The following is a 57,671-nucleotide window of genomic DNA, read 5'->3' on the forward strand; positions in this document are numbered from 1 at the left end:
GGATGATGGCAATCTACCGATTTGCAATAATTGGGTCGAGAATCAGATGCGTCCCTGGGCCTTAGGACGCAAGAACTGGCTGTTTGCAGGCTCGCTGCGCAGTGGTCAACGAGCTGCCAATATCATGACTTTAATCCAGTCAGCAAAGCTGAATGGCCTGGATCCGTATGCCTATTTAAGTGATGTGCTGAAAAGGCTGCCGACGCATAAAGTGACCCAAATAGAAGAATTACTGCCACACCGCTGGAAATCCGACCAAAATTAAAAAATAGGCATGGGATTCAGCGGACGCTTACAGACGAACGAAGCTCAAAACTCAGGCAAAAAAAAGCCAAACACTACAGTTTGGCTTTTTTCACAACATATTTTCGCACTTGGCAATGACTATGCACCTTGCTTAAAGCATAATCTTACTTCGGCTCAATCGGTGCAAACGGTGCCACCACATCGGCATTCTGTGCACGATGACGCATAAAGTGATCCATTAACACAATCGCAAGCATGGCTTCTGCAATTGGCGTTGCACGTACACCCACGCAAGGATCATGGCGTCCTTTGGTCAGTACATCGGTATCTTCGCGGTTCAAATTAATGGTTTTGCCTGGTGTAGTAATACTGGCTGTTGGTTTTAAAGCAATCGCAACACGAATATCTTGACCACTAGAAATACCACCTAAAATACCGCCTGCATGGTTCGCTAAAAAGCCATCAGTGGTCAGTTCATCACGAGTTTCATGTCCAAACTGTTCTGCCACGGCAAAACCATCACCAATTTCTACACCTTTCACAGCATTGATTGACATCATGGCATGTGCAATATCGGCATCTAAACGGTCAAAAACAGGTTCACCCCAACCCACAGGTACTTTTTCTGCCACAATTTCAAGCTTCGCACCGCAGCTTGTGCCTTGCTCACGCAAAGATGTTACTAAAGCTTCAAAACGTGGCACAGCATCTACATCACCACAGAAGAATGGATTATTGGCTACTTCATTCCAATCCAGTTTTTCAGCTTTTTCTGTACCAATTTGCGTGACGTGGCCACGAATCACAATACCAAATTTTTCAAACAGGTATTTTTTAGCAATTGCTCCCGCAGCAACGCGCATAGCTGTTTCACGCGCACTAGAGCGACCACCACCGCGATAATCACGGAAACCGTACTTTTGGGTATAGGTATAGTCTGCATGTCCAGGGCGGAACGTTTGCGCAATGTTGCCGTAGTCTTTAGATTTTTGATCAGTATTGCGAATAAGTAAACCAATCGACGTTCCCGTAGTTTTACCTTCAAACACGCCTGAAATAATTTCAACTTCATCGGGTTCTTTGCGCTGTGTCGCAAACTTAGACGTGCCTGGTTTACGACGATCTAAGTCTTTTTGTAAATCTTCTGCTGACAGCTCAATTCCAGGTGGCACACCATCGACAATTGCCATTAGACCGACGCCATGAGATTCACCACAAGTCGTTACACGGAAAAGTTGCCCTATACTATTACCTGCCACGTCCAACGACTCCTTATGCTTGAACAGATTGAATAAATAAATCGCGATATTGACGGCATTGTGCTGCAGTCAATGCAAAAATACCTGAACCACCTTTTTGGAATTTTAACCAGTGCAAATCAACCGTGTTGAAATTCTGTTTCATCGCCCATTCAGAATTACCTACTTCAATCACAATCAGACCATCTTCAGTTAAGTAATCTGCCGCCTGCGCCAACATTTTACGGACTAAATCTAAACCGTCTTGCCCTGCTGCCAATGCCAATTCTGGCTCATGATGGAATTCTTCAGGTAAATCTGCCATATCTTCCGCATCAACATACGGCGGGTTAGATACGATTAAATCATATTGATTTTCAGCTGGGATTTTGGCGAATAAATCAGATTCAAGTAATGCCACTTGATACTGTTTATTGTGATGTTCACAGTTGATTTGTGCGACTTCCAAAGCATCTTTTGATATGTCGGTTGCATCAACTTCTGCATCTGGAAAAGCATAAGCCATAGCAATCGCAATACACCCTGAACCCGTGCACATATCTAAAATACGTTGTGGGGTTTTAGGTGTAGCATTGGCTGGTAAATTGTTATTTGCTTCGCGCATTTGACCTTCTTCATCTAGGCAATATGGCGCAAAGCGATTTTCAATTAATTCGGCAATAGGTGAACGGGGAATTAAAACACGCTCATCAACATAAAATGGTTTTCCGAAGAAATAGGCCAGGTTTAATAAATAAGAAGTTGGTACTCTTTCGTTGATACGACGTTCGAGCAAGCTTAAAAATTCAGCCACTTCACTTGGTAATAATTTGGCATCTAAAATTTCAGAGTCTGCATTCCAGTCCAAAGACAAAGTTTGCAGCACCAATGCAGAACTTTCTGCAAAATAATCTTCTGTACCTTGACCTAAATGTGCATCGTATTGACGTAGTGCTGTAACCCCAAAGCGAATAAAATCACGAATGGTTGATAGGTTTTCAGCTGCTTCCTGCAAATGTTCAGGGCTAATTGTCGGTCGATCCACTTAAGGCGCTCCAAGGGCAAATTTTAAAACGCCTTATGATACCTTGTTTTGCTCGGTTTTATAATGTTTAAGCAGTTTCCAAGTAATTTATTTGCTATGGTTTTACTTATTTGATTCCCACAAACTGCCCTTGATAATAATCTGCACGCTCTACTGTCTGTAGCAAAACACATTGCGCGCGCTGCAATTCCGCAAAATCACTTTGAGTAGATAAATAGCAGCGCTGTTTTACACGGTTTTCCCAAAGTTGATGCTGTTGTTGAATATTATTGGCATTGCCTGCGCTGCGTTTCACATAGGCTTTATAGTGTTTTTTGAGTCGTTTAGTTTGTGCTTTTTGCTCAGTTTTAATACATTTTTGCGATTGAGAAATTTTGCCATAACTATTGTTCATACATTGCGTATAGCCTTGTGAAACGCCATTCGCCCAAACTTGAGCTGTACCCAAAGTCAGCATCCCCAATAGTGTAAATGTCCAAACTTTCATATTTCCCCCTGAGCGCAGTCTGTTTTTAAAGCGCGGTAAATTTTCAATATTTTATAATTTTACAAAACCCAAATTGCTGCATTGATGCTACAAGATTCAGCTTAAAAAGCATATAGTCAATCCCCTGATTTTTATAGCTGAGTCGATGATAAATGAACAACAATCATTGAAAAATGTGACAACATCCCAATAATTGAATTACTCATTTTATAGATAAAGCTTTCAGCCTTATGAGCTACAAACACAATAATTTGATGGCCATGCGCCAAAGCTATTGGAATGACAACCACTCCGATTCAGTCTTGATTGAAAAACAATTTTTTCAGCAAATTTTGATTGAAAACGGCATTTTTGAAAATGCGTCATTAGATGATGCCAAATATCTATTTTTTTGTTTGCCCAGCGTGATTATTGTGAAAGGTTATGCACACGGTTTTTTACACGATTCTGTAAAATTGATGATTCTCAAATTTATCCAAGACAACAAAGCACAATTGATGAAAAAAGCCGAAACCAAAGTGCAATATCGGATGTAAAAGTACTTTTAAGCCGTTTTTCATACTTTTTTCACGAGGAAACTCGTCGTTCAGCAAGTTGAACTTTTTTAATACGTTAAGACGCGCTAATATCCGTTACAATCTAATTTTCCTGCGTATTGCTGATTTAAGGATTGATTTTAATGTCAGATCAGAACGATAAGCTTAAACAACTCAAGACTTCCTCTATGGATCGACGCTTATCCATCGCAAAGGCATCTTTACTGGCAGGAACACGATGGGCAGCCTCGAATGCCACCTCTATGTTTTCAAGCGAAGAAGAAAAAGAACGTAAACGCAAAAAAGCCATGAAAGAACAAGCCGATTATTTGGTGGCTGAAATTGGCAAACTCAAAGGCTCTATCGTGAAGATTGGGCAAATGATGGCGCTATACGGCGAACATTTTTTACCTGAAGAAATTACGCAAGCACTCAACACTCTGAATAACCAGACTGTCGCATTGGCATGGCCTGCAATTAAACAGCAATTACAGGCGCAGTTAGGTGCCAAACTTGATGATCTCACCATTGATCATGAACCATTAGGCACAGCCTCTTTAGCACAAGTCCACCGTGCAACTCGCAAGTCAGATGGTTTGGAGTTGGTATTAAAAATCCAATATCCAGGCGTGGCAGATGCGATTGACTCAGATATGAGTCTATTTAGAAATATGCTTAAATTGACCCGCATGGTGCCGCAAACCCGTGAATTTGATCAGTGGTTTGATGAAGTGCGTGAAATGATGCATCGTGAAGTCAACTATCAAATTGAAGCGGAAACGACACGTCGTTTTGCTGCCCGTTTAAAAGATGATCCGCGCTACATTGTGCCGCGAATTGTAGATGAATACTGTAGTGATCAAGTACTGTGTATGACTTTTGAACGTGGTGTACCGATTAACAGCCCTGTTATGCTGTCATTACCTCAAGAACGTCGTAACCAATTGGGTGAAGCCTCTTTGGAAATTGCTGTGCGTGAAGTATTTGAATGGGGCGAAATGCAGACTGACCCGAATTTTGGCAACTACTTGGTTCGCTTAGGTAATGGTGAAGATATTCACGATAAAATTGTACTGCTTGACTTTGGTGCTATTCGTCAATTTGACCAACAACTGCTGACCGTGGCGCGTAATCTAATTAAGGCGGGTTATTATCATGACCCACAAATGATGGTGAATGCCATGACAGGTTACGATTTTTTTGACAGTATTCCTGAAAGCATTAAACCCGATATGGCTAAAGTATTTTTACTGGCCACAGAAGCCTTTAGTCACCTAGACAATAACCGTGACTTACCTGCTGGCGTAATGGATGAACAATCACGCTATGACTGGAAAAAAAGTCAGCTGCACAGCCGTGTCATGCAACAGGCATCTAAATCGATGGCTTCACGTTACTTTAGTGTGCCGCCTAAAGAATTTATGTTCATTAGTCGTAAATTTATTGGTGCCTACACCTTTATGACCGTGATTGATGCGAAAACCAATGTCCGTAAAATGATTCAAAAGTTTATTTAAGCCCCAATTTTTTTCTTCAATCAAAGCTGTTTTATAGACCTAAATGATTGTTGTACCCACTCGATGCAATTGTCATTTAGGTCAATTTATTTTAAAAGCGCACATTTTTATATAAATAATAAGAGGTGGCCCACTTGTTTGAACAACTAAAAGCGTATTTATAAGTGATATTCCGCTCTAGTTAAGCCACCTTGTTTTGTTGGGGTAGCTGATCATAGTAAAACTCATTGGGTGTCATTTTGGCTAGACTCGAATGAGGTCGTTTTAGATTATAAAACTCAAAATATGCACTCAATTGCTTTTTCGCATCTGTGACACAGCTATAAGCTTTGAGATACACCTCTTTATATTTAACGCTCCGCCATAATCGTTCAACCATCACATTATCTACCCATCGACCTTTACCATCCATACTGATTTGAAAACAGCGAATCAATCGCTGACTAAACTGTTTAACGATTTAAAATTGCCAAAATTGCTTGCGCAGGGTCTTCACTGTTATCGGACAATAATTGCTTATGCATAGTGATATGCTGCATCACCTGAATTTGTGCTGTTTCGATATCAATTAACTTTTCAATTTCTACTGCCAAACGCTCAGGTGTTGCATCCTCCTGAATTAACTCCTGAATCACCTTTTTACCTGCAATAATATTTGGCAATGAATAATAAGGAATTTTCACCAACAGTTTCGCAATCCAATACGTGATCCGATTCAGCTTATAAAACGTAACCATTGGACGATGTAATAGCATTGCTTCTAGCGTCGCCGTGCCTGAAGCCAGTGCAATTATATCGGACGCATTCATCACCTGACGTCCAATTTTAGATTCTGTGCTACGATTTTCCATCAATTGCACTTTGTCTTGTAATGCACTCGGATAAGACTGTAATAACGCTTCAATTTGTTGTTTACGTGCATCATTAATGGCAGGAATTAAAAAGGTAAACTGCGGATATTTTTGCGTCAAAATATAAGCCGCGTCTAAAACCAACGGCCCTAAACGCTCAATTTCACCACGTCGGCTACCGGGCAAGAGTGCAATATATTGTTGCTGTTGGTCTAGACCCAATTCGAGTTTTGCTGCAACAATTGGATTTTCCAACGGCAATTGACTCGCCAAAGGATGTCCAACAAAGGCTGCAGGCACATCCCATTTTTTAAAAAAGGCTTTTTCAAACGGAAATAAACATAGCACCAAATCTATACTGGCTTTAATGCCATGTACGCGACCTTGTCGCCATGCCCATACCGAAGGACTGACATATTGCACGGTTTTAATTGGCAAGTTTTTCTGTTTTAAACTTTTGGCAAGACGTAAATTAAAATCGGGTGCATCAACCCCAACAAAGACATCAACAGGATGTTGGCTCCACTTTTCGACCAAACCATCCCGAACTGCAAAGAGTTTTTTCAAATCTTTCAGCACTTCAACAATGCCCATTACCGATAAAATATCCATCGGATAATAACTTTTAAAACCTTCCGCAATCATTTGTGGGCCACCAATGCCTTCAAACTCTGCATCAATGCCTTGCTCACGAAAACGTCGCATAAGTTGTGCCCCTAAAGTATCACCCGATACTTCTCCCACAACGATACCTATTTTAAGTTTCCGATTTTGCAAGCGTTTTATCCTCTAAATTTTAATGGATATGAATTTTCACATTTTAGCATAGCCACATTATTTTGTAAGAAACAGAAAGTAAGCCGTGGAATGAATCTGTAATTTTGCGCAGATTTTCTATATTGACTATATCTGTTTTAAGAATAAGTAAATCATTAATCATGACAACAGCTTATTGCCAAAAGTCATAATATATTCACGTTTTTTTGACTTCGGCATATCTTCATGGTTGGTCCTATTGAGTTTATTTTGGCAGGTGTATTGGTCGGCTTCTGCGTGGGTGTGACTGGCGTGGGTGGCGGCTCGCTGATGACTCCCATCCTAATCAGCTTGTTTAAAATTGAACCGCATATCGCAATTGGGACAGACTTACTCTATGCTGCCATTTCAAAATTCTGCGGTTCATTGGTTCATGCCAAAAAAATGAATATTGTATGGCCCATTGTGATTTGGCTTGCAGTGGGCAGTATTCCTGCTTCATTTGCGACCCACTGGGTTTTGGAGAATTATTTAAGCCAATCTACCCATTATAAAATGGTACTGACCGTGGTATTGGGCTTTATGTTGACCTTAACTGGCATCTCAATTATGTTTCGCAGTCAAATTGAATCGTTTTTTAATAAACACCGTAAACAAGAATTGCCCGATATGACCCAGGACCTTGAAAAGGTTAAATTACAAGCTGCAGATAAGCGCGCCCTGATTGTGATTATGGGGATTGTACTGGGTGTATTTGTCACACTTTCTTCAGTGGGCGCTGGTGCTTTTGGCATCATGGCATTGGTGCTCATGTTTCCCAATTTACCCATGATTCGTATTATCGGCTCAGATGTCGTGCATGCTGTCTTACTCACCCTAGTTGCAGGTTTAGGTCACATGAGTTCAGGCAATGTCGATTTTCACCTATTGGGCTGGTTGTTAGTAGGTTCGATTCCTGCAATTGTGGTGGGGACTTTAGTTAGTTCACGTTTACCTGAAAAAGTGATTCGTAAGGTTTTAGGTATTACCTTATTTATTCTCGGGATTAACTTTATGGTTAATCCTGTGAAAACAAAACCGATTAGCCCGCCAGAAACTGCAACAGCAGTTTCTGAAGCACAAGCCAGCCAATAATGAGCTTTATCTGACAGAATTTTGCCCAAACAGATCGTTTAATTTATCTACCCGATTCATCACTTATTTTTTAAAGAAGTATTCATCTTTTTATAACAAAATATAGTGAAATTCATGTTATATTCAGACTATTAAATAATCTTTTGTATGATCAAACCAGTGACGGCAATGAATACTTTACAGTCTAATCCTCTTACACAATCAGACATCGATGACGTGAATATTGAAAGTATTCAGCCACTCGTGACTCCTGCAGAATTAAAAACTGAGTTACCTTTAACTGAAAATGCTTATCAAACCGTTCTTCGTGGTCGTGAAACAATCCGCAATATTTTAGATGGTAAAGACAAGCGTCTATTTGTGGTGATTGGTCCATGTTCTATTCATGACCCTGCTGCTGCACATGAATATGCAGATCGTTTAAAAGAATTAAGCGAAAAAGTAAAAGATTCTCTTTACATTGTGATGCGTGTTTATTTTGAAAAACCGCGTACTACAGTGGGCTGGAAAGGCTTAATTAACGATCCAGACATGAATGACTCTTTTAACATTGAAAAAGGTTTGCGTCTTGGTCGTAAACTTTTACTTGAGTTAAATGAAAAAGGGTTGCCATGTGCAACTGAAGCACTTGATCCAAACTCTCCACAGTATTATCAAGATTTAATTTCTTGGTCTGCAATTGGCGCACGTACTACTGAAAGCCAGACTCATCGTGAAATGTCATCTGGTCTTTCTTCTCCAGTCGGATTTAAAAATGGTACAGATGGTGGCTTAACGGTTGCAACCAATGCTATGCAATCTGTAAAACACGGCCACAGTTTCTTAGGTCTGAATGATCAAGGTCAGGTTTCTGTGATTCGTACTAGCGGAAACGCATATGCACATGTGGTTTTACGTGGTGGGAATGGTAAGCCTAACTACGATGCAGGTTCAGTTGCAAATGCTGAAAATGCATTAAGCAAAGCCAAAGTCAGCACCAAAATCATGATTGACACCAGTCATGCTAACTCAAACAAAGACCCATTCTTACAGCCGTTGGTATTAAAAAATATCACAGAGCAAATTTTAGATGGCAATAAGTCTATTGTTGGAATTATGGTCGAAAGTCACCTGAAAGGGGGGCGACAAGATATTCCTGAAAACTTATGCGATTTAGAGTATGGTAAGTCTGTGACTGATGGTTGTATCGACTGGGACACCACTGAAAAAGCTTTGCTAGAAATGCATGAAGCATTGAAAGACGTTTTAATGAATCGTTAAGATTTAAAAACGCCATCTTTATGATGGCGTTTCTATTTGTAGCATAGGAAATTCTGCGCGCATGAATGACATTGAAACTCAACTTAGCCAAATTAAAAATTTCCAATTCATTCATGAGCGTTTGTTTTCTTCAGGTCAGCCCACGGCTGAAGAATTAAAACTAATTAAAGAATATGGTATTGGCACTGTTATTAATTTGTCTGAAAGTGATGCTGAACACACCCTTCCTCATGAGGACAAAATTTGTCTGGATGTTGGACTGAACTATATTCAGCTGCCAATTTCATGGGAAACACCATCTTCTGATCAATGTTTATTATTGCTCGATTTGGTCAATCATTTATTAGAAAGCCAATTGGTGTGGGTACATTGCAGCAATAACAACCACGTCAGTAGTTTGATGTATTTATATCGTCAATATTTTATGGATGTGGATATTGCAACAGCTCAAGACTTTTTACATGATATTTGGAAACCCAATGAAACTTGGACAGGCTTAATTCATGCCGTTTCTTTGCAACTACAAGGTCGTAAAGCCACGCAAGATTTACAACAAGCTTTGGAATCTGCTGAACTGTCTTAATTCAGCAGGTTACGTAGTTAAATTGCAATGCGATTATTTTGTATGAGAAATCAATACAGTCGCGGTTGCTAAAATACCTTCCTGACGTCCAGTAAAACCTAATTTTTCAGTGGTTGTCGCTTTAATACTAATTTGCGTGACCTCTACATCCAATACATCAGCGACACTTTGGCGCATTTCTAGCGTATGCGGTGCAAGTTTAGGACGTTCGCACGCCACAGTAATATCGGCGTTATTCAGTTTATAGCCACGGTCTAAAATGAGTTGATAAACCTGTTTAAGCAATACCCGACTATCTGCACCTTTATAATTTGGATCGGTATCTGGAAAATGCTGCCCAATATCCCCCAGCGCCAAAGCACCTAATAATGCATCGCATAGTGCATGCAGCACTACATCGCCATCTGAGTGTGCTTTTAAACCTTGTGTATGAGGAATTTGAACACCTGCAAGGGTCACAAAATCTCCCGCTTCAAAGGCATGAACATCTAAACCTTGTCCAATACGAATCTGTGCAACCATGTTCAACTCCTGTAGAAATAAATCATTGAAATCTTGTATTCATACTTACGATTTCGCTATATTAGACCTAGCGCGACATAGTGAAAGTATAAGCGATCATGCTGTTGAAATCTGAGAAGCATCTTATCAAAAACTTAAGCACACTGCTGTTATTTGGCTGTTTATATTCATCTTTCTCTTATGCTCAAGGGATCGATTGTACGTCTACATCCAATAAAAAATTGGCGCAGGTGTGCACGGAGAATTTCTCAGAATTACGCGAAAAATTAAGTGATCAACATTTAACAGCTTATTTGATGAGTGATGCGCCTATTCGCTTATTAGAAGACACCCAACAATTGTGGATACAGCGCTTACAGCAATGCAAAAGCTTGAATTGTTACACTCAGCAATTTGATTTCAGAATTGATCAACTGAATTTTTTCACTTCTATGAATCAAAGCATGACTCAACATTATTTAAAATATGAAAATGGTCAATTTGCTGCGCAGCCCGTACATTTACAAATTCATCAGCTCAATAAAAACAGCATTAAAATTGAAGGCATTGCTTATCGTAATCCAAATAACCGTCTTGAAACCCAAAGCATCGCCTTTTTAGCCTATACAACGCCTGAGCAAAAAAACAAAATCATCGACAATGAGCATGATTGTAGTTACGACTTTGAATACTCGAAAGCGATCTTAAAAATTCAAACTAAACAAAAAGGTTGTGAACGCTTTGCGGGTATCTATCGTTTATACGATTAATCCTTAATAATAGATTTTATTAAACAAATTAAATGAGTAACCACAACACAATTGGCAAAGTTAAAGCGGCAAATACGGTTTGCAGGCTAATAATTGTTGCCATTAAACGACTATCTCCCCCTAAAACTTGTGTAAGTACATAAGCCGCAGATGCGGTAGGTAAAGCAAAAAATAAGACTAAAATTTGTGATTCCAAAACTGGAATATTTAAACTCTGACAAATTAGCCATGCCAAAGCTGGCATAAATAACAAACGCCCAAATACGTTTAATGCCAATGCAAACACATCGCGTTGCAAGCCATTAAATTGCAATGCTGCGCCCACACACATTAATCCCAAAGGCAAACTGCTTAGGGCCATTTGACGAATAAAATGCTCTGCACCTTCCCACAAGGTCAGACCTGCTAAATTATATAGACCACCAAGAATACAACCCAAAATTAATGGATTTTTCATCAATGACCACAGGATTTGCTTCGCCTGTAAAGCCTTAGTATCGCTTAAAGCCAACACTGATAATACATTCACCAATGGGATGCAGAACACCAAAATAATCGCGAACAACGCCAAGCCCTGCACCTGAAACAATGCTGCGACCAAAGCCAAACCAATATAAGTATTGAAACGTACCATGCTTTGCATATACACCCCAAAACGGACTGCGGGGGTTTTAAAATAGCCACGCAAGGCATATAACAAACAACTTACTAAAGCCACAACAAGCCCCACGACCAACAAAATCTGTGTGATTGATTTCGCTTCAATATTTGCTGTGGCGAGGTTTAAAAACAGCATGCTAGGAAATAAAATATAGTAATTTAACTTTTCTGCACCCTTCCAAAATGGCTCATCCAGCATACGTGATTGCTTAAGGAGATAACCCATTGCAATTAAGGCAATCAAAGGGAAAAGTGCAAAAAAAATTAAATGGGTCATGAGGTGCTCTGTGTGTTACTGCTAAGCTGTTGTTTTTTAATTATTGCTTAATAAATAAAGTAAATTACTGGATATTGTAAATATTATTTTGTGTTTACCCTATTTGCTTAGGCTATTTTAAAATTACAGACATGATAATGATGATGATCGCAACTTACACCTACATCATCTACCACATGGATTCTGCATTAACGATGAGTGTGGATAGACATCACTATCCCCATGCTCGCCAGCATGGAAATGACTGCCGTTCCACCATAACTCATAAGCGGCAATGGGTCACCGGTTACCGGTAGAATACCACTCACCATCCCAGAGTTTAAAAACACAAAGAAAAAGAAAGTCAGACCGACTGTGCCTGCATACAAACGCCCGAAATTATGGAAACAATTCATCCCAATCATCAAACAACGTAAAATAATCGCGGCAAACAAACTGAATAGTAAAAATACGCCAATAAAACCAAACTCTTCGGCATAGGTCGACATAATAAAGTCAGTATGATGTTCAGGCAGATAACCCAAATGGGATTGCGTTCCTTCCAAATAACCCTTGCCTGTAAAACCACCAGAGCCAATCGCAATTTTTGACTGAATAATATTCCAGCCCGCACCCAAAGCATCAGATTCAGGATCAAACAAGGTCAAGACTCTTTTCTTTTGGTATTCCTGGAAAAAGAACATCCAAAGCAATGGTGCTACAACAGCCAGTGCGGTGATAGCTCCTAAGATTAATCGCCATGACATGCCACTTAAAAAAAGTGCAAACACCCCAGGAATAATCAAACCAATGTTTAAGTCGGGTTGCAATGCCACCAAGACAAAAGGAATCATCATAATCACTAAAGCGACAATGATATGGATAAATTTAGGCGGGAAAGTACGACGCGAAAAATACCATGCCATCATCAATGGCATGGCGAATTTCATAAATTCACTGGGCTGCATACTGCCAATACCTGGCAAGCTGATCCAGCGTTTTGCGCCCATACGGGTTTCACCAATGACCAGAACCAAAGCCAGCATGATCACTGCAAAGATATAAAAATATGGACTAGCAGCTTGATATACCTTCGGCGGAATTTGCGCCAAAATAATCATAGCGATAAAGCCAATACCAAAACTGGTCGCTTGGCGCAGCACCATCCCCATATCTTGCGCGGTGGCACTATATACCACCATTAAACCTAGAATCGCATTTAAAATCAGAAAACACAGCAACCATGGATCTAAATGTAATTTAGTCCAGCGTGAGGAATCATTTTTAATGCTTCTACCATCACGTAATGAGTGACGTAAAAAACGATACTGCTGCGATGGGTTCATGCGACTCGAAAATAATTTAAAATAGACAGGATGAACAATTATAGGAGCAAAGCGGCACAGAGTGAATCATTAAAGCTAAATCGTTAAAGATTCGAGTTTAACGCAATGTTTATCACACTAGATTTTTATCATCCAAGTTGTTGTGAGGCTAAAATTAAACGCGCCAACTCTAAATCATCAGGATAGGTGATTTTAATATTATCAGAACGACCTTGCACGACATTTACAATTTGCCCTGCTGCTTCTAAAGCACTGGCCTCATCGGTAATCGTCAATTGCTGTTTTAATGCAGATTCTATAGCTGTTTTAAGCACATCAAGTTTTGCAATTTGCGGAGTTTGCGCTTGCCAGAGTTGATCACGGCTTACCGTAGTTTCAATTTTTGTGCCTTGACTTATCTTTTTTAAAGTATCACGCACAGGAATAGCCAAAATGGTACTTTGATCTGTTGCCAGTGCAGTCTGATACAACTGTTCAAGACAAGCAACTGTCACACAAGGACGCGCTGCATCGTGCACCAAAACCCAGTCATCTGCATGGGCGATTTCAGATAAATAATGCAGTGCATTCAAGACTGAATCCACTCGCTCTGAACCACCTGCGCAAAAATGTGCTTTTGCTTTTTGCGCCAAGTTTAGGCTTTGTGCTACATCATCTGCTTGACCAATCGCCAAAACATAACCCGCCAAAGGCAAATGATTTAAACGTGCGATGCTGTGCTCTAAAACTGTTTGATCTTGAATATACTGATATTGTTTGAGGTCAGTTCTAGAAAAACGACGACCAGACCCCGCTGCGGGAATAACCGCCCAAAGTTTAGGGTGTCGGGGCGGTTGATGCTGCAGGTTGTTGTGATTCATTGTTGCGTAAATCTACTGAGGAATTTGGTTGTATATAAATTGGTTTATATTGTGTACTGATGGTGCTCATTTGCACAAAGGTTTCATGTGGCTTAATTAAGCCTAAATCTAAACGGGCATGCTCTTCAATCGCTTCTACCCCATTTTTTAAATCATAAACTTCTGCTGCAAGTACGCGATTGCGCTCTTTCAGCTCTGTATTTAATTCTATTTGTTGTTGGATTTTTTCTGTCAGTGCAGCATGGTCACGATAACCACCCTCACCAAACCAGTGTAAATATTGAAACCCTGCGATCAAAAAGATCGCAAGGCCCAACAATGCTTTACTCGCCTTGGAGTCAAATACATTTAATAGAGACATCTACTGATTTCGCTTAGTTCAAACCTTTGAACTCAGCTTTACCGCGATATGCAGCATTAGTCAATTCTTCGATACGAAGTAATTGGTTATATTTTGCTACACGGTCAGAACGGCAAAGTGAACCAGTCTTGATTTGACCTGCTGCTGTACCTACTGCAAGATCTGCAATTGTAGAGTCTTCAGTTTCACCTGAACGGTGTGAAATAACAGTTGTGTAACCATTCGCTTTAGCAAGATAAATAGCATCAAGCGTTTCAGTCAAAGTACCAATTTGGTTGTACTTGATTAGGATTGAGTTACCCACTTTTTCATTGATACCACGTTGTAAGATTTTCGGGTTAGTTACGAACAAATCATCACCGACCAATTGAATCTTATCACCTAAAATCGAAGTCAGGTAAGACCAACCTTCCCAATCAGATTCATCTAAACCATCTTCAATTGAGATAATTGGATATTGATTCACAAGACCTGCTAAATAGTCAGAGAATTGGTTGCTTGTGAATGCCTTGTTCCCTTCACCTGCAAGAACGTACTGACCATTTTTGTAGAATTCTGAAGATGCGCAGTCAAGCGCCAACATGATGTCAGAACCAGCTTTGTATCCAGTCTTCTCAATAGCTTCAAGAATAACTGTGATGGCTTCTTCGTTAGAACGTAAGTTTGGCGCAAAACCACCTTCATCACCCACTGCTGTATTCAAACCTTTTTGGTTCAATACAGATTTTAATGAGTGGAAAATTTCTGCACCAGCACGTAATGCTTCAGAGAATGAAGTGAAGCCTACTGGCTCAATCATAAATTCTTGAATATCAACGTTGTTGTCCGCATGTGAACCTCCATTTAAGATGTTCATCATTGGTACAGGCATAGTTAAAATGCTGTTGTTACGAAGGTCAGCGATGTATTGGAAAAGAGGAATTTTCTTTTCGTCAGCAGCAGCGCGCGCAGCAGCCAAAGACACGGCTAAAGTTGCGTTTGCACCTAATTTTTCTTTGTTTTCAGTACCATCAAGTGCAATCATAGTGTTGTCGATGTCTTTTTGTTCAAACACCGACTTACCAAGTAAAGCATCACGAATCAAAGTATTTACGTTGTTTACCGCAGTTTTAACGCCTTTACCTAAATAACGTGCTTTATCGCCATCACGAAGTTCTAGAGCTTCACGAGAACCAGTTGAAGCACCTGATGGTGCACATGCACGGCCAACTACGCCAGATGCTAAGATTACGTCTGCTTCGATGGTTGGGTTACCACGAGAGTCCAAAATTTCACGTGCACGAATGTCAACGATTTGGCTCATGAACAATTCCTCAGTTGATTAATAACGTGATGCTTTAGGCATCAATGATTCTATAATTTAATAATGGGTCTAATTTAGTGTGTATCTAGCTTTTGGAAACCTTTTACCAAAGTATCCAACTCTTTAAGCTGTGACAAGAACGGCTCAAGTTGTGATAAACGCAACGCACATGGGCCATCACACTTTGCCTGCTCTGGTTCAGGATGTGCTTCTAAAAATAAACCTGCCAAGCCAGTTGCCATACCAGCACGTGCCAATGTGGTAATTTGTGCACGACGACCACCTGCCGAATCCGCACGACCACCTGGAGTTTGCAAAGCATGGGTTACATCAAAGAACACAGGTACATTCATTTCTTTCATAATGTCAAAGCCCAGCATATCGACAACCAAGTTGTTGTAACCAAATGCTGAACCACGTTCGCAAAGAATCAATTTGTCATTCCCTGCTTCTAAACACTTATGCAAAATATGACGCATTTCGTGCGGTGCAAGAAATTGTGCTTTTTTGATGTTGATAATAGCTTGAGTTTTCGCCATCGCTTCAACCAAATCGGTTTGGCGGCTTAAAAAAGCAGGAAGCTGAATAATGTCTGCCACTTCTGCCACAGGCGCAGCCTGATACGGCTCATGTACATCGGTAATGATTGGCACATTAAAGTGTTTTTTAATGTCTGCTAGCCATTCAATGCCTTTTTCTAAACCCGGACCACGAAATGAGTTCAGGCTAGAACGGTTGGCTTTGTCAAAACTAGCTTTGAATACATACGGAATATTTAAGCGTGTGCAAATATCCACATAAGTTTCAGCAATTTCAAATGCAAGGTCTTTAGACTCAAGTACATTCATGCCGCCAAACAATACAAATGGCAAATGATTCGCCATTTGTATATCACCCAAACTTACAATTTCTTGTGGTTTTAATTGTGACATTTCAACTTCCTAGTTTATCCCTAAAGCCATCTTATTTGTTTTTTTGATGCTGTTGTTTTGCTGCACCAATAAAGCTAGCAAACAATGGATGTCCATCACGTGGCGAGCTGGTAAATTCTGGGTGGAATTGTACCGCAATAAACCATGGATGTTGCGGAATTTCAACCGTTTCAACCAAGTGCTGAACAGGTGAATAACCCGAAATTTTAAGACCAGCTTGTTCAAGTACTGGAATATAACGGTTATTCATTTCATAGCGATGGCGATGACGCTCTACAATTTCTGCCGAACCATACACTTCACGAGTTTTAGTACCTTCAACCAATTCAGATTTTTGTGCACCTAAACGCATAGTGCCACCCAAGTCAGAATCGACAGAACGCTGTTGAACTTCACCTCGCTCATCTAACCACTCAGTAATCAAACCAATAAGTGGCGACTTAGTCGAACGGTTAAATTCTGTTGAACTTGCATCGGCAATACCTGCCACATTACGTGCATATTCAATCACAGCCAACTGCATACCCAAACAGATTCCCAAGAATGGCACACCGTTTTCACGTGCATATTTGATGGCTTGCATTTTGCCTTCAGTACCGCGTTCACCAAAGCCGCCTGGGACTAAAATTGCATCAGCCTCTTTAAGTACGCTATTAACGTCTTGGCTTTCAAGCTCTTCTGCATTGACATAGTCAATTTCAACTTTGACGCGGTTTTGAATGCCCGCATGTAACAATGCTTCGTTTACAGATTTATAGGCATCCGGTAATTCAACATATTTACCCACCATCGCCACACGAACGCTGTATTCTGGGTTTAATAATGCATCGACTACGTTATCCCAATCAGATAAATCTGCTTCTGGAAAATCAATGAAGCCAAAACGCTCACAGATTAAATCATCTACGTCTTGTTCATAAAATGTACGTGGAATTTGGTAGATAGTTTTTGCATCTTTACATACCACAACCGCACGTGCTTCTACGTTAGTAAATAACGCAATTTTACGGGTTGTGTCTGCATCAACATCGTGCTCAGTACGGCAAATGAGAATATCTGGCTGAATACCGATAGATAATAATTCTTTGACTGAGTGTTGAGTTGGCTTGGTTTTAAGCTCTGCTGCAGATTTGATATATGGCAATAAAGTTAAATGCATGAGCATGGTGCGCTTATGCCCTAATTCCACCATCAATTGGCGTACAGATTCCATGAATGGGAGAGATTCAATGTCACCTACTGTACCGCCAATTTCTACGATTGCGACATCGTAGCCTTCGCCAGCGCGAAGTACACGTTCTTTAATATTGTCGGTAATGTGTGGAATCACCTGAACGGTACCGCCCAAGTAATCACCACGGCGCTCTTTATTTAGAACGTCTTGATACACACGACCAGAGGTAAAATTATTTAACTTGGTCATTTTCGCACGACGCAAGAAACGTTCGTAATAACCCAAATCTAAGTCAGTTTCGGCACCATCCTCTGTGACAAAAACTTCACCATGTTGGAAAGGACTCATTGTCCCTGGATCGACATTAATGTATGGATCCATTTTGACCATGGTTACTTTTAAACCACGGGCTTCTAAAAGTGCAGCAACTGAAGCAGCTGAAATACCTTTACCTAGTGATGAAACTACACCACCAGTTACGAAAATAAAATGGGTCATTGGGTTTCTCGTACAATCGAGCCTAAACAGGCCTGCAATGTTGCGCAATTTTACTTTACTCTGCACCAATAAAGCAAAGTCATTCCGCATCAATTCATAGAACAATAAACAATTGGCTATTTTATCAGCATTTCCTGTAAAAAATTAGAACTTCTTGAGAGGATTTTCATCTGTCATTTTATTGCTATAATACGTCCGTCTATCCGATCTTTAATTTTGTGCAATTATGAATAAGAAACTTTTAATTTGTGGTGCAATTGCAACGGCGTTGTTAGTGACTGCATGTGTAAAAAAAGAACAGCCAAAGCAAGATGAGCAAGAACAAGTAGAGGTTCAAACTGAACAAACTACTGAAACTACTCAATTTGAACCACTAGAACCTGTTGAAAACATTCAAGATGCTGAACCAGAATTGCCTGCACAGGTAGAAGTGGAACGTACTGAAACAGCGAACACCACGACTGAAATCCGTCGTGAAACACCTGCACAACCTGCTGCTGCACCTGCACCTAAAGCGGCAGCTCCTGTTGCAGAAGACAAACCAACTCAAGCACGTCCAAGCAATAACGCAGGTGCTCAATCTGAAGATGATGCTGTTGCCGCTGCAATTGCTGCTGCAACCCCAGCACTTGAGAACTAAACGCTCACTTAAAACTTAGCTTTAAGTCAAAGTCAGTTTTAACAAGTCAGTTCTCATCTTGGATTTGAATTAACGTAAAAAAACCCAGTCATTTCGTACTGGGTTTTTATTAACTTGAATGAGTCGTCACCGGGATAATTCGTGAATATACTTTAAATGCAAATACATACTTCTATATGCAATTGTGCGATTCACTTTAACTTGCCTGCTGCAACTGCGAATGCACTTTAAAATAATTCGAAATCAAACGTGAAGCCCAAGATTTAGTAAAGCCGACACCTTCATAAAAACCACAATGACTGCCTTTACGGGTCGTCACCACCATAATATTTGGCATTTTTCGGATGGTTTCTTTATAGGGATCAAAGTTTTTGATATGACACACAGGGTCATCCTCTGCATTTAAAACCATAAGTGGAATTTTGACATGCTCAAACACATAAATTGGGTTAATGGCTTTTGTGTAGCTGTCATAGTTTTCAAAACCCGCCATTTCAAAATATGCCTTTTCAAACTCGGCTAGACTGGTCGCACTCAATACTTGTGATAAAGATTTAAGATTTTTCCAAATGTCCTGATGGGGGTGAATAAAAAACTGGAATAATTTTTTGGTCATCACTTTACTGTAAAAAGGATGCACGTGTTGAAAGCCTAATTCGGTGTTATATCCTGGGCACAGTGCAAATGCTGCTTTAATTGGGGTTTGCTCACCTTCTTCACCTAAATAGCGCACTAATAATCCTGACCCTGCCGAAGAACCGACTCCATATAATTCAGAATGAGGAAATTGCTGCTGAATAAACGCTATTTGCTCACGCAAATCATGTGTCGAACCGAAGATATTTATTTGTGGTACAGGCATAGGTAAATTGCCATGTCCCCGACGTAAACATAAGGCAATGCGCCACTGTGTCTGTTGATGTAAATCACGCACCAACTCACGCATACTTTCCAAAGAACCTGTAATGGTGTGCATTAAAACAATCGTGGGAGTATCTGCAGGCAAGTCATACCCCACCCAAGCAACTGCGGTGATACCGCCATCTTGCATAGTGAGCTGATCAACCTGATCATACTGCTGACGAATGGTTTTCTTTTTAATTAAATCAAAATACAAAAGATGCACGTGCGTATTTGACAACCACGGCGTTGGTCGGTATTTTTCTTTGAGCTGGGGTAAATAATCCAGTACCCGACGGATTTCCCCATGCGGATGATAATATAGTGTCGGTATATCTGCGCCTGTGATCTGATCTAGAACCGCTTGTGTAATTTGCGCTATTTTTTGTAATGTAGACATCATTTTACTCCCAGCAAACCATTTACTTCATATCACGGCGACCTAAAAAATGATTTCTATAAAACAACTACATCGCCATACACACGCTTTATTTTATTTTTCAGTTGGCATAAAGGCAGCCATACGTTGTCCCATTTGCACAGCCAATGCCTCTAAACCACTCTTCGGGCGAATCATCACTTCAAAGTCCACAATTTGTCCTTGTGTATTGAATTGAATCATATCAATTCCTTTAAGTTTTTTATCTCCAACATTGGCGGAAAATTCAAGTACAACATTGCAACCGTCTTCCGTATAAAACTCACGGTGATAAGTAAAATTTTCAAAGACCTGAATTACATTGGTCAAAATAAAAAACACCACTTGTTTGCCCGCATACGGTTGATACGCCACAGGTGAGCGAAACACCACATCATCTGCCAGTAATTCACTTAGAATAGACATATCGCGGTTTTGCAGCATTGTATGCCAACGCTGTACGGCTGATTTTGTTGTTTCTAAGATCATCTTAAGTTCCTTTTTTATTTTGATATTTCATTACTATGTAAAGTCCCTGAGCGAGACTGAAGCACTGCTTTAAGTCGAAGCGCTGGAAAGGTAGATTAGAGAAATTTTGTATAAGAATGCTCTCAAGCTCCATTTTTTAAAAGACAGAGGCGATTATTAACCCTCTCCCCCAGCCTTTTCTCATAAGGAAAGGGAGAAGGAGTTGCATTAAATTTTCGCAGCCAATTCAGCACCCTGACGGATTGCACGTTTGGCATCTAACTCACCTGCTTCTTTCGCCCCACCAATCAAATGTACATTCTTACCTGCTGCCTGTAATTGCTCATACATGGCTGTGTAAGATTCCTGCCCCGCACAAATCACTACATGATCAACTTCTAGCACTGTGCTTTGACCATTGACGGTAATGTGCAAGCCTTGATCATCAATCAGGTCATAACTTGCCCCTGCAATCATTTTAACATCACGGTTTTTTAAACCTGTGCGATGAATCCAGCCTGTTGTTTTACCCAAGCCTGCACCCACGGACGATGCTTTACGTTGTAACAAATAAATTTCACGTGGCGATTCTTCAACTTTTGCAGCTTTTAAACCACCGACATGCGCATAATTGGTATCAATGCCCCATTCATCGTAAAATTTTTCAGGATTTAGGCTGCCACTTTCACCTTCATGGCTTAAATATTCTGCAGTATCAAACCCAATACCGCCTGCCCCAATAATCGCCACACGTTGTCCAACAGGCTTACGCTCTTTTAAAACTTCAATATAACTCAGCACTTTAGTATGATCGATACCTGGAATATCAAGCTGGCGTGGGGTTACCCCTGTTGCCACGACAATTTCATCAAAGGAAGAATTTTCTAGCTGCTCAAAAGTCGCCACATGATTCAGTTGTAGTTTAATATTCGGTTGTAACTCAATTTGACGCTTGAAATAGCGTAAAGTTTCATAAAACTCTTCTTTACCAGGAATAGTTTTGGCGATATTAAACTGCCCACCAATTTGATTCGATGCTTCAAAAATCGTCACCTGATGCCCACGTTCTGCAGCATAGGTTGCAAAGCTTAAACCTGCAGGCCCTGCACCAATTACCGCAATATTTTTAGCCTGTGCTGTTTCTTTAAAAATGAGTTCTGTTTCATGACAAGCACGTGGATTGACCAAACATGAAGCAATTTTCATTGAGAAAATATGGTCTAAACAAGCTTGGTTACAACCAATACACGTATTGATTTCATCACTGCGACCTTGCTCTGCTTTTTGTACAAAGAATGCATCTGCCAACATTGGACGTGCCATCGATACCATATCGGCATGTCCTGCAGCCAAAACATGCTCTGCCATTTCAGGGGTATTAATACGGTTTGAAGTGATCAATGGCACTTTAACCAAACCTTTTAATTTCTCTGTCACCCATGTAAAAGCTGCGCGAGGGACTTTGGTAGCAATGGTTGGGATACGTGCTTCATGCCAGCCAATCCCGGTATTGATAATGGTTGCACCTGCTTTTTCAATCGCTTGTGCCAATTGCACCACTTCTTCAAAACTTGAACCGCCTTCGACTAAATCCAACATCGACAAGCGGTAAATAATAATAAAGTTTTCACCCACTTCTGCACGGGTACGCTTCACAATTTCAATTGGGAAACGAATACGGTTTTCATAACTGCCGCCCCATTCATCATCACGATGGTTGGTACGCGCAGCAATAAACTCATTAATTAAATAGCCTTCCGAACCCATGATTTCGACACCATCATAGCCTGCGTATTGCGCCAATTTGGCACAATTCACAAAGTCGGCAATGGTTTGCTGTACTTCTGCCGATGTTAGTGCATGTGGTTTACTTGGGTTAATCGGTGCCTGAATTGCTGACGGTGCGACAATATCAGGCTGATAAGAATAGCGTCCCGTATGTAAAATCTGTAAAGCAATTTTGCCGCCTGCATCATGCACAGCCTGTGTCACCACTTTATGTTTTTCTGCTTCTTGACGAGTATCAAGTTTATTGCCGCCCGCAAAGGTTAAGCCTGCATCATTCGGTGAAATACCACCTGTTACAATCAGCCCCACGCCACCTTTGGCACGCTCTGCATAAAAAGCCGCCATACGTTCGTATCCACCTGGTGCTTCTTCTAGTCCAACGTGCATTGAACCCATTAAGACCCGATTATTTAAAGTGGTAAAGCCTAAATCTAAAGGCGCAAGTAAATGTGGATAGTCAGACATAGAATCTCCCTGCTGGCAAAAATGCTGGCTGTTTTATGCTTAATGCAACTTGTTGCATACTTTTATATTCTAGATTTGATTTTTATGCAACATGTTGCATAATAAAAGCTGAAAAATAATGTTGCTCTGTTTATGTCGCTCGCTCACGTTTTATTGACCAGTCTAATTGAAAAACCCAGTAATGGTATTGAATTGGCACGCCGTTTTGACCGTTCTATGGGTTTTTTCTGGAATGCGACCCATCAGCAAATTTACCGTGAACTAAATAACATGCTAAAAAAAGGCTGGATTTCAACCTTAGAAGATGAAGATTCTAACAGTCGCAGTAAAACCTATCAGGTAGAAGCGTTGGGACGGCATGAACTAGCAAGCTGGATGATTGAGCAAAGCCCTCCTGCGCAATTACGCGAAGAACTTATGGTACGTTTACGTGCAGAAGCCCAACTTGGCGGCAACAGTGTCTTGCCAGAACTGGAACGTCATTTGTTGCTCCATAAAGCTAAGTTGCATACCTATCAACAGATTTTTGCCAAAGACTTTAGCCAAGCACCTGCGAACAACCGCACCCTGTATATTCATAAAATGATTTTGCAGCTGGGAATAGATCAGGAAATTGGCTGGATTGCATGGCTAGAAAACGTGATTCCTGAACTAAAAAAATTTGATGCCGAAGCTTCATCTTAAAAGTATATTTTTAAGTAAAAGCCCCCATCAAAACTAAATCAGGATTACTCACCATACAGAAATGATCAGGCTATGCTATAAAAAATCAGGCTATGCTATAAAGAATAACGCATCTTTAATCACAACCATGCAAGGAAATGCTGATGCCTTTTTACCGCATGCTCGATGGCGAAGCCCTATTTGTACGTGAATTTGGTCAAGGTGAGCCTGTGGTTGTGCTTTCAGGTTTAGGCATGCACAGTTGGCAATGGTTGCCGTTTCTATATCAACATAAAAAACAGTATCGTTTTATTATTCCAGATTGGCGTGGTTTTGGAGGTTCTAACCTGTGTGCCGTTCCAAAATTGGATGCCATTTCAAGCCATTGGCAAGATTTAAACAGTCTGCTTCAACAGCAGAACCTGCAGCAATTTAAACTGATAGGCTATTCCATGGGTGCAACCACTGCTATGCATGGTATGCAGTATGAGCAACTGACTGCCCATTTAAGCAGTTATTTACAAATTGACCAATCACCTAAAATTGGAGTAGATCAAAACTGGCCTTATGGCCTATTTGGCAATCAACACCAACAATTTAAACAGTTATTGATTCATCTGTCCGAGTTTTTGCATGATCACGCGCAATATACTGATATTCATCAAATGGATATATTGCAGCGTAAAAATTTAGTCGAACTTTGGATGAAATTAATCGAGCTACAAGCCAGCAATAAAATCAGCCCGTTTTTATTTAAACTCGCCGTCAAACGTCCTGTTTTACAACGCTATATTTTACCTACGCAGCGCCTAGATTATTTACGCTGGTATATCGACAATTATTTGCACCATCAGGAAGATTATCGTGAGACTTTAACTCAACTAAGTTGCCCGACAGTGTTTTTTACAGGTGCACAATCGACCTTGTATGCGGCAGAAGGACAACGTCAAGTGGTAGCAGCTATGCCAAATGCGAAACAAGTGATATTTCACCAATCTGGGCATACTCCGTTACTAACTGAACCCCTGAAGTTTAGTCAGGAAATTGGGCGGTTTTTAAAATTAAACAGCTAAATTGCTAAAACAAAATGGTGGAAGTCTTCGACACTGCTAGGCAATGTTTTTGAGCCAGACGAAAATATGTTACCTAACGTGCATGGTTTAAATAGGCGCTATCGCGAATCATAGACTCAGTTTCAGTCAATTGCTGTTCAAGCAAAAAGCCTTGAAGGTTTACATATTTAAAAACTTAAAACTCTGAAAAAATTGCTGCAGATTTGTTTTTCACTTTTCGACACTTATACTCAAATCCGACCATCCATCAAGAGGATAATACATGCGTAAATTAGTGGTTTTTTCGGGTGCAGGTATGAGCGCAGAAAGCGGAATCAACACCTTTAGAGATAGTGATGGCTTATGGGAAAAGCATCGTGTAGAAGATGTCGCAAGTCCTGAAGCATGGGCAAGAAATCCTGAATTAGTACAGCGCTTTTATAATGAACGCCGAAAAAACATTCTTAATGCGCAGCCTAACTTAGCGCATTGCTTAATTGCTGAGCTTGAAGATGATTTTGATGTGCAAGTGATCACCCAAAATATTGATGATTTGCATGAACGTGCAGGCAGTTCTGAAGTTTTACATTTACACGGCAATATTCGTTTAGCTAAAAGCTCAGGTCCTCATGCACAATACACCACTGAATTTTTTCCTATTGAGGGTGACTCGCTGAACTTGCAACAGGATCTTTGTCCACAAGGCTATCCTTTACGTCCGCATGTGGTTTGGTTTGGCGAAGCAGTTCCTGCTTATGAAGAAGCACTGGATTTGGTTCAAGATGCCGATATTTTTATTGTGATTGGGACAGGTTTGATGGTGTACCCTGTTGCCGGATTAGTACACGAAATTCCTGCAAATTGTCAGGCTTATTATATTGATCCAAAAGCCGCACAAGCTCAACTTCCTGCTCAATTTCAACGGATTTCTAAAACTGCCACTGAGGGCATGCAGCAATTATTCGATCAATTACATAAAATTTAAAGTAATTACAGTATCTAAATTTTCCTACTAGCAAGATGTCATGAATATGCTTAGGCTATTTTGACATCTTGAAGAATTGCATGATTTTTTTAATAGTTTTAGGCATCTCTTTAAAACTTTGTTACCATCGCTCTTTCTCTGTGTTTGTGATGTTTACTGCATATGACCTCATCTTATCAGCAACAACTTAATGCAAAAGTTGCCCGTATCTCTGCCCAATTTGCCGAATATAATCCACCTGCCTTACAAGTATTTGCTTCACCAGAACACAGTTACCGTATGCGGGCAGAGTTCCGGATTTGGCATATTGAAGATGATCTGTTTTATGCCATGTTTGAACGCAGTGAAGATAAACAGAAAAAAGTTATTCGTGTAGATGAGTTTCCCATTGCAGACCGCAGCATTAACTTATTAATGCCAAAGTTGTTAGCCGCACTAAAAGCCAACCCCATATTATCGGCTCGTTTATTTGAAGTGCATTTTTTAGCAACATTAAGTGGCGAAATGTTAGTTTCATTGCTTTATCATCGCAAACTTGAGTCTGATTGGGAGTCTGCAGCCCAAGCATTGAGCAAAGCATTAAACATTAAACTGATTGGACGCAGTCGTGGGCAAAAGTTTGTGCTATACGATGAGTATGTAGTTGAACAATTACAAGTTTTTGATCGCACTTATACCTATAAGCAAATTGAAAGTAGCTTTACCCAGCCAAATGCGCAAGTGTGCAAAAGAATGTTGGAATGGGCGTGTACGGTTGCTGAACATTCTGAGCAAGATTTATTAGAACTTTATTGTGGCAATGGTAACTTTACCCTGCCGCTATCGACCCGTTTTCGTCGTGTACTTGCTACAGAACTGGCTAAATCTTCGGTATATGCAGCGCAATGGAATATTGAACAAAACCAGATTGAGAATATACAAGTCGCACGTTTATCGGCTGAAGAATTTACTCAAGCCTATAACGGTGAACGTGAATTCCGCCGTTTGCAAGAAGCGAACATTGATCTTTCAAGTTATGATTTTGATACAGTCTTTGTCGATCCGCCACGTGCAGGAATTGACGATGACACCTTAAAACTCCTACAGCGTTTTAAGCGTATTATTTACATTTCGTGTAACCCTGACACCTTGCATGACAATTTAAAAACCTTGTGTCAAAGCCATAAAGTGACGCAATTTGCACTGTTTGATCAATTTCCGTACACCCATCATGTTGAGTCGGGTGTTTTACTGGAAAAGATTTAAACAATTTGTTGCATTATTCTTCAATATTTACAACTTCTGCTTTTGATCGCCCGTAAATATTATGATGAAAATTAAACAGTTATCGCATTACAAGTCCTTTAACTGTCATAATTTCGTTAAAACAATGTAATATCATCGAAATTTCTGCAACTCGATTGCTGCTTTTATCACTTAGGTCGACTTGATTTATTTTTTATATTGGCTATATTTCGATCTATGTTAGGTTGTGAATGAAGGCTCTATGAGTTTTTGGCAAAAGTTGTTCTCTACAGAACAGCAAAACGAGCATAAAAATCAAATTGCTTGTGTTGAAAATGATTGCTCTTGCAAGACAAATGAACAACTTCTCGAAGCTTTAACCAAAGCCACAGATGAAGATGTCATTATCGGGATTAAGAAGGTTCTCGCTTCGCGAGGTTATAGCCGCAAAGAGTTAAATGAACTCCAGCATCTACCATTCCAGTAATGCAGTATGATAAAAAAGGCATTTAGTTGAACTAAGTGCCTTTTTTAATAGCTGCATGTATATTAGAACAATAAATTTTATAAATCGCGACACATGCTTGAGCTTGCACAAAAACTCTAATCTTTTCAAACGCAGTCAATCATATCTTCACAATCATGCGCTATTATTTCTAAAACAATCATATCACTGCCATATTTTAATTATTCAAACCGAGAAAATGAGAATGAAAAAAACCAGCCTTAGCTGTCTTGCTCTACTCAGCCTGAGTTTCACAGCGTGTAGCCCAATGCCAAAAGAATGTGCCGATACTTGGGAAAAAATGGAAACTTTGGCTAAAAGCATGGGCATTTCAGACGAACAACTCAAACAGCAAAAAAAGCAATTTGAAAATGAAGTCAAACAAATGAAAAGCGAAGAAGCAGTCAAAATCTGCACGATGCAAGGCACAGCTATAGGTTTTATCGGACAATAAATTTAGCCAAGCCTAAACTGTTCTAATGTTAGGGTTTACAGCCTTGATCATCTATATAAGCTAAAATTGGTCCTAAATTGCGATGAGTACGAGTATGACGTTGCAATTGCGGAATGTATGCTGTAGAAATTGAACCATCTAAATACAAGGCATTTGGTGTTTTCAGCTCATCTTTAAAAAAGGTGGCAAATTGATGAAAAGTCACAGGTGTGTTGCTAATCACAAAGTAAAGGCTTTGATCTTTTAACCCAACTCCGTTTCTAATTTTATAAGAAGTACTGTCTGCCAAAAAACGTGAATTTAACTGGTGATTAATAACCAACATTGGGCCAGACTGTGTCGCATACTGTGCTTTGAACTCTTGATTGGCAAATTGTTGGGTTGTGCCTAAAAACACCTGCTGATGATTCCACGCCAGTACACCATTGGGCTGAATTAAAAAATTCCCCCATCCTTGTTGCTGTCGGTTTAGGTTTTTAAATTGCCGTCCTCGTTCCACATACAAACCCACAGGTGAATAATCCTGATGAAACATGCCTGCATTCATGGCAAATTGCATGTTTTCACAAGGCTGCAGATTTTTTTGTAGTTGAGAAATTTGCAGATACGATTCCCCTTGCTGATCTTTCAGATATAAACCTAATAGAGACAATTGTGCCACTTCCACCACATCTACATTGATTTTACTGTTATTGACCGTCCATGCACGAATTTCTGCCTGTGCAGTAGACGTGCAGAATAAATAACTGAGCAATAAGCACTTCCACCGAGAACAAAACATTATCATCTCCCTACCCGCCATGTTACAAATTGTGCATATAACTGAATGGGTTATCGCATATTTTTGTCAGACGCAGTACACTATAAAACCAGATTTCTTTTCTCTACTCATGTTACTTTATTGGTCAAGCGTACGATGCTCAAGCAGAAAACACGATTTCCTTTAGGGGCACATTTAATTGTGAAACACTTCGGCTATAGCCATCATGGCATCTATGCTGGGCGTGGTCGCGTGATTCACTATTCGGGTTTTGCACATCTTTTCAAAAAACACCCGATTGAAATGACCAGTATTGAAAAGTTTAGTCACGGCAAAAATATTATTGTGCAGTCATATCATGCGCCCAAGTATAAAGGACGCAAAGTGGTGCGTCGTATGCGTTCTAGAATGCACGAAAATAATTATCATTTGATTATGAATAACTGTGAACATTTATGCACTTGGGCAATTACAGGTGTAGAAAGCAGTCCGCAAGTATTTAAGATGATGGACCGTTTGACCACCATTGGTTATGTCAGCTCATTGATGAGTTATATGAATAGTATGATGCTGACACTAACCACCACTTGCTTTGCTTTGGTACTCTATATTAAGAAGAAACTACGCGACAAAGCCAAAATGCAGTTACCGCAAATCATGATGAAGCAGGAACAACATAAACACCGCTAATTGCTGCCATTTTAGCGACACTGTGTATCTCACAAAATATTTTAAAGACAAAATCAAAAGCCCAACCTGAATTGATCAAGTTGGGCTTTTAAATTACAAGCTAAAACCTAAATAAGATTTTACTTACCCGGCTTAAAGCTGTCTTTTAAGTCTAAAATACGGTTAAACACTGGTTTTTCCGCACTGTGATCATACTGATCTGCAACAAAATAACCTTCACGTTCAAATTGAAAACGATCTTCAGGTTGTGCTTTTGCCAATGCAGGTTCAATAATGGCTTGTACCACCGTCAATGATTCAGGGTTTAGATTCGCCAAGAAATCATCGCCCACTTCTGGGTCAGATTCGGTAAATAAGCGATCATATAAGCGAACTTCTGCCGCAACGCCTTTACTTGCAGAGACCCAGTGAATCACGCCTTTTACTTTACGACCTTCTGGGTTTTTGCCCAAAGTTTCAGGGTCAATTGAACATTTCAGCTCAATGACTTCGCCGTTAGCATCTTTAATCACTTCATCACACTTGATTACATAAGCATGACGTAAACGTACTTCTCCTTCAGGCACTAAACGCTTAAAGCCTTTAGGCGGCACTTCTTCAAAGTCTTTACGGTCAATGTAAATTTCAGAAGTCAGCGGAATGATACGTTCACCCATATCTACATTTGGATGACGTGCATGGACCAAATCTAATGCTTCTGGCAAGTTAGTCAAAGTCACTTTAAGTGGATTTAACACCGCCATACCACGTGCTGCAGTATTTTCCAATGACTGACGGATGCAATATTCAAGCATTGCCACATCCACAATACCGTCTGACTTAGACACACCTACACGCTTACAGAAATCACGTAAACCTTCTGGTGTAAAGCCACGACGACGCATACCTACMACTGTTGGCATACGTGGGTCATCCCAACCATTCACAAAGCCGCCTTCAACCAATTTACGCAATTTACGCTTAGATGTGATGGTGTAATCAATATTCAAACGGCTAGATTCATACTGACGCGGCACAGCCTCGGATTTCACCTTTTCCACCACCCAGTCATAGAATGGACGATGGTCTTGGAATTCTAATGTACATAGTGAATGAGTAATGCCTTCAATCGCGTCGGACAATGGATGCGCATAATCATACATTGGGTACATTTTCCATTTATCGCCCGTTTGGTGATGCGATGAATGTAACACGCGATACAAAATCGGGTCACGCATGTGTACGTTTGGTGAAGCCATATCAATTTTAGCGCGTAAAACTGCCTGACCTTCGCCTAATTCGCCATTGCCCATTTTTTCAAATAAAGCCAAGTTTTCTGCCACTGGCGTATCACGATATGGCGAGTTTTTGCCCGGCTCTACAAAAGAACCACGATTGAGCTTAATCTCATCAGGGGTTTGCAAATCGACATAAGCATCGCCTTGTTCGATCAGCTGTACGGCCCATGCATATAATTGATCAAAATAGCTTGAAGCATAGCGCGGTTCTCCATTCCACTCAAAACCCAGCCATTTCACGTCATTGGCAATACCATCGACATATTCTTGTTCTTCTGCATCTGGGTTGGTGTCATCAAAACGTAAATTACACACCCCTTGATATTCTTGTGCGATGCCAAAATTCAAGCAAATTGCTTTCACGTGACCAATATGCAAATAACCATTCGGCTCAGGTGGAAAACGTGTCACCACCTGCTTAATACGGCCTGCCGCAATATCCTCGGTAATGACTTGACGTATAAAGTCCAACCCCGGCTGTTGTTCTTGCTGCACAGCATCGACAGAGGCATTTGAACTTTGTGTCGGGGTGTTTGGCAGAGATGCAACAACATCATTTGGCTTCATAGCAATACAATCACTTCTAAAATAAAATTGGATAAACTGGGTTACAGAAACTTCAATAGTGAAGCATACATCACCCATTAGAACGCTTTTCCTTGTTTTTAACAAAGAAAATAACGTTTTTACTTGCCTTGTAGTTTACAGTTTGCTTATGCTTCTCTCAACCAAAAAACCCATGGCATTCGTGTCCATGTTTAGGAGATTACACAATGAGTTTTCCTCAAGTCGAATTAAACACCAATAAAGGTCGTATTGTTTTAGAATTGAACGCTGAAAAAGCACCAATTACAGTTGCTAACTTCTTAGAATACGTTCGTGATGGTTTTTATGACGGCGTAATTTTCCACCGTGTTATTGATGGTTTCATGATCCAAGGCGGTGGCATGGATGAAAACTTCAAAGAAAAAGCAACACGTGATGCGATTGAAAACGAAGCAGACAACGGCTTAAGCAACGATGTTGGTACAATTGCAATGGCACGTACCCAAGCACCTCACTCAGCTTCTGCACAGTTCTTCATTAACGTAAAAAATAACTCTTTCTTAAACCACACAGGCAAAACTGCACAAGGTTGGGGTTATGCCGTGTTTGGTAAAGTTGTTGAAGGTATGGATGTTGTAGACGCTATTAAAGGCGTGCGTACTGGCAACCGTGGTTATCACGCAGATGTTCCACTAGAAAATGTGGTCATTGAATCTGCAAAAATCATTTCTTAATAAGAATCCCACCCGACCTCCCTTACATCATTTTAAAGCAGTGCTTTATACTTCATTCAGGGAGGAGAAATCCCTCTTTTTAAAGAGGGATTTAGGGAGATTCAAAGGAATAATCCGTGACCTATCTGTTTATCGCAGATTTACACTTGTCACCAAATCACCCTCGACTTGTACGGGGGTTTTTAGATTTGCTAGACGCTTATCAAAATAAACACACCCAACTGTATATTTTAGGCGACTGGTTTAATGCATGGATTGGCGATGATTACACAGCGCCTTGGCTCGATGAAGTTGTTGCACATTTAAAGCAGTTTAGCCAAGCTGCTGGTAATCATATTTACTTTATTGTCGGCAATCGAGATTTTGCTTTAGGTCAGAAATTTCTAGATCAGTTTTCAGGGCAACTCCTACCCGATGTGTACACTCTGCAAATTGGCTCGCAACGAGTACGTTTAGAACATGGCGATGCCCTGTGCACCGATGATGTATCTTATCAGAAATTCCGTAAAATCATTCGAAACCCCATCATTTTAGCTACTTTAAAGAAAACACCATTGGCTTTTCGACAAAAACTTGCACAAGGTTTCCGAAAAAAAAGCCAACAAGCCAATCAAGTTAAAAGTTATGACGTCATGGACGTGAATGCAGATGCAGTTGCACAAGCCTTGCAAGGTGCCGATGTGTTAATTCATGGGCATACGCATCGTCCAAATATTCACAATGAACACGGTAAGCCAAGAATTGTGTTGGGCGATTGGCGCACAGATGCTGCACAAATTTTAGTGATTGAACCGAATCAAGCTTTAGCAACTTGGCAACTAAGTTGCTGGAAATATTAAGTACAACACCTAGGCATAAAAAATGGCTATGATGCTAAAGGTACTTTTCAGGCACAGCAAACTAAAACCTCTTTAACTACCAGATTAATAACCCTCTTCCTTGTAAATGAATTCGGCATCTGCTTTATATTTCGTCAAAAACTCGCGTAACGAAGTCATCAACACACTGGTATTTACCCAACTGCGACAAATACTATGCCTAAATCCAAATACTTTTGCATCACTTCGTGCTGGGTCGATAAAATTTCTGCTGCATTGCCTGGCGGGCTCATCTCGTCTTAACCGCATAAAATAGCACATGGGTTCATTTCGCTAGCATAGCAAGGCATGTTAAGCTTTTTAGCCCACACCAGCCCCAAATATAGCCTTAAATGGAGATGATTTATGGATTTGCTTAACGTTGCACAAACTCGTTATACGACCAAAGCCTATGATGCGAGTCGCACTATTCCTACCGCACAATTTGAGCGTTTATTAGAAATTCTGCGTTTAGCACCATCTTCCATAAATATTCAACCGTGGCATTTTTTTATTGCAGATCACCCTGAAGCCAAACAACGTATTGCTAAAGCTTTAGTAGGAAAGTACGCTTATAACGCACCTAAAGTTTTAGATGCTTCGCATACCATTTTATTTTGCACCAAAGCTGACATCAGCGAATTGCATTTAGAAAACCTACTTAATCAGGATGCTGCTAGTGGACGTTTTAAAGATGAAACAGCCAAACAAGGTCAAAAAGACAGTCGCACAGGTTATGTCGATTACTACCGCAATGAAAAAGGCGATATTCAACGCTGGGCTGAAAACCAAACGTTTATTGCACTTGGGCAAATGCTTTTGGCTGCAGGCGTTGAAGGTATTGATGCCACGCCAATTGGTGGTTTTGATGAAGCAATTTTAACGCAAGAACTGCAACTAACTGAACAAGGACTAATTCCTTCAGTTTTACTATGCTTGGGCTATAGTAGTGAACAAGATTTTAATGCCAAGCTACCTAAATCACGCCTAGATAAAACAGAGATTTTCACGCAACTGTAAAATAAAAATGCGATAACGCTAGGGACAAAATTTGTCCCTATTTTTTGGTCTGAATTTTGCAATATCTATATAGACAGTAAGTGCTCAATCTCTATCAAAATAAAAACGAGGTGTATGATGCTTAATTTACCTACAATGCCACTAAAACTGGAATGTAAACGCTGCAAAAAACTGTATTTACATCAAGCGATAGCCAATCATCAAACTGTATGCTGTCCAATTTGCCATAAAACGACAATGTTGCACGGTCTTGCAGAAACTGCAGATTTAGTGCGACATCCTTTGCGCTTTGTATTGAGTTATCTTAAACCGTCATGGCATAAGCGAGGCAAAGCACACTAAGCAATGCCAAGCCAAGCCCAATTATGGTCGTGCTTTTCAGTTTTTCTTTAAAGAACAATACACCGCTGATCACACCAAATAGCACCACTAAAATATTCATCCCTGCAAATACCACTGCAGGACTGTCTTTAAGCAGCATGTGAGCTTTAACATACAAGGCAATATTAGCAAAATTCAGTGCACCCAAAATTAAACCTGCACTGATATTTTGCATACTACCCATGCTTTTATCGCGAATTAAGATATAAACCATCGCTAAAACAAAAGCACATACAAACATCAAATTCAGCGCAATCGCAAACTGCAGTCCTAAACCTGTGGTGTATTTAAGTAAAACATCTATCAGTGCATAACCTAGCCAAACACAGCTCAAATATAAGATGCCTTGTTGCGCTTTAGCAGACTGCCCTGCAGCACGATGCGAATACAAAATAAAAAAGACCGCGACAATGCCAAGTGAGATTCCCACAATTTTTAGTTGGCTAAAATTTTCCTGAAAAATAAAATAAGCAGTAGCCAAAGACAAAACCACTGACAAACGCTGTGCAATTTCAGTTTTTAAAATACCTGCGCTGTCTAACGATTTTGCTAACGCTAAAAAGACACTAGGCAACAACACACCTAAACTAAGAATAAGCCACCACGGCGTGTGTTGAAGTGAGATCGTGCCCAAATTGGGTTTAAACCAATAAAAACACAAAACACTGGCACTGACATAGTTCCAGGTGATCATCTGCATAGGGTTAAAACCCTGCATTTTGCTGACTTTTAATAAAATAGAGACCATCACACTACAAAAGGCTGCGGCTACAATCAGTTCCATGACACGCTCGAAGATTACTGTTCAATCATTATTTTTGTTGTTGATTGGGAGTTGTGGATTCATCAGTAAAAAGCCCACAAGGACTGTGGGCTTTCTAGTTCTTAATTAAATTAAGAATTACTTATAGCGTTCAACCATTTTCTCTAAAGAAATTGGGCGAATTTTGTCTGCATTACCCGCAGTACCAAATGCTTCATAACGGTCGATACAAATTTGTTTCATTGCATCTACAGTTTTTGCGAAGAATTTACGTGGGTCAAATTCGCTTGGCTGTTCTGCCATCATACGGCGCATTGCACCTGTAGAAGCTAAACGTAAATCTGTGTCGATGTTGATTTTACGCACACCATGCTTAATTGCTTCAACCAATTGCTCAACAGGTACACCATAAGTTTCTTTGATGTCGCCGCCGTATTGGTTAATCACTGCCAACCATTCTTGTGGTACTGAGCTAGAGCCGTGCATTACAAGGTGTGTATTTGGCAATGCAGCATGAATTTCTTTAATGCGGTCAATTGCAAGAATATCGCCTGTAGGTGGACGAGTAAACTTGTATGCACCGTGCGAAGTACCAACAGCAATCGCTAAAGCATCAACATTGGTATCTGCTACGAAGCTACGTGCTTCTTCGACTGAAGTTAACAGTTGAGAGTGGTCAAGTACGCCTTCTGCGCCCACGCCATCTTCTTCMCCTGCCATACCTGTTTCAAGACTACCTAAACAGCCAATCTCACCTTCAACCGATACACCGCACGCATGCGCCATTTGCACAGTACGACGCGTCACTTCGACGTTGTATTCATACGACGTTGGTGTTTTACCATCTACACCCAAAGAACCATCCATCATTACTGATGAAAAGCCTAGTTGGATCGAACGCTGACATACATCAGGACTTGTACCATGGTCTTGGTGCATAACCACTGGAATATGTGGCCACTCTTCAATTGCAGCCAAAATCAGGTGACGCAAGAATGGCGCACCTGCATATTTACGCGCACCTGCCGAAGCTTGAACAATTACAGGTGAATTGGTTGCATCTGCGGCTAACATAATTGCGCGCATTTGTTCTAAGTTGTTGACGTTAAACGCTGGAACGCCGTAAGCATGTTCACCGGCATGATCCAAGAGCTGGCGCAATGAAATAAGAGCCATAATTTCCTCCCAAATAATGTTGCCTATTCTACCCTGTGATTTGTTTCAATTCAGCAACAAATCACCCTTTTAAAAAAAAAGTCCCTGCAAAGGCAGGGACTTTTAAACAAATTACTACAATCTGTCGTTTTTCAGCACTTATTGCGCTTCAGAAGCAGCAACTTCTGTGTCTGCAGTTGCAACATCAGCAGGTGCATTTGCAACGTCTTCAGGAATATCGGTATTGCCTTCATCCAAGATTGGTTGGTCAATTGCATCGATTGCAGCTTGTTGTTCTGGTGAAACTTGAGCGTTATCTACAACTGCAGAAGATGCATCAGTTTCAGTCGCAGGTGCGCTTTCTTTTTTGGCACAAGCAGTCAAGGCTAAAGATGCAGCAATTAAAGCAGCAAGTGTTAGTTTTTGAATCATCGTCATTTCCTACAGTTAGGTCATTCGTTATGATTTAGTTTATTGCACATTTATGACATTTTTATGACTAGATTGTGACGCAAATGAGAAAAGGCTGGCCAAAGCCAACCTTTTGCATATTTTTGAAGTTCTAAAATGAAAGGTTTTTTAGTAATCAAGCACGTTCTAATAGCACTGCAACTGCAGGTAAGGTTTTACCTTCGACAAATTCAAGGAATGCACCACCACCTGTAGAGATATAACCGATTTTGTCTGCAACGTCATATTTGTCAATTGCAGCTAAAGTGTCACCACCACCTGCAATAGAGAAACCTGCAGATTCTGCAATTGCCAATGAAAGTGCTTTGGTGCCTTCACCAAATTGATCAACTTCAAATACACCCACTGGGCCATTCCAAAGAATTGTTTTTGAAGTTTTTAAAATTTCTGCAAATGCTTTTGCAGTTTCTGGACCTACATCTAAAATCATGTCGTTGTCTGCAACATCTTCAACTTTTTTTACAGTTGCTTTCGCTGCTGCCAATGAACCCAAGAAATCTTCGAAGTTAATTTCAGCCGCATCTGCAACCACAACATCAGTTGGTAATGGTACAGAAACTTTTGCAGCAATTGCTTTAGCAGTGTCAATCAAATCATTTTCACATAATGATTTGCCTACGTTATAGCCTGCTGCAGCAAGGAAAGTATTGGCAATACCACCGCCTACAATGAGTTGATCACAAATATCAGACAATGAAGTTAATACATCTAACTTGGTCGATACTTTAGAACCTGCAACAATTGCTACCATTGGTTTTTCAGGTGTTTTTAAAGCACGACCCAAGGCATCTAATTCCGCAGCCAATAATGGGCCTGCTGCTGCAACTGGTGCCAAACGCGCAACGCCTTCGGTAGATGCTTCTGCACGGTGCGCGGTACCAAACGCATCCATCACAAATACATCACACAATGCTGCATATTTAGCGGCAAGTTCTGGGTTGTTTTTCTTTTCGCCATGGTTAAAACGGCAGTTTTCCAATAAAACCACTTGACCAGGAGCAACGTCTACACCCTCTAAATAGTCAGTGATTAGTTGAACATCTTGACCTAGCGCTTGGGTTAAATATGCAGCTACAGGTGCTAAAGATTGTTCAGCTTTTGGCTCACCTTCAACAGGACGACCTAAGTGAGAATACACCATCACTGCCGCACCTTTGGCAACAGCAGCTTGAATCGTTGGCAATGCCGCACGTAAACGTGCATCGCTGGTGATCACACCATTTTTAACAGGTACGTTTAAATCTTCACGAATAAGAACACGCTTACCTGCTAAATCGAGGTCAGTCATACGCTGAAAGTTCATGTATAGCTCACTTTATTGATATCAAAACGCCACGATTTTAAATGATTATGCAGAAAAAGGTTAGCAACTTTTGTAGAATTGCTGTTTAAAGCAAAAGTTTTGATTATGATAGAGAAAAGTCACCATCTTTCTAGAAACTATGTCTATTCATCCCGATCCAAATATCAATCGTTTAAATGTTTTGGGCGAAGCGCTCGCCAGTTGTTGCTTTGATCCTATTACTGGATATTTTCGTAACGGTTTTTGTCATACCGCCCCAACCGATTTAGGTCAGCATACCGTTTGTGCACAAATGACCTCTGACTTTTTAAATTTTTCGCAAAAAATTGGCAATGATTTAATCACGCCAGTACCTGAAGTTGGATTTCACGGCTTACAACCAGGTGATTTCTGGTGTATTTGCGTCACCAGTTGGGTTGAGGCCTATCAAGCAGGTCATGCGCCACCGATTAAAATTCAAGCCTGTCATCAATCCGTATTGTCTTATGTGCCTTTAGATATATTGATGGATTATGCAGTGTGATGATCTGATGCAACTTCCAGAAATTATTTTAGCATCAAGCAGTCAAACCCGTCAGCAATTGATGAATCGTCTACATTTGGCGTATAAGTCAATTTCACCTGATATTGATGAGTCTGCACAGGGTGAATTGCATGCAGATGATTTGGCACGACGCTTGGCTTTTGAAAAAGCACGCTGTATCGCGCAGCAATATCCTGATGCGATTGTGATTGGTTCAGATCAAGTGGCATGGCGTGAACAGCAGCCAGATATTTTTATAGGTAAACCGCTCACTTCAGAAAAAGCCATACAACAATTACAAGCCAATTCAGGTCAAACGGTTTATTTCAGTACTGCGCTGAGTGTGCAGCAGCAATCTACAGGCTTTGAACAAACGGTTGTAGAACACTACACAGTTAAATTCCGCAGCTTAACCGACAATGAAATTGCACGCTATGTTGCAAAGGAACAACCGCTAAATTGTGCAGGTAGTTTTATGTGCGAAGGTTTGGGCATTAGTCTGTTTGAAGCAATGCAAGGCAATGACCAAACCACCTTAATGGGTCTGCCGATGATTCAGTTATGCCGCATATTAAGAATGCTAAATATTCAAGTTCCCTAAGTTTTAAGCTGCGTCATTAAACAGTCGTGAATATTTATCAAATCCTCTAAATCACCTTGCCCTTTACAGCGACAAATTAGACAATATTGAGATTATTGATAAAACTTGCTTAGGCTATTTTATGTCGCAACCTTTAGATGTTTTGGGCGGAATTACCGCAGAACAATTCCTAAGTGAATATTGGCAAAAAAAACCACTTTTGGTACGCAATGCACTCCCAGAAATTGTCCACCTACTCGAACCTAGTGATGTGATGGAACTCGCTCTTGAAGAAGATGTGACTGCTCGTTTAATTAAACAAAAAGATCGTGATCCAAATCAATGGACTGTGAAATCATCACCACTGATTAAGGCAGATTTTCAAAAAATGCCAAAGTTATGGACGCTGTTGGTACAAGCCGTGGACCATTACTCTTTTGATCTCGCCGAACTTTGGAAAAAATTTCCTTTTATTCCGCAATGGCGACGTGATGACATTATGGTGTCTTATGCGCCTAAAGGCGGCTCTGTAGGTCAGCATTTTGATTTTTATGATGTGTTTTTACTACAAGGCTATGGACATCGCCGATGGCAACTTGGACAAATGTGTGATGCTGAAACCGAATTTGTCGCAGGACAACCTTTAAAATTATTGCCTGAAATGCAGGTCAATTTTGATGAAGTTCTTGCCCCTGGTGATTTACTCTATGTGCCACCGGGATTGGCACATTATGGAGTGGCAGAAGATGACTGTCTGACGTTCTCGTTCGGTTTCCGTATGCCGAATATTAGTGAAATGATGGATCGCGTGAGCGATAAATTCTCTGCCGATGAAATGTTACGCACGCCACTACAAGACATTGTTCGTGAAAAAAGTACGCAAATTGGCGAAATGACTGCGACAGAACTGGATTATCTAAAAGCAGAATTGTGGGCACGTTTGCAAAACTCATCTGTTTTGGATGATGCGATTTTAAGCTTAATGTCTGAACCGAAATATCCTGAAAATATTCCTGAAGTAGATGAAATGGGTGTAGGCGATTTAGAAGATGCGCTAGATCAGGGTTATCAAATCATGTTAGAACCCGCCTCTCGCCTGCTTTATGTAAATCAGCAAGATGCAGTTTTATTTTGGGCGAATGGTGAAGCGATTTGTGTCGCAGAAGAATCTATCGCCGTGCTGCAAAAAATCGCCAATGGTGAACGTGTGCTGCTCGATGAAAACCTTTACGATGCAGATATTCTGGAAAATTTGGTACAACTGCTCAATGAATCCATTTTAATGTTGTTACCTGCTGAAGACGCTTAAAATATTCGTTTGAGCCCCCCTCAAGATGATCAATTCAGCTTGGGGGAGTTTGGATGAGCGGGATCTAAAGTTAAAACTGCCTGAATTAACGTATAGCCAGGTGTCGAATTTAATTTTAATTGCCCGCCAACCCGTTCTAAACGCATTTTCATACTGCGTATCCCAATACTCATACCATGTTCAAGCACACTATTGGCTTCAAAACCTACCCCATCATCCTGAACTTTAAGTACCAATTGCGTCGGCGGTACAAATTGCATACTGACGGATACGTGCTTGGCTTGGCTGTGTTTAATCACATTGGTTAAACTTTCTTCTAATACCCGCATCAAAGTTAAGCACTGTAACGAATTCGGCTCAATCACCCATTCATTTGGAAAATCCCACTTGGAATGAATATCCATTTCATCCATCAATTGACTAAAACGATGACGTACTGGCGCGACCCAAATTTTAGGATTTTCAGGTACTTTAGAGCCAATGGAAGAACCACTATCAATAATTTGACGTAAATCATCGCGCAGTAATTTCAGCATAGATAAAAATTGCTGATTACTCATATTCTGTTCGCTTTGGTCGACCATAATCATGGAACGTACCAAAGATGCACCCAAACCATCATGCAAATCATGCGAGAGATGAATCCGTTCTTGCAAACGCACATTTTCCAATTCTAAATAATGCTTTTCTGACATACTACGTTTTAAATCATCACTAACTTCAAAAACTTTTAACTCTAAATCTTGATTAAATATTTCAATTTTTTGAATATTTCTTTTTAAACGTATGCCTAAAATAATCGCAATAAATAAAGTAATTACTGGCGAGGTATACGGTGATAATGGCTGATATAAACTTGCCGTTGCCGCATTACTTAAACGAAATACATCTACACCCGCAAAAAAGCCAATCAAGGTTAAACAAAATAGCAGCAGATATACTTCTGTTTTAGGAGATTTATACGTTAAATACGCCAAATAAAAATAAACCAGGACCAGTAAACTGGCATAACTTAAAAAGACAATCCCAAATACCAGTTTGACATAATCCAATGGCGTTAAAAACACACAAACGATTACCGCTAAACTCAGAATAAAAATACTTTCTTCCAATATTGGAAAGCGTTGATTAACAAACCTGATTAAATACAGACTAAAAGCTAAAACATAGAGGATAAAAAAGCTTAAATTGGCTTGAGATGCCACCAATACACTTGGGTATGGAAAGGTTTCTGTGGTTAAAAAATGAGAAATAAATAATAACCAGAATACACAACTCAGCGCAAACCAGCCAAAACTCGGTTCACGGCGTAAAAATAGCCAAATAATCAAACACAAAATGCCTAAAGTGGCAGATAAAATCGCATTAATTTCAAATAAAGTACGTTTATTCCATATACTTTGCTGGTGCTGTTCAATATTGTTATGCACATTATTAAAACTTATTTTTCCTATACCCGCATTTTGAAATGCGTATCCATTTACATAGACCAATATTTGATTTTTACCTTGTTTTAAACCAGCAATAGGTAAAATCCAGTAACGTGGCATATTCCAGCTTTTTGATAATGGTTCTTCTAAATGTTGGCTTGCCCAAAGTAAATCCTGATTTAGATAAACTGCCCCTGCACTATTTAAATAATCCAGCGCAAAAACGATAGGTTGATTTAAACGATATTCACTCTCACAAAACCACTCCCACTCTATTTTGTACCACACCCCACCATTATAATTTTTCCAGCGATCATCCCAAACGTCAGGCAGTTGTACATTTTCCCAACCCGTTTCAGGTTTTTTATTGTGTGAAGCTGTTTTGGCAGAGCTGATTGAAAGTACGTGCACATTACAGTATTGATTAATTGGATACACCACTTGCTGCGCATAGCTTTGCCATGCATAGAGCAATAACAACACGCCTAAACCACACTGCGAAAGCCTTTGAATCATAAAAGACCTAGAGTTCTAGCTGTACTGACAGCCTTAGTACGTTTAGTGACTGACAACTTCCGATAAATATGTTTGATATGACTTTCAACGGTATAACGCGACACAAATAATTGCTCAGCAATTTCACGGTTACTTAAGCCCTGCGCCACTAGATTTAAAATTTCTAATTCACGATTGGTGAGCTGTTCATAATTTGAGTTGAATGCTTGAGCATCCGCTTGACCTATTAAATCTTCGGTCAGCACAGGCACTTTTTGATGCGAAATTTGCGATAAAATTTCACGGGCAATAAATGGGTCTATGGGTGCGCCACCTCTTAAAATGCTGCGAATTGCGATAATAATTTCGTCATCGTCACGTTCTTTAAGCACATAGCCTGTTGCACCTGCTTGAATTGCAGAAAATAAGCTGTCTTGGGTGCTCCATGCAGAAATCACCAAAATTAATGCGCTCGGATCTCTAAAATGTAATTGTTCGATCAGCTCTTTACCATTGCCATCGGGCAAACCTAAATCGACCAAAGCCAAAGCAATTGGATGATCTTCTATACACGTCATTGCGGCTTTAAGATGACTCACGAAAAATAGCATGTCATCTTGATAGCCAATATCATTCAAAATTTTTCTAATACGTGACTGAATAATAGGCTCATCTTCAACAATTAAAACCGGTACGGGTAATATCGCTTCCATTTCTGCCATCATTCATCCCCTTTATTATGTTTGTAAATATATCAATCGTTTTGATGTAAACACTATCCCTAGAATTAAGGAGTTTTTCAAATTTAGCTTATTTTATAAACTTGAGCATAACACTGAAACATGAAACTCGAGCATGAAATAAAAAATAAATGAGAAGAGAATTACTATTTTATTTTTAGAAGTTGCTTCGTATTTTAATGAATAGCGCAGCATAAATATGCTTTTATGCCAAGAACAACCTCAAAGCAAATCTAGAACCGTATTTAAAAGATGGCCGATAAATTAATAATAAATTTTGGAGCTATGCGCATGCAAAAAGGCAGGAATCAGACCTGTTAAAGCCGCACGAATATCCGCACGTTCATTGATTAATTGATGTGAGCCTTCCTCTAACATAAGTAAGGTTTGCAGGCGGAATTTTCGCCGAATAAACTCAATGTTATAGCGCCAATCAACGGTTTGATCTTGTGCTCCTTGTGCCAACCAAACAGGTATACGGCAAGCTGGACGCTCTTCCATCTCCAACATCCATTTAGACATGGCTAAAATCCAATCCATACCCATCATTCTAGGTTGCAGAGGGTCTTTTAAACGCACAAAGCGTAAAAATTCAGGATTATGATTATTACGTCGGAAATGTCGCGGCACTTCACGCTTAATTCGGCGGATAATGCCCAGACCAACGGAGTTATGCCACCATGCCGATTTTGCTGGACGAATCAAAGGTGATAAGAGCAACACACGCTCTACAAATGGATTTTCACGACGCTGTGCAAACTCCAACAAATGATGCATCCAAATTRCACCGCCCGTACTTTGTCCAATGCCTAACCATGGTTTTGGCAATTGATCGGCATTTTTTACATATTGATAAACTGCATGTAATACATGTTGATAATGATCAAAATTTTTGATGTTGGCAGGAGAACCATCGCTCAAACCATGTCCAGGTAAATCATAAGTCAGAACACTAAAGCCCTGCTCTAATAACTCTTTGACGATAGGTTGATAAATCCCGCTATGTTCCAAATAGCCATGCAGCAAAAATACCGTACCCTGCACTTTATCAAATTTGGTTTTGCTCAAATCGGGTTGAAAAATCTGCACATGCAATTTAAACAACGGCATTTGTACATAGCCTTGCCAATGCGCACAGTCCAACAAATGAAAACCATAAAGCTGTCGATAAGCTTGTAACTCAACACTCGGTTCAAAGGCACGATTCAAATTTAAAGGTTGTAAAATTTGTGGTGTGGTTTCCCGACTCGGCACAGGCAAATCTAATTGCTTCAACACACTTGGGTTTAAAAATGGAATATCAGGCATTATGGCACCTCGCGACATGCGCTAGAACCAATCAAGACATCCCGAATGGTGGCAAGCATTTCATAATTGGCACGGCGGCTGTGATCATAATTTTGTTCACTTGGACGCCATACAGTCAGTTGAGTCGGCATTGGAGCTTCGACAGGAATCGTTTCAATTCCATTTAAAGCAAATAAACGGCGAGTGCGTGGCATGTGATAACGGTCTGTAATCAAAATCACTGTCGGCGCTCCCCCCTTTTTTTGTAATAATAAAGAACTAAAACGTGAATTTTCACAAGTATTCATGCTGCGATCTTCTAATAATTTTGCATCGACATCATATTTTTTTAACCAACGCTGCATATAAGGTGCTTCAACACCACTCAATACAATCGGCAATTGATATTGTTTCACAACAGCCAAAGTCGTTTCTAAACGCAAACGTGTGTAGTCATTGACCACAATATCTTTGCCATTATCATCTAAAGTTAAGCCACCACCTAAAACCACAATCGCATAAGGTTTAGAATTTGCAGGTATTTTGGGAATATTTTGTTGCTGAATTAAGGCAATATCTTTAAAGATTTCTTCATCTATAGGCTCACTTTCGGTTTCGGCAATTTTATGAGTGCTTAAAAACTCCAAGTATTGTTCCATGAGTGCCTGATTTTCATGACTATCCAAATTGAGCAAGGCTTTTACATTTTCGGATGGGTCTTCTACAACCGCTTCAGAAGCTGCATTAGACACCAACAATGGGACTTGCGGCAACTCTTGTTCTGAGGCTATTTTTTTTTGCGTTTGTTCTTCTAAAATAAGCGCTTGTAAGGCTTTATAACGTGCCTGAATTAAAGTTAAATTTTGCGAATTTTTAGATTGGATTTCTTGCTCCATGAGCTTCAGATAAGCTTGTCGGGCAATCCATAAATCTGAACCGGGCTCCAAACTGTCTTGATCACTAAAAGCCGCCATTTGCTGACTTTTTGCTGCCACTTGATTCACTTCTACAGGCACCAAAGTGTTCAGCGTTTTGACCACCAAAGTAGAATAAAAAGGTGAATAAATAAAAATCATGAATGCTGCAAACAATACAAAGAGCACGGCAGCAATTTGTACCAATCTGAGCATCCAATGATTCTGTTTCATCTTCACTTAACCTACAGGTTGATGTGCACGAATCAAACCTGATTCATCAAATAACACAGGTTCAGGTTCGAGTGAAATACCAAAACGGTTCAAAACATCTTGCTGCACAGCACGATAGGTGTGTTGCACATCTGCCAAAGTGGCATCGGCATAATTGACTAAAACCAACGCTTGTTTATGAAACATACCCACCGCACCCAGTTGTTTTCCCTTCCAGCCAGCTTGATCAATCAACCAGCCTGCTGCAATTTTAACTTGCGCATTTGGCTGTGGGTAATGGGGTAAATTTGGAAATTGTGCTGCAATTTGGTCAAATTGCTGAGTCGAAATCACAGGATTTTTAAAGAAACTGCCAACGTTTGGATATTCTGCAGGATTCGGTAGTTTACTTTGACGAATTTGAATGACTTGTTGCTGCAAGTTTTCAGCAGTTTGCTCATCGCCCACAGCAGCTTTTAAGTCACCATAATTTAATTTTAACACTGCCTGTTTTAACAGTCTAAAAGTCACATGGGTAATGATGTAACGGTTGGGATGATCTTTAAAAATACTGTGTCGATAGGCAAACTGACAATCTGCTGCGGCAATTGAGCTCAATTGTTGCCGTTCACGGTCATAGACCTGCACAGATTCAATAAACTCACCCACTTCAACACCATAGGCGCCAATATTTTGTACAGGTGAAGCGCCTACCAAACCTGGAATCAAAGCCAGATTTTGCAGACCATATAATTTTTGCTCCGTGCTCCATAACACAAAATCATGCCAGACTTGCCCTGCACCTACTTTTAGGGTGACACTTGCATCATCTTCAGCACATTTTTCGATGCCTTGAATATCCATGTGCATGACCAAGGCATGAAGATGTTCAGGCAATAACATATTGCTACCACCTGACAATATCAGCACATTTAATTGTTCTTTCTGCGCAAATGCTAAAGCATCCTGCACATCTTGAATATTTGCAACTTTGACATAATGCGATGCAGTTGCATCTAAATTGAGCGTATTGAAAGGTTTGAGTTGCATGTTGTAGTGAATGTGCATGACTTAAACCTTCAATTCAAATTGTTGTTGTAAAACTTTCACCCATGCGCGACTACTCGACTCGCATTGATCGAGCACCCGCTCGAAACCATCGGCTTCGCCATAATAAGGATCGGGTAATTCTTGCTGCGTATAATGCGGATCGTGTTCGCTCATTAAAGCAATTTCAGCGCGCAAACTGCCCAGTTCAGCTTCAGCACGACGCATTAAAGATTGAATATTGCTTAAGTTTTCAAAATCCATCGCCAAAATCAAATCAAACTCGACAAAGTCTTGTATATTTAACTGACGCGCACGCAGTCTAGATAAATCATAACCGCGCTTAAGCGCATGTTTTTGACTGCGTAAATCTGGGGCTTTGCCTGGGTGATAATTACTGGTTCCAGCAGAATCTACCCACACATTGAGTTGTTGTTCATCACAAAAATGTTGAAGTACAATTTCTGCCGTTGGAGAGCGGCAAATATTTCCCAAACAAACACATAACACCTTATATGGCGTTTTGGATGACATAAACAACCTCAAAGCTACTTTATTTTTAAGAGTCTTATGTTAAGTTATTTATGATATGAATCCTATATCGAGACCCTACAATAATGTTGAATTAGGTATAAAAATTAGGAATAAAGACGATGCAGCATTTTCCATTTCAAACGGTTGGCAACATTATTTCTGGATTAGGTTCAATTTCTGAACTAAAAACTGTTTTAACCGAAAAAAATTATAAGCGTTTGTTATTGGTCACCGATGCTGGCATTTTACAACATCAATTGCATCAACCTATTTTAGAAATTTTAGAGCAGCTACAACTGGACTATGCCATTTACTCGAATGTGCAAGCCGACCCCGCAGAACAGATTGTGTTAGAAGCGGTTGATTTTGCTAAACAGAAAAATATTGATGTTGTATTAGGTTTTGGTGGCGGTAGTGCAATGGACGTCGCCAAAATTATTGCAGTGCTGAGTCATCCTGAACAAAGTCAAGAATTGTCAGACTTATATGGTGTCGGCAATGCTCAAGCACCACGTTTACCACTCATTTTAGTTCCCACTACAGCAGGCACAGGTTCAGAAGTCACACCAATTTCCATTGTAACTACTGGTGCAACCAGTAAAACAGGTATTGTTTCTCCTATTTTATATGCCGATGTTGCCATTTTAGATGCCAATTTTACCCGTAATCTTCCAGCACAGATCACTGCAGCCACAGGTATAGATGCGATGGTACATGCCATTGAAGCCTATACCTCAAAAATCAAAAAAAATGCGTATTCAGATTTACTGGCAAAACATGCGCTACGTTTACTTGATCAAAACCTAAAATTAGTGCTTGAAGATGGCAGCAATATGCAAGCACGGCAAAACATGCTGTTTGGTTCAATGCTGGCAGGACAAGCCTTTGCGAATGCTCCTGTGGCAGCGGTGCATGCACTTGCCTATCCATTGGGTGGGCATTTCCATATTTCACATGGACATAGCAATGCATTGGTACTGACCGAAGTTTTAAAATTTAATGCACCTGCTGCCAAACAGTATTATGCAGAATTGATGTGTTGCTTAGACCCACGCAGCAAAGGCTGCACAGATGGATTATGTGATTTGTTTATTGATCATTTACAAAATCATTTAGATCAAAGTGGCTTGGTGTTAAAACTTAATGCACTAGGCATAGCAGAAAATATGCTGCCACAACTGGCAGAAGACGCGATGCTACAAAGCCGTTTACTGCTAAATAACCCCAGAGCAATGCAAATGCAGGATGCTTTAAAAATTTACCAAGCCATTTATGCTTAACTTTTTGTACTTAACTTGCTGTATTTAAATTTATAAACCACAGATTCAGCTTGTGCTTAACAAAATAAGACTGGTTTAATTCAACCTAAAAGTTTCGTCAATAAAATCTGAAAACAGACTTATTTCAACTGAATGTTATGTAATTCACCATCAAAATTTTGCAAAATATCTTTCACAATCGGTTCTTGATGCAGCAAATTTTCAGCACGTTGGTAAGCCCGTTGTTTGCGCTGTTGCTGCAAAATATATGGCGTTGTCTCATCCACATTTTCATATTGCACTTTAAACAGCGTTTTACTCCACTGTTCTTTTAAAGCACTTTCTAAAGCATGTTGCAGTTGAGTCAATAACTGCTGATATTGCTCAGGAATATGAAAAACTGATTCAGCATTAATCTTACCCTTCATCACACCCTGCTGCGCTAATTCTTGCACGGCAGGCGATAACTCGCTGTGTCTAAACCAATATTCCCACTTGTCTAAAGTCCACTCACCTTCTAAAGCTTGCGGCTGTAAACGCAGAATATCCTGCGGCATTAATTGATCATCGGCATTGGATGGTGTKGTTTGTTGCTGTTGCGCTGTCACATTGGCAACACTTGGTTCGACTTCAGCTGCTGCTAAATCAAATAAAGCGCTTTCTGCATCATTTGCATTTGGCGTAACTACCGATGAAGCATCATTCGATTGTGGTGTAGATGAAACAGGCAATGTTTCAGCTGATGCAGCAAGATCGTCTAATGGTGCAACTGCATCAAAACTTTCTAGCAAGAATTCATCATGACTGTGCACATCAGACGCTGCACTTAGCGATGCAGTTTCTTCATCTAAACCAAACAATTGCGCTTCTGCATTTGGATCAAACACGATAGATTCAGATTGTGTATCCTCTGCTTGCATTGCAGTTTCTTCATTCACTGCAGGTTCTGACACAGTTTCTGACAATATGGTCGCTGTGGAATGAAGTGCTTGCAGATTCGTTGGTTGCTGAGTCGCCTGTTGAGCTTGAGGTGGTAAAGCTTCAGGTTCACTTTCATATAAAAAATCATCTGAAGAAGATTCTACAATATGGGTCTGTGCCGTGGTGTGATCTGAATAATCGTCATCTTCACAGTCAAATCCATCAAGATCAGGCACAACTGCATGCTCAGATTGAAGATCAGGTGTTGCAACAGCATCCAATGCAGTCACTTGCTGTTCTGTTTGCATTGTATTTGAAGTTGCCGCAACTTGTTGAGCTTGCTCCATCTGGGCAACTGGCTGGGCAGTCGTTGTTTGCACCGTGTTTTGTGGTGCAGCAACCATCACTTCATTGGCTTGCAAAGGTCGAAATGCAAGTAAACGCAGTACGCACATTTCAAAGCCTTGTTCTTGGGTCACGGCAATTTGTAAATCTGCGCGTCCTTTACAGGCAATTTGATAATAGAGTTGCAAATCTTGTGCAGAGATCAGACCCGCAAGCTGTTGAATTTTTTGGTTAATTTCAGCACTGTATTTCAGGTTTAAATCTGGTAGATATTGCATGATTGCCAATTCATGCAGTGTCGAAATCAACTGATCCAACACCAAAGAAACATCTAAAGCTTGTTGTCTAAATTGTAATAAGAGCTGACTTACACGCTGCTGTTGGTTTTGATGAATCGCTAAAATCAAATCATAGATAATGGTGCGGTCAATTAGACCTAGCATGTCTTTCACATCTTGATGATGAATTTCACCCTGACCATAAGCAATGGCTTGGTCTGTCAAAGACATCGCATCACGCAAAGAACCTTGCGCAGATTCAGCAATCTGCCAAATCGCATCTTGCTCTGCAACAATCTGTTCTTTGGCTAAAATATCCGTTAAATGACTGGTAATTTCATCGACCTGCAATGGACGCAAAGTAAATTGCAAACAGCGAGAAATCACAGTAATAGGGAGTTTTTGTGGGTCTRTGGTCGCAAACAGAAACTTCACATGCTCAGGCGGTTCTTCCAATGTTTTCAGCAAAGCATTGAATGAATGCGTAGACAGCATATGCACTTCGTCAATCAGATAAACCTTAAAACGTCCCTGAGTCGGTGCATAAGGTACGTTATCGAGTAACTCACGCGTGTCTTCAACTTTGGTACGTGATGCCGCATCAATTTCGATTAAATCAATAAAACGACCCTCATTGACCGCGGTACAGGTCGGACAGACTTCACATGGGGTAGAGGTTACGCCTGTTTCACAGTTCAGGCATTTGGCCAAAATACGCGCAATGGTAGTTTTACCTACGCCACGTGTTCCCGTAAAAAGATAAGCATGGTGCAAACGACTACGTTCTAAAGCGCTGCTCAATGCCCGTGATACATGGTTTTGTCCCACTAATTCATTAAAATTACGAGGACGATATTTACGCGCAAGTACCTGATACATGAATGCTCCTTTTTACAGGTATAAGCATACTGTTTTTTTGGCAAAGAGTGAACGCACATTCACGCCTAAAACCATCCTTTACGCCCTTGCAATTGCTGATCTGCACAGCGAATGGCTTCCTGACTCAGTCCCCAAAGTCGATAATCACCAATTAAAGAACCTGCAGCGAAATTATGGGTATAAGCAAAACTGAGCTGTCGGTCTGGGTCACACCATGCGCCTGAACCATTAAAACCCATGTGTCCAAAACCTTGTGAGCGTTTACCCAAACTTAATACGCGGTGATAGCCCAATCGCCAATGCATCGGGATAGGCATGACCCGATCACGCTTCACATATTGCACTTGGCTTAATTGCTGAAAAACTTCAGGCTGAATCAATTGCCGACCTTGCCATGATCCACCCTGCGCCAACATGGCATAAATACGTGCCAAACTTTGGGCAGTAAATACACCATTAGCCGCAGGAATCACGGCTTGTAAACCTGTATCGCTAAAAAAACTAAAATTTTTCATGCCTTTGGGAATCATCCCATCCTGAAAGTCTTGCGGATTTTGTCCACTCCATGCAATAACTTTATCGAATATTGATACAGAACGTTTGCTCGATTTAGTTTGGCTTTGAATTTTAGCTGTCTGTTTATTTGTGGGTGATGCATCTGTTTGCACTAATGTTGCACTAGTTTTAAAAGGTCGTGCCACACGGGAAAGCTCAAATGCRGGCACACCAAAATACGCCCCATCCAAAGCCAAAGGTTCAACCAAGTATTGCTGCATCAGTTCAGCTAATGTTCGACCTGTAGCTTTTTCTAAAATCCCACCGACCAGCCAACCAAAAGTTAAAGGTTGATATGCCCCCTCACTAGCCACATCAAAACGAGGCTTGGCTTGAGCCAACACATTCAGCATATGCGACCAATCTGCCATTTCAGTCGCATCGGCAATGAGGTTACGTATGTCATATAAACCACTTTGATGACTCAGTACGTGTCTTAAGGTCATCAATGCTTTGCCATTTTGGGCGAATTCAGGCCAGTATAAATAAATGGGAGTATCGTAATCGACTAATCTGTGACTGACCAAAATATGCGCCAGTGTCGCTAATACACCTTTGCCTGTGGAATAACATACCGATAACGTATCAGCTTGCCAGTCTTCATCTGGCGACTTTTTACCTGTGTAAATATCAACGACTTTCTGACCTTGAAAGTACACCGCTAAAGCAGCTCCGCCCTGTTGGCTACGTGCATTTTGCAAACGGCTAAATTGCATCGCTAAATCACGAAATTCAGGTGCAACCCATCCACGATAATTTTCAGTTTCAGCAAAAATATAATCCTTTAAATGTTGCATCGTCCTGTCTATCTCGTTTTTATTATTAATAAAAATCTAGCGCAAATAAAAAGCCTAAATCCAAAGGATTTAGGCTTTCGATCACTGAATTAAAGCGCGGTGACAACACCTGTCACGTGCGGTTTTTGGTTTTTACTGTTTCGAATTAAAAAGTCTGTATTTTTAGCTTCAGTTGCAGTTAAAAACTCAACTTTAGATGGCAAATACATAGGTAACTTAAACCAGACATCGGCTTCATAGGCATCTGGCAGAGTCAAACTCGATAAGGCTTTGGCTTTGCTCCACATGCCATGCGCAATTGCTTGTTTAAAGCCAAATGCTTTTGCAGTAATCGCGTGGATATGAATTAAGTTAAAATCGCCAGACGTTAAGGCATAACGGCGACCTGTATTTTCAGAAATATACCATTCAGCTTGAACGGCAAAGTTTGGCGCTTTGCTTTCTGCAGATTTTGCAGCTGCTTTAGTGGTGGTTTTTTGACGTGCTAAATACGTGGTTAAACCTTGCATCACCACCTCATTACCTACTTTAACAGTAGTAATAAAATCAAACTGTACGCCTTTATCATGTGGTTGTAATTCACCAAATTTACATGACAAGGTCAGTTGTTCATTCAATCCAACTTTACGGCTTTGTTTAACTTGATTACGAATATGCACCAAGCCCAAAATTGCAAATGGAAACGCTTCTTGGGTCATCATGTGCATTTGCAGACTTTGTGACAATACAGCCAAATAAATTGCAGGAATATAGCCGTTGTTTTTAAACCCTGTCACTGCGTTATAGGCTTTTAAATGCTTTTGGTCGACTTTGAATGAATCTACCACATATTCAACTTGCGGCAGAACTTTTTCACCTTTTGGCTTTTTAAAAATTAAGCCCTGAATCACTTTTGGATAGGCTAAATAGGGTTTTGGAAGTTGACTAAAGTGGCGAGTATTCATACTGAACCTTTGAGAAGTTTTTTCTAATTTATTGAAGGGAGTCCTCTCTCCCACTGGGAGAGAGCTAGAGAGAGGGTTAATAATATACCCCTTACCCCCTCTCCTAAATCCTCTCTAATAGGTAGAGGATTTAGTGTTAAGCCCCTAACAAGCTTTGACCACAAACACGTACCACGTTGCCGTTAATACCTGTCGATGCCGATGAAGCAAAGTAAGCAATGGTTTCTGCAACGTCTACAGGTAAACCACCTTGGCTCATAGAGTTCATACGACGACCAGCTTCACGAATAGCAAAAGGAATTGCCGCGGTCATTTGCGTTTCAATAAAGCCAGGTGCAACGGCATTAATCGTGATCCCGTTGTTTAACACAGGGGCAGTAAATTTCACTACGCCAATCACACCTGCTTTGGATGCTGCATAGTTGGTTTGACCTAAGTTGCCTGCAATACCTGAAATAGAAGATACGCAAATAATACGCCCATTAGCATTTAAACCATCATTTGCCAATAAGTAATCGTTGACACGCTCAATTGCAGACAAGTTGATGTTAATGACTAAATCCCAAAGCTCTGGTTTCATATTTGCCAAAGTTTTGTCACGTGTAATCCCTGCGTTATGCACAATAATGTCTAAACCGCCTTGTGCAGCGGCAGCTGTTTTAATTTGCTCGCCTGCATCTGCAGCAGTAATGTCAATTGCTAAGGTTGAACCACCAATTTCAGCCGCAACACGGTCTAAATCTGCTTGTTGTTGCGGTACGTYTAGGCAAATCACGTGCGCACCATCACGTGCCAATACATGCGCAATTGCTTCACCAATACCGCGGCTTGCACCTGTCACCACTGCAGTTTTACCTGCCAATGGTTTTGCCCAATCTACCTCTACAGTTACAGCATTCGAGACACGAATCACCTGACCTGACACATAAGCTGAACGTGGTGAAATGGCAAAACGTAACGTAGATTCTAAGTTTGCTGCGGCACCTTGATCGACATAAATTAAGTTAGCCGCAATACCTTTTTTAAACTCTTTGCCTACTGATTTAACAAAACCTTCCAAAGCACGTTGTGCAATGGCTTTTTTTACACTGCCTGCAGTTTCTGGTGTAGTGCCAACCACAACCACGCGACCCGAAGCCTGAATTTGGCGTGAGATTGGGTTAAAGAACTCATAAAGTGCTTTTAATTGTTCAGAGTTTTCAATACCTGAAGCATCAAACACCACCACTTTAAATTTAGATTCTTTATCGCCTGGATTGAATGCACCTAAATTTAAGCCCACTTTTGCCGCAGCTTGTTGCAATTCTGCATTGTTACCTGCATAACTGTTGGCATGTACATTAGCTAAAACTTGTGCAATTGATGCAGACAAATCACTTGCAGGGGCTGCACCTAAAAGTACTGCACCTTTTACCACTGGTGTTGCAGACTCAAAACGATCTAAAAAAGTTGGGGATGGTAAACCCAAATTTTTAATGACAAATTTACCAATAGGAGATTTTGCAAATGTTTGATATTGATCAGTCATGATTATTATCTCTCATAAATTCATTTTTGATGGATTACACGATATCTTATCTTTTAACATCAATTTTGATGCCAAATACCCACATTTCAATAGCGTTACCCGTTTGTGTTAAATCATACTTGAGTTAATTATGAGATGTCTTGACCTGAATGCATTCCGCAATGTCATTGTAGTCAATACAGCTGTCATACTATTGTGCTAATGTACACATCAAGTAGACCTTTAACATGCTTGGAAAAGCCTTATGAGCAAAACAACTCAAGAAAATCCAGCAGTGGAAAATTCTGCAAAGGATTCTGTGTCAAATACATCAACTGGTACTAAACGTACAAGCAAAAGTACTAACACTGCAACCCGTTCCAACACGAGTACGACAAAAACTACACGTACCCGCACGACTAGCCGTGCTAAAACAACTGCTTCAACGCAAACAAAAGCACCATCTAATACTAATACCTCTGTTCAACAGGATAAAATTATGAGCCAAAACACTGTTCGCCGCGTTGCTATTATCGGTGGTAACCGTATTCCATTCGCACGTTCTAATGGCGCTTACTTTACTGCATCTAATACAGATATGTTTACAGCAGCATTAAATGGTCTTGTTGAACGATTCAACTTACAAGGTCAGCGTTTGGGTGAAGTTGTYGCAGGTGCAGTGCTCAAACACAGCCGTGACTTTAACATGACTCGTGAGTGCGTACTCAATACTGCCCTTGCTCCTGAAACACCTGCTTACGATATACAACAAGCATGTGGTACTGGCTTGCAGGCTGCTTTTTTAGTTGCGAATAAAATTGCACTGGGTCAAATCGAGGTTGGTGTTGCAGGCGGTGTAGATACAACTTCTGACGCACCAATCGCTTTTGGTGATGGTTTGCGTAAAGCATTGCTCGAATTGAATATTGCAAAGACAGGTAAAGACCGCTTAAAAGCATTAACCAAAATCAATATTAAAGATTTAATGGATGCGCCACGTAACGGTGAACCACGCACAGGTTTATCAATGGGCGACCACCAAGCCATTACTACGTTGGAATGGGGCATCTCTCGTGAAGCGCAGGATGAGTTAGCAGCTTCATCTCACCAAAAAATGGCAGCTGCCTATGACGAAGGTTTCTTTGATGATCTCATCACGCCATTCTTAGGTTTAGAACGTGACAATAACTTACGTGCAGATTCTACTGTAGAAAAACTAGCGAAGTTAAAACCTGCTTTTGGTAAAGGCGACGCGCGCACTATGACGGCGGGTAACTCGACTCCACTAACTGATGGTGCATCTTGCGTATTACTTGCCTCTGAAGAATGGGCAAAAGCCAATGGTCACGAAGTCTTGGCATATTTGACTTTCCAAGAAACTGCAGCAGTTGATTTTGTGGGTAAAAAGGAAGGTTTGTTGATGGCACCTGCATACGCTGTTCCACGTATGCTTGAACGTGCAGGTTTAACATTACAAGATTTCGACTATTACGAAATTCACGAAGCGTTTGCTTCACAAGTTTTGTCGACCTTAAAAGCATGGGAAGATCCTAAGTTCTGTAAAGAGCGTTTAGGTTTAGATGCACCTTTAGGATCGATTGATCGCAGCAAATTAAACGTTAAAGGTTCATCTTTAGCAGCTGGTCACCCATTTGCAGCAACTGGTGGACGTATTCTTGCCACTGCTGCAAAACTTCTGAATCAAAAAGGTTCAGGTCGCGTATTGGTATCAATCTGTGCGGCAGGCGGTCTAGGCGTAACAGCTATTATTGAAAAATAATTCTACCTAAATATTTTAGATCGGAATAAAAGCCACTTAATTTATTTAAGTGGCTTTTTTACCCCTTACTTTATAGCAACAAACTTTTAATTCATTACTATCGTTTTATTTACCTGAATGTTGTGGGGCATACCCCAGTTTTGCTTCAACATGGTCATAACAATATTGAAAAACAAAGGTATAGAGCAGAATACTGAGCGCCATCAGCAAATCAATCAAAATTGCCTGCATCAATGATTTTTCTAAGGCACACGCCACCATTGGAATAGTAGCAAGCATTAAGCCACCTTCAAAACCAATTGCATGTAAAATGCGGATTTTAAAAGTTCTGTGTAATTGGTGCTTTGCTTCAAACTTTTCAAAATAATGATTAAACAACATATTCCACAGCACCGATGTCACTGCCATTGCAATTCCTAGACCACCTGTCACTTGCATTGGCATTTCAAACATATAACTTAATACCAAAGCAATGATGACCAATAAAATCACTTCATAACTCAGAGCATGTACCCATCTTCTTTTGGAAATCAACATCTGCTTACTCAAATACTTATTCTTCACCGCTTATTTTATTTTCATTCAATTGACTGTTCGAGTTAGAATCTATCAATAATATTGAAAAGTAAAACGAATGCTCAGCCATGAATATCAATCAAGATCAGCTGATTATTTTTATCACTGTGATGGAAACGGGTTCTTTTTCTGCAGCTGCACGTCAATTGGGTAAAGTACCTTCGGCAATTAGTATGTCCATAGCCAATTTAGAAATTGATTTAGACCTAAAACTGTTTGAACGGGTTGGACGTGAACCTCTGCCTACCCCACAAGCGCAGAGTTTGTACGAAAAAAGCAAACAACTACTCATAGAAATGAAGCAGTGGAAACAGCATGCTTTCGCGCTCAGTTCTGGCCTAGAATCACACTTAAATATAGTGGTGGTATCTGAATTACTACACACTCGCTGGACAGATTATATTGTTTTACTAGAACAGCAATTTCCTGAATTGCAGATCAATATTTTCTCTGCGCCACAAGAAGATGCACTGCTCTTACTCATGACTCAAGCAGCAGACTTGGCCTTTATGTTTGAACGCGAACAATTACAAAGCAGTGAACAATTTGTGGAATTAAAACGTGAAATTTTAGTGCCTGTCGCTGCCCGACATTCACCGCTGGCTGAATCTGATCAAGTCAGTTTTGAACAGATTTTACAAAATCGGCAAATTGTAGTGGCGAGCCGTGATCGGCAGATTAAACCTGAGTTGTTATTTTCTAAGCACTATTGGCGTACCGATAATCATCATTCTGCCTGCAGTATGATTAAGCAGGGTTTAGGCTGGGGTGTCTTGCCCTTGGAAATGCTGAATGAACATCCTGAACTACAACACGAATTAAAAATTTTACAGCTGCTAGATTTCACCCCAAAATTTGAATATTTTGTCGATTTGGTCTGGAGCCGTGAACATCAATTAGGCGCTGCTGCTCATTTTTTGATTAA

General features: G+C 40.3%; 56 protein-coding genes and 1 pseudogene (1 of these 57 running past the window's edge). 24 read left to right on the forward strand and 33 right to left on the reverse strand.

The genetic code is table 11. From position 1 onward, the window contains the following. Positions 1-265 (forward strand): transposase domain-containing protein (locus BJN41_RS08730; protein ID WP_070154611.1); only part of this gene is annotated, 265 nt, incomplete at its 5' end. A gap of 145 nt (positions 266-410) precedes the next feature. On the opposite strand, the gene aroC is transcribed toward BJN41_RS08730, so the two are convergent. The 3 genes from aroC to BJN41_RS08745 form a co-directional block, all read right to left on the reverse strand. Next, the gene (gene aroC, locus BJN41_RS08735) at positions 411-1,505 is read right to left on the reverse strand and encodes a chorismate synthase (RefSeq protein ID WP_070154613.1); all 1,095 of its coding nucleotides are present in this window, start codon (positions 1,503-1,505) and stop codon (positions 411-413) included. 13 nt (positions 1,506-1,518) lie between these two features. Further along, positions 1,519-2,529: a 50S ribosomal protein L3 N(5)-glutamine methyltransferase gene (prmB, locus tag BJN41_RS08740; RefSeq protein ID WP_070154615.1), complete on the reverse strand. Its 1,011-nt coding sequence runs from the start codon at positions 2,527-2,529 to the stop codon at positions 1,519-1,521. Positions 2,530-2,635: 106 nt separating this feature from the next. Continuing rightward, a complete protein-coding gene (locus tag BJN41_RS08745; protein WP_081406292.1) occupies positions 2,636-3,016 on the reverse strand; it encodes a DUF1311 domain-containing protein in 381 nt (126 codons plus the stop codon). 230 nt (positions 3,017-3,246) lie between these two features. On the opposite strand from BJN41_RS08745, the gene BJN41_RS08750 reads away from it, so the two are divergent. Together BJN41_RS08750 and BJN41_RS08755 are read left to right on the forward strand one after the other, a co-directional pair. Then, positions 3,247-3,552, forward strand: a complete 306-nt coding sequence (locus tag BJN41_RS08750; protein ID WP_019837283.1) for a hypothetical protein — start codon at positions 3,247-3,249, stop codon at positions 3,550-3,552. A gap of 143 nt (positions 3,553-3,695) precedes the next feature. Continuing rightward, complete coding sequence (locus tag BJN41_RS08755; RefSeq protein ID WP_019837282.1) at positions 3,696-5,069, forward strand: ABC1 kinase family protein; 1,374 nt, start codon at positions 3,696-3,698, stop codon at positions 5,067-5,069. 181 nt (positions 5,070-5,250) lie between these two features. Here BJN41_RS08755 and BJN41_RS08760 read toward each other — a convergent pair. Together BJN41_RS08760 and lpxB are read right to left on the reverse strand one after the other, a co-directional pair. After that, positions 5,251-5,490 (reverse strand): annotated as a pseudogene (locus BJN41_RS08760) (integrase core domain-containing protein); the annotation flags it as partial. Between the two features lie 31 nt (positions 5,491-5,521). Further along, a complete protein-coding gene (gene lpxB / locus BJN41_RS08765; RefSeq protein ID WP_026438134.1) occupies positions 5,522-6,697 on the reverse strand; it encodes a lipid-A-disaccharide synthase in 1,176 nt (391 codons plus the stop codon). 225 nt (positions 6,698-6,922) lie between these two features. On the opposite strand from lpxB, the gene BJN41_RS08770 reads away from it, so the two are divergent. The 3 genes from BJN41_RS08770 (at position 6,923) to BJN41_RS08780 (ending at position 9,653) form a co-directional block, all read left to right on the forward strand. Continuing rightward, complete coding sequence (locus BJN41_RS08770) at positions 6,923-7,810, forward strand: sulfite exporter TauE/SafE family protein (RefSeq protein WP_070154617.1); 888 nt, start codon at positions 6,923-6,925, stop codon at positions 7,808-7,810. Between the two features lie 168 nt (positions 7,811-7,978). Further along, positions 7,979-9,070, forward strand: coding sequence for a 3-deoxy-7-phosphoheptulonate synthase (locus tag BJN41_RS08775; RefSeq protein ID WP_070154696.1), 1,092 nt, complete (start codon positions 7,979-7,981; stop codon positions 9,068-9,070). Between the two features lie 61 nt (positions 9,071-9,131). Then, positions 9,132-9,653, forward strand: a complete 522-nt coding sequence (locus BJN41_RS08780; RefSeq protein WP_070154619.1) for a fused DSP-PTPase phosphatase/NAD kinase-like protein — start codon at positions 9,132-9,134, stop codon at positions 9,651-9,653. 33 nt (positions 9,654-9,686) lie between these two features. Here the strand turns inward: BJN41_RS08780 and ispF are convergent, their stop codons facing one another. Then, positions 9,687-10,175, reverse strand: coding sequence for a 2-C-methyl-D-erythritol 2,4-cyclodiphosphate synthase (gene ispF / locus BJN41_RS08785; protein WP_019837276.1), 489 nt, complete (start codon positions 10,173-10,175; stop codon positions 9,687-9,689). 98 nt (positions 10,176-10,273) lie between these two features. On the opposite strand from ispF, the gene BJN41_RS08790 reads away from it, so the two are divergent. Further along, positions 10,274-10,924 carry a hypothetical protein gene (locus BJN41_RS08790; protein WP_019837275.1) on the forward strand — a complete coding sequence of 217 codons (651 nt, stop codon included), beginning with the start codon at positions 10,274-10,276 and terminating at the stop codon, positions 10,922-10,924. A 28-nt stretch (positions 10,925-10,952) separates the two neighbouring features. Here BJN41_RS08790 and BJN41_RS08795 read toward each other — a convergent pair whose 3' ends face one another. From BJN41_RS08795 to BJN41_RS08825, 7 genes are all read right to left on the reverse strand, one after another. Then, positions 10,953-11,861 carry an AEC family transporter gene (locus tag BJN41_RS08795; RefSeq protein WP_070154620.1) on the reverse strand — a complete coding sequence of 303 codons (909 nt, stop codon included), beginning with the start codon at positions 11,859-11,861 and terminating at the stop codon, positions 10,953-10,955. 188 nt (positions 11,862-12,049) lie between these two features. After that, positions 12,050-13,186, reverse strand: coding sequence for a rod shape-determining protein RodA (gene rodA / locus BJN41_RS08800; protein ID WP_070154621.1), 1,137 nt, complete (start codon positions 13,184-13,186; stop codon positions 12,050-12,052). A gap of 128 nt (positions 13,187-13,314) precedes the next feature. Further along, entirely contained in the window at positions 13,315-14,046 is a 732-nt protein-coding gene (ispD, locus tag BJN41_RS08805; RefSeq protein WP_070154622.1) for a 2-C-methyl-D-erythritol 4-phosphate cytidylyltransferase, read from the reverse strand. Continuing rightward, on the reverse strand, positions 14,003-14,407 hold the full coding sequence (locus tag BJN41_RS08810; RefSeq protein WP_070154623.1) for a septum formation initiator family protein: 405 nt from the start codon (positions 14,405-14,407) through the stop codon (positions 14,003-14,005). Before BJN41_RS08810 ends, ispD begins: the two co-directional genes overlap by 44 nt. A 13-nt stretch (positions 14,408-14,420) precedes the next feature. Continuing rightward, positions 14,421-15,710: a phosphopyruvate hydratase gene (eno, locus tag BJN41_RS08815; RefSeq protein WP_019837270.1), complete on the reverse strand. Its 1,290-nt coding sequence runs from the start codon at positions 15,708-15,710 to the stop codon at positions 14,421-14,423. A gap of 74 nt (positions 15,711-15,784) precedes the next feature. Further along, positions 15,785-16,642: a 3-deoxy-8-phosphooctulonate synthase gene (gene kdsA, locus BJN41_RS08820; protein WP_070154624.1), complete on the reverse strand. Its 858-nt coding sequence runs from the start codon at positions 16,640-16,642 to the stop codon at positions 15,785-15,787. 31 nt (positions 16,643-16,673) lie between these two features. Then, positions 16,674-18,314, reverse strand: coding sequence for a CTP synthase (locus BJN41_RS08825; protein ID WP_026438132.1), 1,641 nt, complete (start codon positions 18,312-18,314; stop codon positions 16,674-16,676). A 226-nt stretch (positions 18,315-18,540) separates the two neighbouring features. On the opposite strand from BJN41_RS08825, the gene BJN41_RS08830 reads away from it, so the two are divergent. Beyond that, positions 18,541-18,954, forward strand: coding sequence for a hypothetical protein (locus tag BJN41_RS08830; RefSeq protein WP_019837267.1), 414 nt, complete (start codon positions 18,541-18,543; stop codon positions 18,952-18,954). Positions 18,955-19,150: 196 nt separating this feature from the next. Here BJN41_RS08830 and BJN41_RS08835 read toward each other — a convergent pair whose 3' ends face one another. From BJN41_RS08835 to BJN41_RS08845, 3 genes are all read right to left on the reverse strand, one after another. Continuing rightward, positions 19,151-20,257, reverse strand: coding sequence for a YheT family hydrolase (locus BJN41_RS08835; protein WP_070154626.1), 1,107 nt, complete (start codon positions 20,255-20,257; stop codon positions 19,151-19,153). Positions 20,258-20,347: 90 nt separating this feature from the next. After that, complete coding sequence (locus tag BJN41_RS08840; protein WP_070154628.1) at positions 20,348-20,761, reverse strand: nuclear transport factor 2 family protein; 414 nt, start codon at positions 20,759-20,761, stop codon at positions 20,348-20,350. A 207-nt stretch (positions 20,762-20,968) separates the two neighbouring features. Beyond that, positions 20,969-22,993 (reverse strand): NADPH-dependent 2,4-dienoyl-CoA reductase, encoded by a 2,025-nt coding sequence (locus BJN41_RS08845; protein ID WP_070154630.1) that lies wholly within the window; start codon positions 22,991-22,993, stop codon positions 20,969-20,971. Between the two features lie 132 nt (positions 22,994-23,125). Here BJN41_RS08845 and BJN41_RS08850 point away from each other — a divergent pair, with 132 nt between their 5' ends. The 6 genes from BJN41_RS08850 (at position 23,126) to BJN41_RS08875 (ending at position 27,876) form a co-directional block, all read left to right on the forward strand. Beyond that, entirely contained in the window at positions 23,126-23,677 is a 552-nt protein-coding gene (locus BJN41_RS08850) for a PadR family transcriptional regulator (protein WP_070154632.1), read from the forward strand. A gap of 143 nt (positions 23,678-23,820) precedes the next feature. Further along, positions 23,821-24,729, forward strand: coding sequence for an alpha/beta fold hydrolase (locus BJN41_RS08855; RefSeq protein ID WP_070154634.1), 909 nt, complete (start codon positions 23,821-23,823; stop codon positions 24,727-24,729). A 262-nt stretch (positions 24,730-24,991) separates the two neighbouring features. Then, positions 24,992-25,693 carry an SIR2 family NAD-dependent protein deacylase gene (locus BJN41_RS08860; RefSeq protein WP_070154636.1) on the forward strand — a complete coding sequence of 234 codons (702 nt, stop codon included), beginning with the start codon at positions 24,992-24,994 and terminating at the stop codon, positions 25,691-25,693. 162 nt (positions 25,694-25,855) lie between these two features. Beyond that, positions 25,856-26,938, forward strand: a complete 1,083-nt coding sequence (gene trmA, locus BJN41_RS08865) for a tRNA (uridine(54)-C5)-methyltransferase TrmA (RefSeq protein WP_070154638.1) — start codon at positions 25,856-25,858, stop codon at positions 26,936-26,938. A 241-nt stretch (positions 26,939-27,179) separates the two neighbouring features. Then, a complete protein-coding gene (locus BJN41_RS08870) occupies positions 27,180-27,404 on the forward strand; it encodes a hypothetical protein (RefSeq protein WP_004973321.1) in 225 nt (74 codons plus the stop codon). A gap of 223 nt (positions 27,405-27,627) precedes the next feature. Continuing rightward, positions 27,628-27,876 (forward strand): hypothetical protein, encoded by a 249-nt coding sequence (locus BJN41_RS08875; protein WP_026438130.1) that lies wholly within the window; start codon positions 27,628-27,630, stop codon positions 27,874-27,876. 28 nt (positions 27,877-27,904) lie between these two features. Here the strand turns inward: BJN41_RS08875 and BJN41_RS08880 are convergent, their stop codons facing one another. Continuing rightward, positions 27,905-28,657 (reverse strand): phosphodiester glycosidase family protein, encoded by a 753-nt coding sequence (locus BJN41_RS08880; protein WP_227515228.1) that lies wholly within the window; start codon positions 28,655-28,657, stop codon positions 27,905-27,907. Positions 28,658-28,792: 135 nt separating this feature from the next. Here BJN41_RS08880 and BJN41_RS08885 point away from each other — a divergent pair, with 135 nt between their 5' ends. Then, entirely contained in the window at positions 28,793-29,326 is a 534-nt protein-coding gene (locus BJN41_RS08885; RefSeq protein ID WP_070154698.1) for a lecithin retinol acyltransferase family protein, read from the forward strand. A 119-nt stretch (positions 29,327-29,445) separates the two neighbouring features. Here the strand turns inward: BJN41_RS08885 and BJN41_RS08890 are convergent, their stop codons facing one another. Then, positions 29,446-31,170 (reverse strand): glutamine--tRNA ligase/YqeY domain fusion protein, encoded by a 1,725-nt coding sequence (locus BJN41_RS08890; RefSeq protein ID WP_070154700.1) that lies wholly within the window; start codon positions 31,168-31,170, stop codon positions 29,446-29,448. Positions 31,171-31,376: 206 nt separating this feature from the next. Between BJN41_RS08890 and BJN41_RS08895 the strand changes: the two genes are divergently transcribed. The 3 genes from BJN41_RS08895 (at position 31,377) to nfsB (ending at position 33,760) form a co-directional block, all read left to right on the forward strand. Continuing rightward, positions 31,377-31,883, forward strand: coding sequence for a peptidylprolyl isomerase (locus BJN41_RS08895; RefSeq protein WP_070154642.1), 507 nt, complete (start codon positions 31,377-31,379; stop codon positions 31,881-31,883). A 116-nt stretch (positions 31,884-31,999) separates the two neighbouring features. Beyond that, entirely contained in the window at positions 32,000-32,722 is a 723-nt protein-coding gene (locus BJN41_RS08900; protein WP_070154644.1) for a UDP-2,3-diacylglucosamine diphosphatase, read from the forward strand. Positions 32,723-33,106: 384 nt separating this feature from the next. Beyond that, positions 33,107-33,760 (forward strand): oxygen-insensitive NAD(P)H nitroreductase, encoded by a 654-nt coding sequence (gene nfsB, locus BJN41_RS08905; protein ID WP_070154646.1) that lies wholly within the window; start codon positions 33,107-33,109, stop codon positions 33,758-33,760. A 304-nt stretch (positions 33,761-34,064) separates the two neighbouring features. Here nfsB and BJN41_RS08910 read toward each other — a convergent pair whose 3' ends face one another. The 4 genes from BJN41_RS08910 to BJN41_RS08925 all read right to left on the reverse strand — a co-directional run bounded on the left by BJN41_RS08910 (position 34,065) and on the right by BJN41_RS08925 (position 37,833). Beyond that, a complete protein-coding gene (locus tag BJN41_RS08910) occupies positions 34,065-34,925 on the reverse strand; it encodes a DMT family transporter (RefSeq protein ID WP_070154648.1) in 861 nt (286 codons plus the stop codon). Between the two features lie 117 nt (positions 34,926-35,042). Further along, a complete protein-coding gene (gene fba, locus BJN41_RS08915) occupies positions 35,043-36,080 on the reverse strand; it encodes a class II fructose-bisphosphate aldolase (RefSeq protein WP_070154649.1) in 1,038 nt (345 codons plus the stop codon). A 138-nt stretch (positions 36,081-36,218) separates the two neighbouring features. Then, positions 36,219-36,491, reverse strand: coding sequence for a hypothetical protein (locus BJN41_RS08920; RefSeq protein WP_026438127.1), 273 nt, complete (start codon positions 36,489-36,491; stop codon positions 36,219-36,221). Positions 36,492-36,645: 154 nt separating this feature from the next. After that, on the reverse strand, positions 36,646-37,833 hold the full coding sequence (locus BJN41_RS08925; protein ID WP_070154651.1) for a phosphoglycerate kinase: 1,188 nt from the start codon (positions 37,831-37,833) through the stop codon (positions 36,646-36,648). A 139-nt stretch (positions 37,834-37,972) separates the two neighbouring features. Here BJN41_RS08925 and BJN41_RS08930 point away from each other — a divergent pair, with 139 nt between their 5' ends. The 3 genes from BJN41_RS08930 to BJN41_RS08940 all read left to right on the forward strand — a co-directional run bounded on the left by BJN41_RS08930 (position 37,973) and on the right by BJN41_RS08940 (position 40,245). Next, a complete protein-coding gene (locus BJN41_RS08930; protein ID WP_019837249.1) occupies positions 37,973-38,356 on the forward strand; it encodes a DUF2237 family protein in 384 nt (127 codons plus the stop codon). Between the two features lie 7 nt (positions 38,357-38,363). Further along, on the forward strand, positions 38,364-38,957 hold the full coding sequence (locus tag BJN41_RS08935; protein WP_026438126.1) for a Maf family protein: 594 nt from the start codon (positions 38,364-38,366) through the stop codon (positions 38,955-38,957). A gap of 121 nt (positions 38,958-39,078) precedes the next feature. Continuing rightward, positions 39,079-40,245 (forward strand): cupin domain-containing protein, encoded by a 1,167-nt coding sequence (locus BJN41_RS08940; protein WP_070154653.1) that lies wholly within the window; start codon positions 39,079-39,081, stop codon positions 40,243-40,245. Positions 40,246-40,274: 29 nt separating this feature from the next. Here the strand turns inward: BJN41_RS08940 and BJN41_RS08945 are convergent, their stop codons facing one another. The 6 genes from BJN41_RS08945 to BJN41_RS08970 form a co-directional block, all read right to left on the reverse strand. Continuing rightward, entirely contained in the window at positions 40,275-42,191 is a 1,917-nt protein-coding gene (locus BJN41_RS08945; protein ID WP_070154655.1) for an ATP-binding protein, read from the reverse strand. Continuing rightward, positions 42,188-42,892, reverse strand: a complete 705-nt coding sequence (locus tag BJN41_RS08950; RefSeq protein ID WP_019837245.1) for a LuxR C-terminal-related transcriptional regulator — start codon at positions 42,890-42,892, stop codon at positions 42,188-42,190. Before BJN41_RS08950 ends, BJN41_RS08945 begins: the two co-directional genes overlap by 4 nt. Before the next feature lie 282 nt (positions 42,893-43,174). After that, positions 43,175-44,218, reverse strand: a complete 1,044-nt coding sequence (locus tag BJN41_RS08955; protein ID WP_070154657.1) for an alpha/beta hydrolase — start codon at positions 44,216-44,218, stop codon at positions 43,175-43,177. After that, positions 44,218-45,345, reverse strand: a complete 1,128-nt coding sequence (locus tag BJN41_RS08960) for a YdcF family protein (RefSeq protein WP_026438125.1) — start codon at positions 45,343-45,345, stop codon at positions 44,218-44,220. The genes BJN41_RS08955 and BJN41_RS08960 overlap by 1 nt, the downstream gene beginning before the upstream one ends. A gap of 6 nt (positions 45,346-45,351) precedes the next feature. Continuing rightward, positions 45,352-46,392 carry a UDP-N-acetylmuramate dehydrogenase gene (gene murB, locus BJN41_RS08965; protein ID WP_026438124.1) on the reverse strand — a complete coding sequence of 347 codons (1,041 nt, stop codon included), beginning with the start codon at positions 46,390-46,392 and terminating at the stop codon, positions 45,352-45,354. 3 nt (positions 46,393-46,395) lie between these two features. Further along, the gene (locus BJN41_RS08970) at positions 46,396-46,905 is read right to left on the reverse strand and encodes a low molecular weight protein-tyrosine-phosphatase (protein ID WP_070154659.1); all 510 of its coding nucleotides are present in this window, start codon (positions 46,903-46,905) and stop codon (positions 46,396-46,398) included. Positions 46,906-47,024: 119 nt separating this feature from the next. On the opposite strand from BJN41_RS08970, the gene BJN41_RS08975 reads away from it, so the two are divergent. After that, positions 47,025-48,185 carry an iron-containing alcohol dehydrogenase gene (locus tag BJN41_RS08975; RefSeq protein WP_070154660.1) on the forward strand — a complete coding sequence of 387 codons (1,161 nt, stop codon included), beginning with the start codon at positions 47,025-47,027 and terminating at the stop codon, positions 48,183-48,185. Between the two features lie 119 nt (positions 48,186-48,304). Here the strand turns inward: BJN41_RS08975 and dnaX are convergent, their stop codons facing one another. The 4 genes from dnaX to BJN41_RS08995 form a co-directional block, all read right to left on the reverse strand. After that, complete coding sequence (gene dnaX, locus BJN41_RS08980) at positions 48,305-50,587, reverse strand: DNA polymerase III subunit gamma/tau (RefSeq protein WP_070154662.1); 2,283 nt, start codon at positions 50,585-50,587, stop codon at positions 48,305-48,307. Positions 50,588-50,652: 65 nt separating this feature from the next. After that, positions 50,653-51,939 (reverse strand): serine hydrolase domain-containing protein, encoded by a 1,287-nt coding sequence (locus BJN41_RS08985; protein ID WP_070154664.1) that lies wholly within the window; start codon positions 51,937-51,939, stop codon positions 50,653-50,655. Positions 51,940-52,028: 89 nt separating this feature from the next. Beyond that, positions 52,029-52,883 carry a MaoC family dehydratase gene (locus BJN41_RS08990; protein ID WP_070154666.1) on the reverse strand — a complete coding sequence of 285 codons (855 nt, stop codon included), beginning with the start codon at positions 52,881-52,883 and terminating at the stop codon, positions 52,029-52,031. A gap of 136 nt (positions 52,884-53,019) precedes the next feature. After that, on the reverse strand, positions 53,020-54,411 hold the full coding sequence (locus BJN41_RS08995) for a 3-oxoacyl-ACP reductase (protein WP_070154667.1): 1,392 nt from the start codon (positions 54,409-54,411) through the stop codon (positions 53,020-53,022). A 244-nt stretch (positions 54,412-54,655) separates the two neighbouring features. On the opposite strand from BJN41_RS08995, the gene BJN41_RS09000 reads away from it, so the two are divergent. Next, on the forward strand, positions 54,656-56,170 hold the full coding sequence (locus BJN41_RS09000; protein WP_070154672.1) for an acetyl-CoA C-acetyltransferase: 1,515 nt from the start codon (positions 54,656-54,658) through the stop codon (positions 56,168-56,170). A gap of 105 nt (positions 56,171-56,275) precedes the next feature. Here the strand turns inward: BJN41_RS09000 and aceI are convergent, their stop codons facing one another. Next, positions 56,276-56,707 carry a chlorhexidine efflux PACE transporter AceI gene (aceI, locus tag BJN41_RS09005; RefSeq protein WP_070154674.1) on the reverse strand — a complete coding sequence of 144 codons (432 nt, stop codon included), beginning with the start codon at positions 56,705-56,707 and terminating at the stop codon, positions 56,276-56,278. 107 nt (positions 56,708-56,814) lie between these two features. Between aceI and BJN41_RS09010 the strand changes: the two genes are divergently transcribed. Beyond that, a protein-coding gene (locus BJN41_RS09010) for a LysR family transcriptional regulator (RefSeq protein WP_070154676.1) crosses the window boundary here: on the forward strand, positions 56,815-57,671 show its 5' portion. Its footprint extends 34 nt past the window's final position; the window shows 857 of its 891 coding nt (coding positions 1-857); the start codon lies at positions 56,815-56,817; the stop codon falls past the right edge of the window.

The organism is Acinetobacter towneri (assembly GCF_001758345.1).
GTDB lineage: Bacteria > Pseudomonadota > Gammaproteobacteria > Pseudomonadales > Moraxellaceae > Acinetobacter > Acinetobacter towneri_A.

Coding starts and splice junctions, on each gene's coding strand:
- BJN41_RS08745 (WP_081406292.1), bottom strand. CDS start 3,016: ATGAAAGTTTGGACATTTACACTATTGGGGATGCTGACTTTGGGTACA.
- BJN41_RS08750 (WP_019837283.1), top strand. CDS start 3,247: ATGAGCTACAAACACAATAATTTGATGGCCATGCGCCAAAGCTATTGG.
- BJN41_RS08755 (WP_019837282.1), top strand. CDS start 3,696: ATGTCAGATCAGAACGATAAGCTTAAACAACTCAAGACTTCCTCTATG.
- BJN41_RS08770 (WP_070154617.1), top strand. CDS start 6,923: ATGGTTGGTCCTATTGAGTTTATTTTGGCAGGTGTATTGGTCGGCTTC.
- BJN41_RS08775 (WP_070154696.1), top strand. CDS start 7,979: ATGAATACTTTACAGTCTAATCCTCTTACACAATCAGACATCGATGAC.
- BJN41_RS08780 (WP_070154619.1), top strand. CDS start 9,132: ATGAATGACATTGAAACTCAACTTAGCCAAATTAAAAATTTCCAATTC.
- ispF (WP_019837276.1), bottom strand. CDS start 10,175: ATGGTTGCACAGATTCGTATTGGACAAGGTTTAGATGTTCATGCCTTT.
- BJN41_RS08790 (WP_019837275.1), top strand. CDS start 10,274: ATGCTGTTGAAATCTGAGAAGCATCTTATCAAAAACTTAAGCACACTG.
- BJN41_RS08795 (WP_070154620.1), bottom strand. CDS start 11,861: ATGACCCATTTAATTTTTTTTGCACTTTTCCCTTTGATTGCCTTAATT.
- rodA (WP_070154621.1), bottom strand. CDS start 13,186: ATGAACCCATCGCAGCAGTATCGTTTTTTACGTCACTCATTACGTGAT.
- ispD (WP_070154622.1), bottom strand. CDS start 14,046: ATGAATCACAACAACCTGCAGCATCAACCGCCCCGACACCCTAAACTT.
- BJN41_RS08810 (WP_070154623.1), bottom strand. CDS start 14,407: ATGTCTCTATTAAATGTATTTGACTCCAAGGCGAGTAAAGCATTGTTG.
- eno (WP_019837270.1), bottom strand. CDS start 15,710: ATGAGCCAAATCGTTGACATTCGTGCACGTGAAATTTTGGACTCTCGT.
- kdsA (WP_070154624.1), bottom strand. CDS start 16,642: ATGTCACAATTAAAACCACAAGAAATTGTAAGTTTGGGTGATATACAA.
- BJN41_RS08825 (WP_026438132.1), bottom strand. CDS start 18,314: ATGACCCATTTTATTTTCGTAACTGGTGGTGTAGTTTCATCACTAGGT.
- BJN41_RS08830 (WP_019837267.1), top strand. CDS start 18,541: ATGAATAAGAAACTTTTAATTTGTGGTGCAATTGCAACGGCGTTGTTA.
- BJN41_RS08835 (WP_070154626.1), bottom strand. CDS start 20,257: ATGATGTCTACATTACAAAAAATAGCGCAAATTACACAAGCGGTTCTA.
- BJN41_RS08840 (WP_070154628.1), bottom strand. CDS start 20,761: ATGATCTTAGAAACAACAAAATCAGCCGTACAGCGTTGGCATACAATG.
- BJN41_RS08845 (WP_070154630.1), bottom strand. CDS start 22,993: ATGTCTGACTATCCACATTTACTTGCGCCTTTAGATTTAGGCTTTACC.
- BJN41_RS08850 (WP_070154632.1), top strand. CDS start 23,126: ATGTCGCTCGCTCACGTTTTATTGACCAGTCTAATTGAAAAACCCAGT.
- BJN41_RS08855 (WP_070154634.1), top strand. CDS start 23,821: ATGCCTTTTTACCGCATGCTCGATGGCGAAGCCCTATTTGTACGTGAA.
- BJN41_RS08860 (WP_070154636.1), top strand. CDS start 24,992: ATGCGTAAATTAGTGGTTTTTTCGGGTGCAGGTATGAGCGCAGAAAGC.
- trmA (WP_070154638.1), top strand. CDS start 25,856: ATGACCTCATCTTATCAGCAACAACTTAATGCAAAAGTTGCCCGTATC.
- BJN41_RS08870 (WP_004973321.1), top strand. CDS start 27,180: ATGAGTTTTTGGCAAAAGTTGTTCTCTACAGAACAGCAAAACGAGCAT.
- BJN41_RS08875 (WP_026438130.1), top strand. CDS start 27,628: ATGAAAAAAACCAGCCTTAGCTGTCTTGCTCTACTCAGCCTGAGTTTC.
- BJN41_RS08880 (WP_227515228.1), bottom strand. CDS start 28,657: ATGTTTTGTTCTCGGTGGAAGTGCTTATTGCTCAGTTATTTATTCTGC.
- BJN41_RS08885 (WP_070154698.1), top strand. CDS start 28,793: ATGCTCAAGCAGAAAACACGATTTCCTTTAGGGGCACATTTAATTGTG.
- BJN41_RS08895 (WP_070154642.1), top strand. CDS start 31,377: ATGAGTTTTCCTCAAGTCGAATTAAACACCAATAAAGGTCGTATTGTT.
- nfsB (WP_070154646.1), top strand. CDS start 33,107: ATGGATTTGCTTAACGTTGCACAAACTCGTTATACGACCAAAGCCTAT.
- BJN41_RS08910 (WP_070154648.1), bottom strand. CDS start 34,925: ATGGAACTGATTGTAGCCGCAGCCTTTTGTAGTGTGATGGTCTCTATT.
- BJN41_RS08920 (WP_026438127.1), bottom strand. CDS start 36,491: ATGATTCAAAAACTAACACTTGCTGCTTTAATTGCTGCATCTTTAGCC.
- BJN41_RS08925 (WP_070154651.1), bottom strand. CDS start 37,833: ATGAACTTTCAGCGTATGACTGACCTCGATTTAGCAGGTAAGCGTGTT.
- BJN41_RS08930 (WP_019837249.1), top strand. CDS start 37,973: ATGTCTATTCATCCCGATCCAAATATCAATCGTTTAAATGTTTTGGGC.
- BJN41_RS08935 (WP_026438126.1), top strand. CDS start 38,364: ATGCAACTTCCAGAAATTATTTTAGCATCAAGCAGTCAAACCCGTCAG.
- BJN41_RS08940 (WP_070154653.1), top strand. CDS start 39,079: ATGTCGCAACCTTTAGATGTTTTGGGCGGAATTACCGCAGAACAATTC.
- BJN41_RS08945 (WP_070154655.1), bottom strand. CDS start 42,191: ATGATTCAAAGGCTTTCGCAGTGTGGTTTAGGCGTGTTGTTATTGCTC.
- BJN41_RS08950 (WP_019837245.1), bottom strand. CDS start 42,892: ATGGCAGAAATGGAAGCGATATTACCCGTACCGGTTTTAATTGTTGAA.
- BJN41_RS08960 (WP_026438125.1), bottom strand. CDS start 45,345: ATGAAACAGAATCATTGGATGCTCAGATTGGTACAAATTGCTGCCGTG.
- murB (WP_026438124.1), bottom strand. CDS start 46,392: ATGCACATTCACTACAACATGCAACTCAAACCTTTCAATACGCTCAAT.
- BJN41_RS08970 (WP_070154659.1), bottom strand. CDS start 46,905: ATGTCATCCAAAACGCCATATAAGGTGTTATGTGTTTGTTTGGGAAAT.
- BJN41_RS08975 (WP_070154660.1), top strand. CDS start 47,025: ATGCAGCATTTTCCATTTCAAACGGTTGGCAACATTATTTCTGGATTA.
- BJN41_RS08990 (WP_070154666.1), bottom strand. CDS start 52,883: ATGAATACTCGCCACTTTAGTCAACTTCCAAAACCCTATTTAGCCTAT.
- aceI (WP_070154674.1), bottom strand. CDS start 56,707: ATGTTGATTTCCAAAAGAAGATGGGTACATGCTCTGAGTTATGAAGTG.